The sequence below is a fragment of the Zoogloea oryzae genome, assembly GCF_030161255.1.
Classification (GTDB): Bacteria; Pseudomonadota; Gammaproteobacteria; order Burkholderiales; family Rhodocyclaceae; genus Zoogloea; species Zoogloea oryzae.
Genome location: NZ_BSPX01000014.1, coordinates 1 through 57055, shown reverse-complemented (window position 1 = coordinate 57055; position 57055 = coordinate 1). Strand labels below are relative to the sequence as shown.

At 67.5% G+C, this 57055-nt stretch carries 46 protein-coding genes, 1 pseudogene and 1 riboswitch (1 of these 48 cut by a window edge); of the genes and pseudogenes, 22 read left to right on the top strand and 25 right to left on the bottom strand.

Annotated elements, in window-relative coordinates; genetic code table 11:
* The 4 genes from QQK25_RS06820 to QQK25_RS06805 all read left to right on the top strand — a co-directional run.
* Positions 1-680 carry the 3' portion of a DUF2189 domain-containing protein gene (locus QQK25_RS06820; RefSeq protein WP_284187261.1) on the top strand. 49 nt of this gene lie to the left of the window's left edge, so only the last 680 of its 729 coding nucleotides appear in the window; its start codon lies beyond the left edge, outside the window; its stop codon occupies positions 678-680.
* A 27-nt stretch (positions 681-707) separates the two neighbouring features.
* Positions 708-1256, top strand: a complete 549-nt coding sequence (gene msrA / locus QQK25_RS06815; protein WP_284187260.1) for a peptide-methionine (S)-S-oxide reductase MsrA — start codon at positions 708-710, stop codon at positions 1254-1256.
* 252 nt (positions 1257-1508) lie between these two features.
* Positions 1509-1853, top strand: coding sequence for an FKBP-type peptidyl-prolyl cis-trans isomerase (locus QQK25_RS06810; RefSeq protein ID WP_153160130.1), 345 nt, complete (start codon positions 1509-1511; stop codon positions 1851-1853).
* 207 nt (positions 1854-2060) lie between these two features.
* A complete protein-coding gene (locus QQK25_RS06805) occupies positions 2061-3911 on the top strand; it encodes a metallophosphoesterase (RefSeq protein WP_284187259.1) in 1851 nt (616 codons plus the stop codon).
* Here QQK25_RS06805 and QQK25_RS06800 read toward each other — a convergent pair.
* The 3 genes from QQK25_RS06800 to QQK25_RS06790 form a co-directional block, all read right to left on the bottom strand.
* Positions 3905-5467: a phospholipase D family protein gene (locus QQK25_RS06800; RefSeq protein WP_284187258.1), complete on the bottom strand. Its 1563-nt coding sequence runs from the start codon at positions 5465-5467 to the stop codon at positions 3905-3907. The two genes, QQK25_RS06805 and QQK25_RS06800, sit on opposite strands and share 7 nt — an antisense overlap.
* A gap of 69 nt (positions 5468-5536) precedes the next feature.
* Complete coding sequence (locus tag QQK25_RS06795) at positions 5537-7285, bottom strand: ATP-binding response regulator (protein WP_284187257.1); 1749 nt, start codon at positions 7283-7285, stop codon at positions 5537-5539.
* Positions 7282-7908, bottom strand: coding sequence for a response regulator (locus tag QQK25_RS06790; protein WP_284187256.1), 627 nt, complete (start codon positions 7906-7908; stop codon positions 7282-7284). Before QQK25_RS06790 ends, QQK25_RS06795 begins: the two co-directional genes overlap by 4 nt.
* A 289-nt stretch (positions 7909-8197) precedes the next feature.
* On the opposite strand from QQK25_RS06790, the gene QQK25_RS06785 reads away from it, so the two are divergent.
* The 4 genes from QQK25_RS06785 to QQK25_RS06770 all read left to right on the top strand — a co-directional run bounded on the left by QQK25_RS06785 (position 8198) and on the right by QQK25_RS06770 (position 11588).
* Entirely contained in the window at positions 8198-8554 is a 357-nt protein-coding gene (locus tag QQK25_RS06785; RefSeq protein WP_284187255.1) for a hypothetical protein, read from the top strand.
* 8 nt (positions 8555-8562) lie between these two features.
* Positions 8563-9303, top strand: a complete 741-nt coding sequence (locus QQK25_RS06780; protein WP_284187254.1) for a hypothetical protein — start codon at positions 8563-8565, stop codon at positions 9301-9303.
* Between the two features lie 36 nt (positions 9304-9339).
* Complete coding sequence (locus QQK25_RS06775) at positions 9340-11250, top strand: MAC/perforin domain-containing protein (RefSeq protein WP_284187253.1); 1911 nt, start codon at positions 9340-9342, stop codon at positions 11248-11250.
* Positions 11251-11333: 83 nt separating this feature from the next.
* Positions 11334-11588 (top strand): hypothetical protein, encoded by a 255-nt coding sequence (locus QQK25_RS06770; protein WP_284187252.1) that lies wholly within the window; start codon positions 11334-11336, stop codon positions 11586-11588.
* Positions 11589-11685: 97 nt separating this feature from the next.
* On the opposite strand, the gene recQ is transcribed toward QQK25_RS06770, so the two are convergent.
* From recQ to QQK25_RS06755, 3 genes are all read right to left on the bottom strand, one after another.
* A complete protein-coding gene (recQ, locus tag QQK25_RS06765; RefSeq protein ID WP_284187251.1) occupies positions 11686-13500 on the bottom strand; it encodes a DNA helicase RecQ in 1815 nt (604 codons plus the stop codon).
* A gap of 27 nt (positions 13501-13527) precedes the next feature.
* Positions 13528-14529: a PDDEXK family nuclease gene (locus tag QQK25_RS06760; protein ID WP_284187250.1), complete on the bottom strand. Its 1002-nt coding sequence runs from the start codon at positions 14527-14529 to the stop codon at positions 13528-13530.
* A gap of 72 nt (positions 14530-14601) precedes the next feature.
* Positions 14602-14868: a hypothetical protein gene (locus QQK25_RS06755; RefSeq protein WP_284187249.1), complete on the bottom strand. Its 267-nt coding sequence runs from the start codon at positions 14866-14868 to the stop codon at positions 14602-14604.
* Positions 14869-15009: 141 nt separating this feature from the next.
* Between QQK25_RS06755 and QQK25_RS06750 the strand changes: the two genes are divergently transcribed.
* On the top strand, positions 15010-15951 hold the full coding sequence (locus tag QQK25_RS06750) for an MBL fold metallo-hydrolase (protein WP_284187248.1): 942 nt from the start codon (positions 15010-15012) through the stop codon (positions 15949-15951).
* Between the two features lie 24 nt (positions 15952-15975).
* Here QQK25_RS06750 and QQK25_RS06745 read toward each other — a convergent pair whose 3' ends face one another.
* Both QQK25_RS06745 and QQK25_RS06740 read right to left on the bottom strand, forming a co-directional pair.
* Positions 15976-16392 (bottom strand): YbaN family protein, encoded by a 417-nt coding sequence (locus tag QQK25_RS06745; RefSeq protein WP_284187247.1) that lies wholly within the window; start codon positions 16390-16392, stop codon positions 15976-15978.
* Between the two features lie 377 nt (positions 16393-16769).
* Positions 16770-17198, bottom strand: coding sequence for a TOBE domain-containing protein (locus tag QQK25_RS06740; RefSeq protein WP_284187246.1), 429 nt, complete (start codon positions 17196-17198; stop codon positions 16770-16772).
* A 178-nt stretch (positions 17199-17376) separates the two neighbouring features.
* Here QQK25_RS06740 and QQK25_RS06735 point away from each other — a divergent pair, with 178 nt between their 5' ends.
* From QQK25_RS06735 to QQK25_RS06715, 5 genes are all read left to right on the top strand, one after another.
* On the top strand, positions 17377-18204 hold the full coding sequence (locus QQK25_RS06735; protein ID WP_284187245.1) for a TOBE domain-containing protein: 828 nt from the start codon (positions 17377-17379) through the stop codon (positions 18202-18204).
* 23 nt (positions 18205-18227) lie between these two features.
* Positions 18228-18983, top strand: coding sequence for a molybdate ABC transporter substrate-binding protein (gene modA / locus QQK25_RS06730; RefSeq protein WP_284187244.1), 756 nt, complete (start codon positions 18228-18230; stop codon positions 18981-18983).
* A 7-nt stretch (positions 18984-18990) separates the two neighbouring features.
* The gene (gene modB / locus QQK25_RS06725; RefSeq protein ID WP_284187243.1) at positions 18991-19680 is read left to right on the top strand and encodes a molybdate ABC transporter permease subunit; all 690 of its coding nucleotides are present in this window, start codon (positions 18991-18993) and stop codon (positions 19678-19680) included.
* Entirely contained in the window at positions 19677-20753 is a 1077-nt protein-coding gene (gene modC, locus QQK25_RS06720) for a molybdenum ABC transporter ATP-binding protein (RefSeq protein ID WP_284187242.1), read from the top strand. The genes modB and modC overlap by 4 nt, the downstream gene beginning before the upstream one ends.
* Before the next feature lie 87 nt (positions 20754-20840).
* Entirely contained in the window at positions 20841-22415 is a 1575-nt protein-coding gene (locus tag QQK25_RS06715) for an ATP-binding protein (RefSeq protein ID WP_284187241.1), read from the top strand.
* Here QQK25_RS06715 and QQK25_RS06710 read toward each other — a convergent pair.
* The 3 genes from QQK25_RS06710 to QQK25_RS06700 all read right to left on the bottom strand — a co-directional run bounded on the left by QQK25_RS06710 (position 22412) and on the right by QQK25_RS06700 (position 28014).
* Positions 22412-24427, bottom strand: coding sequence for a TonB-dependent copper receptor (locus tag QQK25_RS06710; protein ID WP_284187240.1), 2016 nt, complete (start codon positions 24425-24427; stop codon positions 22412-22414). The two genes, QQK25_RS06715 and QQK25_RS06710, sit on opposite strands and share 4 nt — an antisense overlap.
* Before the next feature lie 133 nt (positions 24428-24560).
* Complete coding sequence (locus tag QQK25_RS06705) at positions 24561-26171, bottom strand: methyl-accepting chemotaxis protein (RefSeq protein ID WP_284187239.1); 1611 nt, start codon at positions 26169-26171, stop codon at positions 24561-24563.
* A gap of 229 nt (positions 26172-26400) precedes the next feature.
* On the bottom strand, positions 26401-28014 hold the full coding sequence (locus QQK25_RS06700) for a methyl-accepting chemotaxis protein (RefSeq protein WP_284187238.1): 1614 nt from the start codon (positions 28012-28014) through the stop codon (positions 26401-26403).
* A 204-nt stretch (positions 28015-28218) separates the two neighbouring features.
* On the opposite strand from QQK25_RS06700, the gene QQK25_RS06695 reads away from it, so the two are divergent.
* The 3 genes from QQK25_RS06695 (at position 28219) to QQK25_RS06685 (ending at position 31149) form a co-directional block, all read left to right on the top strand.
* Complete coding sequence (locus tag QQK25_RS06695) at positions 28219-29115, top strand: spermine/spermidine synthase domain-containing protein (protein ID WP_284187237.1); 897 nt, start codon at positions 28219-28221, stop codon at positions 29113-29115.
* Between the two features lie 86 nt (positions 29116-29201).
* Positions 29202-30170 carry a restriction endonuclease gene (locus tag QQK25_RS06690; RefSeq protein ID WP_284187236.1) on the top strand — a complete coding sequence of 323 codons (969 nt, stop codon included), beginning with the start codon at positions 29202-29204 and terminating at the stop codon, positions 30168-30170.
* Positions 30171-30288: 118 nt separating this feature from the next.
* Positions 30289-31149: a putative RNA methyltransferase gene (locus tag QQK25_RS06685; protein WP_284187235.1), complete on the top strand. Its 861-nt coding sequence runs from the start codon at positions 30289-30291 to the stop codon at positions 31147-31149.
* Positions 31150-31429: 280 nt separating this feature from the next.
* On the opposite strand, the gene QQK25_RS06680 is transcribed toward QQK25_RS06685, so the two are convergent.
* The 8 genes and pseudogenes from QQK25_RS06680 to QQK25_RS24310 all read right to left on the bottom strand — a co-directional run.
* Positions 31430-32212: a response regulator transcription factor gene (locus QQK25_RS06680; RefSeq protein ID WP_284187234.1), complete on the bottom strand. Its 783-nt coding sequence runs from the start codon at positions 32210-32212 to the stop codon at positions 31430-31432.
* 94 nt (positions 32213-32306) lie between these two features.
* Positions 32307-33005: a response regulator transcription factor gene (locus tag QQK25_RS06675; protein WP_284187233.1), complete on the bottom strand. Its 699-nt coding sequence runs from the start codon at positions 33003-33005 to the stop codon at positions 32307-32309.
* A gap of 2 nt (positions 33006-33007) precedes the next feature.
* Positions 33008-34372 (bottom strand): sensor histidine kinase, encoded by a 1365-nt coding sequence (locus QQK25_RS06670; protein ID WP_284187232.1) that lies wholly within the window; start codon positions 34370-34372, stop codon positions 33008-33010.
* Between the two features lie 100 nt (positions 34373-34472).
* The gene (locus QQK25_RS06665) at positions 34473-36311 is read right to left on the bottom strand and encodes a response regulator (RefSeq protein WP_284187231.1); all 1839 of its coding nucleotides are present in this window, start codon (positions 36309-36311) and stop codon (positions 34473-34475) included.
* Positions 36312-36553: 242 nt separating this feature from the next.
* Positions 36554-37822 carry a nucleoside recognition domain-containing protein gene (locus tag QQK25_RS06660; RefSeq protein ID WP_284187230.1) on the bottom strand — a complete coding sequence of 423 codons (1269 nt, stop codon included), beginning with the start codon at positions 37820-37822 and terminating at the stop codon, positions 36554-36556.
* 67 nt (positions 37823-37889) lie between these two features.
* Entirely contained in the window at positions 37890-38579 is a 690-nt protein-coding gene (locus QQK25_RS06655) for a L,D-transpeptidase family protein (RefSeq protein WP_284187229.1), read from the bottom strand.
* Between the two features lie 149 nt (positions 38580-38728).
* Positions 38729-39721, bottom strand: a complete 993-nt coding sequence (locus QQK25_RS06650) for a hypothetical protein (protein WP_284187228.1) — start codon at positions 39719-39721, stop codon at positions 38729-38731.
* Between the two features lie 220 nt (positions 39722-39941).
* Positions 39942-40112, bottom strand: a pseudogene (locus tag QQK25_RS24310) (L-lactate permease); the annotation flags it as partial.
* A 189-nt stretch (positions 40113-40301) separates the two neighbouring features.
* Between QQK25_RS24310 and QQK25_RS06640 the strand changes: the two are divergent.
* Together QQK25_RS06640 and QQK25_RS06635 are read left to right on the top strand one after the other, a co-directional pair.
* Positions 40302-40631, top strand: coding sequence for a YnfA family protein (locus QQK25_RS06640; RefSeq protein WP_284187226.1), 330 nt, complete (start codon positions 40302-40304; stop codon positions 40629-40631).
* 333 nt (positions 40632-40964) lie between these two features.
* Entirely contained in the window at positions 40965-41981 is a 1017-nt protein-coding gene (locus QQK25_RS06635) for a sensor domain-containing diguanylate cyclase (protein WP_284187225.1), read from the top strand.
* Positions 41982-42019: 38 nt separating this feature from the next.
* Here the strand turns inward: QQK25_RS06635 and QQK25_RS06630 are convergent, their stop codons facing one another.
* The 6 genes from QQK25_RS06630 to QQK25_RS06605 form a co-directional block, all read right to left on the bottom strand.
* Positions 42020-44986: a bacteriohemerythrin gene (locus tag QQK25_RS06630; RefSeq protein ID WP_284187224.1), complete on the bottom strand. Its 2967-nt coding sequence runs from the start codon at positions 44984-44986 to the stop codon at positions 42020-42022.
* Positions 44987-45303: 317 nt separating this feature from the next.
* The gene (lldP, locus tag QQK25_RS06625; protein WP_284187223.1) at positions 45304-46950 is read right to left on the bottom strand and encodes an L-lactate permease; all 1647 of its coding nucleotides are present in this window, start codon (positions 46948-46950) and stop codon (positions 45304-45306) included.
* Positions 46951-47022: 72 nt separating this feature from the next.
* Positions 47023-49800 carry an FAD-binding and (Fe-S)-binding domain-containing protein gene (locus QQK25_RS06620; protein ID WP_284187222.1) on the bottom strand — a complete coding sequence of 926 codons (2778 nt, stop codon included), beginning with the start codon at positions 49798-49800 and terminating at the stop codon, positions 47023-47025.
* A gap of 87 nt (positions 49801-49887) precedes the next feature.
* Complete coding sequence (locus tag QQK25_RS06615; RefSeq protein ID WP_438696428.1) at positions 49888-51342, bottom strand: LutB/LldF family L-lactate oxidation iron-sulfur protein; 1455 nt, start codon at positions 51340-51342, stop codon at positions 49888-49890.
* On the bottom strand, positions 51339-52013 hold the full coding sequence (locus tag QQK25_RS06610) for a LutC/YkgG family protein (RefSeq protein WP_284187221.1): 675 nt from the start codon (positions 52011-52013) through the stop codon (positions 51339-51341). The genes QQK25_RS06615 and QQK25_RS06610 overlap by 4 nt, the downstream gene beginning before the upstream one ends.
* The gene (locus QQK25_RS06605) at positions 52013-52825 is read right to left on the bottom strand and encodes a (Fe-S)-binding protein (RefSeq protein ID WP_284187220.1); all 813 of its coding nucleotides are present in this window, start codon (positions 52823-52825) and stop codon (positions 52013-52015) included. The genes QQK25_RS06610 and QQK25_RS06605 overlap by 1 nt, the downstream gene beginning before the upstream one ends.
* A gap of 284 nt (positions 52826-53109) precedes the next feature.
* Here QQK25_RS06605 and QQK25_RS06600 point away from each other — a divergent pair, with 284 nt between their 5' ends.
* The 3 genes from QQK25_RS06600 to QQK25_RS06590 form a co-directional block, all read left to right on the top strand.
* Entirely contained in the window at positions 53110-53886 is a 777-nt protein-coding gene (locus tag QQK25_RS06600; RefSeq protein WP_284187219.1) for an FCD domain-containing protein, read from the top strand.
* A 74-nt stretch (positions 53887-53960) separates the two neighbouring features.
* A complete protein-coding gene (locus QQK25_RS06595; protein ID WP_284187218.1) occupies positions 53961-55310 on the top strand; it encodes a leucine-rich repeat-containing protein kinase family protein in 1350 nt (449 codons plus the stop codon).
* Positions 55311-55382: 72 nt separating this feature from the next.
* A riboswitch (cyclic di-GMP riboswitch) is annotated at positions 55383-55469 on the top strand.
* A gap of 167 nt (positions 55470-55636) precedes the next feature.
* Positions 55637-57055: DUF945 family protein (locus QQK25_RS06590; protein WP_284187217.1), on the top strand; the 1419-nt coding region annotated here is incomplete at its 3' end.

The window sequence follows — 57055 nt, the reverse complement described above, 5'->3', positions numbered from 1 at the left end:
CCGCCGTCGCTGACGGGTGGGCGGCGTTTCGCGAGCGTCCGGCTTCGGCCGTCGCGTTTGCGGCGGTGTTCGCGGTCATCGGGCTGGGCATCTTCGGGGCGCTGGCCTATTTCGGGTTGTCGGCGATGATGCTGCCCTTTGCCGGCGGCTTTCTACTGGTGGGGCCGGCGGTGCTCGCGGGGTTCTTCGGGTTGCGGCGGGCCGGGGCGGCGGGGCGGCGTCCGGGTTTTGCGGATGTGCTGGCGGGCTTCCGGCAGGCGCCGCGGGGGCTGTGGGTGCTGGCCGGCGTTTGCACGCTGCTCCTGCTGATCTGGCTTACCGATGCTGCCACGGTGTACAGCTTCATGATCGGTGGCACGACACCGGATGCAGGCCAGGTGGCGCGTTTTCATGCGTGGACCAGCCTGATGGGCGCGGTGCTGGCGTTCATCGTCTTCAACATCACCGCTTTTGCGGTGCCCCTGCTGTTTGATGGCCGGGCTCAGCTGGTCGGCGCGGTGACGGCCAGCGTGCGAGGGGTGTTCACCAACCCCAGGCCGATGCTGGTGTGGGCGGTGCTGCTGGCGGGGGCGATCATCGCTACCATCCTGTTTCCGCCGCTCCTGCTGGTGTCGCTGCCGTGCCTCGCGTTTGCGTCGGATCTGCTTTATCTTCAGGTCTTTCCGCCGGCCGGGGGCTGAGCGGAGCCCCAGCCTGGAGAGACAACAATGAGCGAAAAGACGAACGAGGTCGCCATTCTGGCGGGCGGCTGCTTCTGGTGCATCGAGGCGGTGTTCCTCGATGTGGCGGGGGTGAGCGCGGCCCAGTCTGGCTATATCGGCGGCCATCTGGACGCGCCCAGCTACGAGCGGGTGTGCGATGGCGACACCGGCCACGCCGAGGCGGTGCGCATCGAGTTCGATCCGGCGGTGATCGCCTATTCCGATCTGCTCGACATCTTCTTCGCGATCCACGATCCGACCACGCCCAATCGCCAGGGCAACGACGTGGGCACCCAGTATCGGTCGGCGATCTTCACCACCAGCCCGGAGCAGGACGCCATCGCCCGGGCCAAGATCGCGCAGCTGGCCTTCGAGGGGGCGTTTGATGCGCCCATCGTCACCGAGGTCGAGCCCGCCGGCACCTTCTGGCCGGCCGAGCCCTATCACGACAACTACTTTGCCCGTAACGGCCGCCAGCCCTACTGCCAGTTTGTGGTGGCGCCCAAGGTGGCCAAGTTCCGCAAGGTGTTTGCGGAGCGTCGCAAGGGCGCCTGAGCGGGTTGAGGGTGAGGGGCGGGAGGCCGGACTGTAGGTCGGACTTCAGTCCGACATCGGGCGCTGGCCTCGGGACTCTGCTTGGTTTTGCGCGGGCTTGTCGGACTGAAGTCCGACCTACAGGTTCGTGCAGGTTCAGCGTGCAGGTTCGTGCAGGTGCGGCGTGCAGGTTCCTGCAGGTCACGCCTGCGGGGGGCGGCGTTTTGTGCGTCGGGTTGATAGAATCCGCCGTTCATCAAACAGGAGCGTTCCATGACTCAAGTAACCACGGCGAGCGGCCTCGTCATTGAAGATACCCAGGTTGGCACCGGCGCCGAAGCCGTTGCGGGCAAGAACGTCCAGGTGCATTACACCGGCTGGCTGACCGACGGCACCAAGTTCGATTCCAGCAAGGATCGCAACGATCCGTTCGTGTTCCCCCTCGGCGGCCGTCGCGTGATCGCCGGCTGGGACGAAGGCGTGCAGGGCATGAAGGTGGGCGGCACCCGCAAGCTGACCATTCCGCCCCAGCTGGGCTACGGCGCCCGTGGCGCTGGCGGCGTGATCCCGCCGAACGCCACGCTGGTGTTCGAGGTGGAACTGCTGGCCGTGCTTTAATCCTGCTGCACCTCGCCGCATGATCGACGGGCGCCAGTGGCGCCCGTCGTGTTTTGTGCTTTTGGCACGGGGGGCCGGCGCAAAACGGTTTGGTCGCGGCAGCCCGCGCCGGGGCGCGTGCTAGAGTTTCAACCCGAAGCCGGAGCAACCGGCAGCAGCCGGGGCCGGCCTCCATGGGCCGCAGCCCGTGGCTCGGGGGAATCAAAAATGAACGCGTATCTGCTGTGCGGTGCCCTGCTTGCGGCGGGCGCCATTCTGTCGGGCTGCTCCGGTCTGCCCGCGCTCCATCCACCGCCGCCCGAGGCCGCCGGCCGTTACCAGCCGCTCACCACCCCGATCATCGCCGTCGGCGACACCCAGGAGCACGAGGCCACCGGCATGCCCATGCTCGACAACGACAGCGCGGTGGATGCTTACGTCGAAGTCGCCCAGCGCCCGCCGGAGCAACCCCTCTTCGGCCGCAAGATCTTCGAGACGGTGCTCACCCGCCACCCGGACATGCCGCTGCTGCATCTGGGCGATCTGCTCGACGTGTCCTGTCATTCCGAGGCCCAGCGCCTGCAGAAGGTGTTCGAGCTGGCCCGCCAGCCCGGGGCGATCCTGCCCGGCAACCACGACGGCCTGCTCTTCGGCATCTTCAACTACAACGTGGCGGATATCGTCCGCGACCCCGACAGCGCCCGCTGGGACAGGGCCTGCCGGCGCGGCCTGTGGCTGAGCGACGAGCGTCAGGCGCCGCCGGACCAGCGCACCGCGTTCTCGAAGGACGATTTCATCGACAGCTATCTCGACGGCTTGATCCGCGGCCGCGGCCGGCTGCAGGGCTTCGTCTTCAACCAGGAGACGCGGGACGGCCATTTCGGCTGGAAGAACCCCCGGCCCGATGGTTTCGTCGAGGCGGTGGAGGCCCACCTCACCCCGGAGAACCGCTACGCCAGCTCCTTCATCGTGCAGAAGCTGCGCCTGCCACCTGCGCCCGGGGCGAAGCGCCAGGTGAAGCTGATCGGGCTGGACACCAACCAGCTGTCGGTGCTGGTGGGCACGTTCGACGTGCTGCGGGGCGAGAGCCCGGGCGACGTGGGCCGCGTGCAGGCCGACCAGATCGACGCGGCGATGCCGTGGATGGAGGAAGCCCGGGCGCGGGGCGACATCGTGGTGTTTGCCGGCCATCACAACTGGCGGGCACTGGGCGGGCGGACCCGGCAGCGCATCGAAAGCCTGATGGCGCGGGCCGATCACCCGCTGGTGTACCTCTCGGCCCACACCCACAGCGGGTTCTGGACCATGCACCGGGTGGCTGGGCGGCCGATGCTGGAGCTCAACGTCAGCTCGCTGTCGGACTGGCCGGTTGCCTACCGGCAGATCCACTTCGAATACGACGAGGCGGCCCGACGCCTGAAGGTGGTGGCGGCGCTGATGCCCAACCGGGGCACGCCGCCGGCCAGCGACGCCGAACTGCTGGCTGCCTGGGAGGCCGCCACCTGCGCTGGCGACGGGGTGCCCGACGCGCGCCTCAAGGCCCGTGACCTGCAGTTGGTGAGCGCCCAGCGGGAAGCCCGTGGCTCGCTGATGGACTGGCTTTACGCCTCGATGTGGAAGTACTGCGACGGCTGCCAGGCGCTGATGTACGAGCACGGCCACCGCTACCTGGACCTGCTGCTGCGGGAGATCCGCCAGGCCCGGATCGACCTGGGCGCCGACAGCGACGGGCTGGAGCCGCGCCGCCTGCCGCTGTCGTGCCAGCCGGGCGGAGGGCTGGTGGGCTGCGTGGAAACCCTGCTGGCCGCGCCGGTGGGCGGGGCGCTCAAGCCGAGCGTGGCGCTGTTCCGCGAGAAGGCCGAGCTGGTGGATCGGGTCAATACCCGGATGGACCAGCTCCACAACCCCCGGGTGCGGGCCTACATGAGCTGCCGCGCGGTGCTGGCGGCGAAGGAGGATTTCGAGCTGACGCCGGAGCGTTTCAAGCCCAAGCGCAACCTGGCCCGGCGCCTGGCGGGCGATTACTTCCGCAGCGAGGCGAGCGTGGGGATGGACTGGGAGACGCCTCAGTCTCAGTAAAGATCCCGCGGGAAGGCCATGAAGATGACGTCCTGAACCCGTTGCCACAGGCTGCGCGCGGGCTGGGCGTCGAGGGTCTGGTCGCCGGCCTGCCAGCGCGGGCTGCCGTCGTCGGCAAGGCTCACCCGCCAGGCGTTGTCGGGTTGCATGTCGCGCTCCATGGCGGCGGCCAGCTCGCCGGCCAGGCCCGGGCTGTCGATGATGACGCCCATCTCGCTGTTAATGTGGGCCGAGCGGGGGTCGAGGTTCATCGAGCCGATGAAAACCCGCTGGCGATCCACCACCATTGCCTTTACGTGCAGGCCCATGAACTCGGCGCGGGTGGGCGGCGTATCCACCAGCAGCGGCTGGATGGCGGCGTCAGCGCGGGTTTCGTGCAGCTCGACCCCGGCCTCGATGAGCGGCCGACGCCAGGCCTTGTAGTGGCTGTTCACGGCTGGCACGTCGTGGGACGACAGGGAGTTGGTGAGCACCCGCACCTTCGCGCCGCGCCCGCCGAGGGCCTTGAGCTCGGCCACCGCGGCCTCGTCGGGGATGATGTAGGCGTTGGTGATGATGAGCTCGCTGCGGGTGGTGCTCACCAGCTGGCGGATCGCCTTGGGCATGTGGTGGCGCGGCACGTCGAGGTCCGGCTTGTCGGAGTGCACCTGGCTGGTGCCGGGGTGCAGCTGCGGGAGGAGGGCGCGGATGGCCGGGCCCCGGTCGGCCGGGTCGAGCCGGAAGCGGGTGATCGCCTCGGCGCTGGCGAGCCGCCGGCGTAGCGGGGCGTAGTCGCGGCGCAGGTCGGCCGTGGTGGCATCGACGCCCAGGCCGCCGACCGGCGTCACCCACTCGCTGTTCCAGAAACTGTCGAACACCTGGGACGCCTGCCGGGCCACCGGGCCGATGCCCAGCACGTCCAGGTCGCGGAAGTTGAACTCGGGTGACAGGCCGAAGTATTCGTTGCCGATGTTGCGCCCGCCGATGATCGCCGCCCGGTTGTCGGCCACCATCAGCTTGTTGTGCATGCGGTGATTGATGCGCTCCATGCGCTCGATGAATTCGTAGCTGCGCCCGCCCAGGCCACGCCGGTTCCAGGTGTTGAAGAGGCGGATCTCGATGTTGGGATGGGCGTTGAGGCGGGCCATGGCTTCGTCGCGCTCGGCCACCTGGGCGGCATCCTTGAGGATGGTGGACAGGTCGTCGAGGATCAGGCGCACCTTCACGCCGCGGTTGGCGGCGTCGATGACGTGCTTCATCAGCAGCTCGCCGCTCTCGTCGGCCCACCACACGTAGTACTGCAGGTCGAGGCTGCGGGTGGCGGCGTCCATCAGCGCGAGGCGCCAGCGCAGGCCGTCTTCGTTGCGGTCGAGGAGATGAAAGCCGGAGCGGTCGGGCCCGTGATCCCGGCGCACCTGCGCCTCGGCGTCGGCCAGCAGGCCGGTGGCCGCGGGCGGACGGGCCTGGCCGGGCTCCCCGCGGGGGCGGGCGACGGGGTCGGCGGCGCAGCCGGCAAGGGCGATGGCGGTCACGAGGGCGAGGGAGGCGATGGGGCGTGGCGGGCGGATCGGGAGCATCGGCGGTGTCCTGGGGCGATTCCCGACTTTATAGCGCAAGCGCATCGTGCGTGCAGGTAATCCGGACGCTCAGTCGGGGCGTGCCGGCGCCAGCTGCAGCACGGCCTCGAGGAGGGCTTCGGCGCTGATCGGCTTGTGCAGCAGCCGCACGCCGCCGGCCATGGCTTCGCGCAGGCGGTCGGGGGCGGTGTCGCCGGTCATCAGGATCGCCGGCGGCCGGCGCTGCAGGAACGCCCGGATTGCGTCGAGGGCCTGGTGCCCGGTGCGATGCCCGCGCAGGCGGTAGTCGGTGATGACCACCGCCGGTTCGAAGTCGTGCAGGCAGTCGATGGCGGCGGCTTCGGATTCGGCCGTCCGGCAGTCGCAGTTCCAGCTTTCCAGCAGCGCGCGCATGGCGCACAGGACGGTCTGGTCGTCGTCGATGACGAGCACCCGGAGCCGGTGCAGATCATGGGGCTGGTCCGTCGTGGCGGCGGCCGGCCACGGCGGGCTGGGCGCGTCGGTGTGACACGGGATGGCCACCCGGAACACCGATCCGCGTCCGGGGCGGGAGGCGAGGCTGAGCGCCAGATCCATGGTCCTGACCAGCTGGCGGACGATGGCGAGCCCCAGGCCGAGGCCGTGGCGTCGGTCGCGCTCGGGATTTCCGAGCTGGTGGAAGGCCTGGAAGATCGTCTCGTGCTGGGAGGCGGGAATGCCGATCCCGGTGTCCCACACCTCGATCACCGCCAGCCCCGCCCGGGGCCGTCGGCAGGCGATGAGGAGGCCGCCGCGCTCGGTGTAGCGGACCGCGTTGGCGATCAGGTTGCGCAGCACGAGCTCCAGGAGGCTCGGGTCCGTGTGGCAGATCGCCGGAGTGTCCCGCAGGCGGAACACCAGCTGCTTCTGCTCGGCCTGGGGGGCGAACTCGGCTTCGAGCTTGCGGAGCATCGGCTGGAGCGGGAAGGGCTGCGGGTTGGCCTCGATCACGCCCGCTTCCAGGCGGGAGAAGTCGAGCAGGGTGTTGAGCATTTCGCCGGCGGCCCGGGCGGCGCCGTCCATGTGGGTCAGCAGGTCGGTCTGGCCCTCGTCCAGCGGGGTGCGGCGGAGCGAGGCGATGAACAGCCCCAGGGCGTGCAGCGGCTGGCGCAGGTCGTGACTGGCCGCCGCCAGGAAGACCGATTTGGCGCGGTTCGCCTCTTCGGCGCGCAGGGTTTCGGCGCGCAGCTGCTCGACGAGCTCCAGGTTCTCGAAACGCAGCAGGATGGAGCGGCGGGCGACCAGCGCGTAGTTGCGGGCAAACACCGTGAGCACCAGCAGGTACAGCGGGATGCCGATCCACAGCCACAGATACTGCGCACTTCCGGCGATGAGCACGTAGGCCCACACGGGCAGGATGGCGGGGAAGAGGAAGCCGATGGCGACGGGCAGGCATGGCGAGAAGATCGACAGGGCCGCGGCGCTCATGCCGGCGATCAGGGCCAGGGCGGAGACCACCGACGGGGGCGACTCCAGATCCATGTACACGCAGCCGGCCAGGCCCCACAGGCTGCCGAGCACGATCAGCAGCGCGGTCATCCACCGGGCGTAGTCCTGGGCGCCTGCCGGCGTGACCCGTGCCGGGTTGCGCCTCCGCCACAGGTGACCGAAGGCGCAGGCGAGGCCCATCGCGGCGCACCACAGCCCGACATGGGCCGGCCCGCCGGACAGCAGGACGGCGCTGCCGAGGAGCACCGAGGCGAGGAAGCAGCCGAGCATGGCGATGCCGAAGCTCTGGTCTATCAGCGCCATCCCGGCGGCCAGCAGGTGGGGGGCGTCGAGGCGCAGGGGCGAGGTCATGGCGTCTGGCGAAGGAGCCCGCGGCGCTGGGCTTCCAGCACCGCCTCGATCCGGCTCGCCACGTTGAGGTGGGCGAGGATGGCGGCCACATGAACCCGCACGGTGTTCTCGGCCAGCCCCAGGTGACGGGCGATCACCTTGTTCGAGCGCCCCAGGCCGAGGTGGTGCAGGACTTCCAGCTGGCGCGGCGTGAGCGGGCCGGGCGAGCCCGAGCCCGGACGGCCCGCGGTGCGCGGCGCAGAGTAGGGCGGCGGGGCCTGGAGGCTCTGGGCGATGCTGGCTTCGATCTGCTCCGGCGTTGCCGATTTGGACAGGAAGCCGGAGACGCCGTAGCGGGTCGCCATCTCGGGCGTCCAGGCCTCGGTGGTGCCCGACACGACGATGATCCGCGCCGCCGGGAAATGCCGGTGGAGCACCTGCGTCCCTTCCAGCCCGCTCAGGCCGGGCAGCTGGAGGTCGAGCAGGATCAGATCGATGGCGGTGCGGCCGTGCTGCTCGACGGCCTCCATGACTGAGCCGGCTTCGAGGATGTCGGACGTTGGCAGGGTGTCGCCCAGCAACAGGCGCAGGCCGGTGCGGAAAAGGGTGTGGTCGTCGATCAGGAGCAATCGGTAGTGCTGCATCAATGGATTCTCCTCGCGCGGAGCCGGGGGCGCGGCGCTACAGGGACAGTGGGGAGGGAACGAGAAGAACGCGCGACCGGGGATCGGGAAGAGCGGCAATGGCCGCCGCCTCTAGTCGGGAAGGACTAGCCGTAGTCAATCCGGATTATGGCGGTTTTGGCTGATGACGTGAATACTCTTTTGGCATTGGCAGGGCGCTGTGATGCAGCAGCCATGCGCATGAAGCCTCAGGGCCAGGTGAGCGACAGGGTATGTCGCACAACTCAACACGTCACGAAAGGAAATGGACATGGTTTCGGAATCCGGTCAGGTGGAAAAGTACTATCAGTTCGCCGAGTGCCTCAACGACGGCGGTTTTGTGATGGATTTCGAGGTGTATCGGGGCGATGTCGCCGGCCGCCTCGATGGCGCGGGGGAGAACTGGAACAGCGGGCGCTATCCGATCGGGCAGCGGCGGAAGATCGATCTGGGCACCCTGCGTTTCAACGGCCAGCCGCCCGAGGTGGGCGACAGCCTGCAGATCTTCGTCCGCGTCGTGGCTGGCGTGGATAAGCGCGGGCCGGGTTTCCTGTACGCGCCGAACGGCCACACCGCGGTACAACGCGCGGCCGGCACGACCCTCTTCTATGGCATTGACCTGCTGTGAGCGGCGCCATGATCGAGATCAGTAGCGGCACCGATACGGAGTGGTTCCGGGTTCACCCGAACATGGAAGTGCAGTTCGGCCTGAACATGGCCGACGCGCTGGCGAAGCCCCGGAATCAGGATGCCACCCTGCGCATGATGACGAATGTGCGCCTGAGCGCCGGCGGCAACGCGGCTGTGGAGGGGCGGCTGTTTCCCCATGCGGTCATCGCGCCGGCCAATGCGGCCCTGTCGATCCGGATCCGCTGTGCGGCGAAGGTGGGCTTCGGCTTCTCCATCCGCAGCAACGCCGAGACCGTCGTCGAGAAGCTCTACGCGGTCGATCGCGTAGACGAGAACGGGATGATGACGGCCACGATCCGGCGCTATCAGTCCTCGTCCGACCTGCTCACCATCGACTCGGCGCGTGCCCGGATCGACGGTGGCGTGTCGACCGGTGAGGCGATGGCGCACTGGAGCTGCGACATCGAGGCGTGGCCCGTCCTGCAGTATCTCGACCCCATCTCGGGGCGCGTGTACGACGAGCGGCATCCGCGCAATCTCGCCACGCCCCCCGCGCGCCCGGTGCGCCAGGCGCCACCGCCGCTCGCCGACGGGCTGGGCATGGCGACGGCGTCGTCGGGGGTGGGGGCCGGTGGTCTGTGGCGGGACGAGGGCGCGGAGCAGGTCTTCGAGCGCATCCAGGTGCAGAAGGAGAGCCCGCAGGAGCGGTTCGGGGTGTTGCATGTCACTTTCCTGGTGGCGCGCTGATGCCGGCGCAATGCCGGATTTCGGGGAAAAGCGGATATGACCAAGATTAGCGTCAAGATCATCAACGAGACGGATTCGACCAGGAACACCGTCCTGCAGTTCGAACGGACCCAGAGCCTCCAGGACGTGCGCGCCCAGCTGGTGAAGGAGCAGCTGATGAAGGACGGCGACGTCTTTCTCAGCGACGGCTTCGCGGTCGTCAAGGATAACGAGGCGGGCACCCAGATCGAGAGCCTGCTGGCCACGAAGGACGCGACGGAGCTGCGGCTCTCCATCCGGACGAGTGCGGCGGACATGCCGCCGGCGATGTACTCCTTCCAGCGCAAGAACGAGGGCGGCAAGCGTGCGTTCAAGCTGAAGCCCACCCTCACGCTGGCCGAGGTGCGCACCGCGCTGGGGGCCTGGCTGGGCGCGTCGGACCTGTTTCTGGGCCGCGACGGTAGCGAGATCGCCGTGGCCGAAGAGGGCGACTGGGCGCTGAAGGACATCGCCAGCGCCGAAGGCGTGGTGGCCGTGCACGACGCGGTGGCGGCCAAGCCCCAGGATGCGCGGCCCTTCACCTTCACCCGCAGCGTCGACGAGGAGAGCAAGTCCCTCAAGCTCAAGCCCGAGGACACCCTGGCCGCGGCGCGGACCGCGCTGGGAGCGTGGATCCAGAAGGACGACCACTTTGCCGACAAGGCCGGCGGCAAGGTGGCGCCGGATCAGGAGGCGGGCTGGACGCTGGGCGATGTCGAGGCGGAGAAGGGCGGTGTGCGGATCCTGTCGGCCAAGTCCGGCAAGCCGTCGGTCCGCCCCGGGCAGCCAGGCACGCCGTCCTTCGTCGACACCACCCGTCGCCCGCCGGCCTGGGGCCTGCCCGACGAGGGCTCGCCGCCCGATCTGCTGAAGGAGCTGGAGGTGCAGCTCAATGGCGCCGAGGTGGAGGTGCCGGAGCTGTTCACCAGCCTGAGCCTGGAGCAGGTCAAGGCGCTCTACACGATGCTCTACCTCAACCGGGGGCTGTACATCGGGCCGAACCCGCTCGACATGGATTTCACGCGGCGCTCGGACGATGCGCCGGTGGAGTACATCCACGAGAACCGCATCATGCGTTCGGCGCCGCCCAACTACTCGGCCTGCAGCGTGACCACGGCGACCGCGAGCCGCATCCTCAATGAGTTCCGCCAGCGCAGCGTGCATGCCGCCAAGGCCTCGGGGAGCTACGCCGGTTGCGGGATCGCCGCGGAGTTCCGGCACGACCTGGAAAAGCTCCAGCGTCAGGAGACCACGGACATCTTCCTGACCAACCAGACGCTGGTGCCCAAGGTGGTCCTGCTCTTCGACAGGGAGGCCGATCTGCGCTGTGCGCCGCGTTTCCAGGCGGCGGTCGAGAAGGTCTTCGAGACCTGCACCTCGCTGCCCCAGCAGTACGAGGCGCTGCATCGGGACGTGTTCAGGAAGTTCGGCTACTTCTACCCCTGCCGCGTGACGGTGGGCGGCAAGCTGCAGCGGAGCATGGTTGCAAAGTCGAACGCGAAGAGCGACCAGGAAAGCCTGCTGAACGAGTTCAACTTTGCGGCGAACGGCGAGTTCGAGACCGATTCCGGCACGGCCAAGTTCGACGTGGGCTATTCGTACAGCGACCTCAGCCAGAGCAAGCACAACACGCTCATGCAGCTCAAGGAGCAGCAGATGATCTCCATGGGCGGCAGCTCGAGTCTGGCACTGGACCCGAAGGATCTGGCGAAGTGGACGGGCAGCGTTGCCTCGGTCAAGTTCTGGGCGGTCATCAACAACGCCGACCTCGTCCCGGTGCTGTGCTTCCTGCCCGACGCCCTGGCCCAGCGCTGCGCCACGGTCATCGAGGAGCAGGCCCGCTCGGCCGTCACCGCCCGCTACACGGTGATGGACATGACGGCCTTTGCCCAGGTGATCTCATCGAAGGCTTTCGAGGCGCTGATCTGATCGCCTGCCCGTTTTATATCCCGCCGCAGCGATGCGGCCATTCGCTGGAACCGGATTCCAGTCCATTATCGAGGAGTGAAATGATGACGACCATAACCTTGATCCAGGCCGCCAAATGCGGTGCCGAAGGCATTGCGCAGATGACCGCCCGAGTGCCCGACAAGAAGACGGGGGAGGTGCGCAACCTGCAGCTGTCGGATCTGAAGAACGGACCGCTGGCGTTCCTGTGTACAAACTCCGTGACGGCCCTTGCCGGCGCCCGTGAGGTGGAGATTACCTACAACGCCAATTACGGGTCGGGTCACCAGACCATTCAGGTGAGTTCGGTCATCAGCTGATCCGCCTGATCTGCCCCGCGCCACGTGCGGGGCATGAAAAGCCGCCAGGCCGTGAAGGCCGGGCGGCTTTTGTCTTGCTGGCCTGACTTCAGGCGCCTTACCCCGCCTCGGCCAGCAGCGCGATGATGTCCTGCCCGTAGGCGTCGAGCTTGCGGTCGCCCACACCCGAGATGGTGGCCAGCGCGAGGATGCTGTCGGGGCGGCGGCGGGCGATGTCGCGCAGGGTAGCGTCGTGGAAGATCACGTAGGCCGGCACGTTGCGCTCCTTGGCGGTGCTGGCCCGCCAGGCGCGCAGTCGGCCCAGGAGCTCCGCTTCCTCGCCGGTGGCCTCGGGCCAGTCGGCGCTGCGGCGGGTGCCGTCCTTCTTCTTTTTGGTCGGGCTGGGATCGACGCGCAGGGTGAAGCCCGCCTCGCCGCGCAGGATCGGCCGCGCGGCCTCGGTGAGGGTGAGGGCGCCGTAGCGCTCGTGATCCACCGCCAGGGCGCCGTGGGCGACGAGCTGGCGGATCAGGGTGCGCCAGCCCTTGTCGTCGAGTTCGGTGCCGATGCCGAAGGTGCTCACCTGGTCGTGCTGCCACTTCTTCACGTTATCGGTGGCCTTGCCGATCAGCACGTCCACCACGTGGGCGGCGCCGAAGCGGCTGCCGGTGCGGAACACGCACGACAGCGCCTTGCGGGCCGATTCGCTGGCGTCGCGCACTTCGGGCGGGTTCAGGCAGGTGTCGCAGTTGCCGCAGGGGGCGGAGTCTTCGTCGAAGTAGCCGAGCAGGCGCTGGCGCCGGCAGCCGGTGGTTTCGCACAGGCCCAGCAGGGCGTCGAGCTTGGCGGTGGCGACGCGCTTCACCTCGTCGCTGGCCTCGCCCTGGTCGATGAAGCGGCGCTGCTGCACCAGATCGGCCACGCTGTAGGCCATCCAGGCTTCGGCGGGCTGGCCGTCGCGGCCGGCGCGGCCGGTTTCCTGGTAGTAGCCCTCGATGGAGCGGGGGAGATCGAGGTGAGCCACGAAGCGCACGTCGGGCTTGTCGATGCCCATCCCGAAGGCGATGGTGGCGACCATCACGATGCCGTCCTCGCGCAGGAAGCGGTCCTGGTTGATCGCCCGCTCGTCGGCCCCCATGCCCGCGTGGTAGGGCAGGGCGGCGATGCCTTTCTCCTGCAGCCACGCGGCGGTCTCGTCCACCTTCTTGCGGGACGAGCAATAGACGATGCCGGCTTCGCCCAGGTGGCCATCCTTGATGAAGGCGAGCAGCTGGGCGCGGGGGTTGTCCTTGGGGACGATGGTGTAGCGGATGTTGGGCCGGTCGAAGCTGGAGACGAACTCACGGGCGTCGGTGAGACGCAGGCGCTCGGCGATCTCGCGGCGGGTCTGGGCGTCGGCGGTGGCGGTGAGGGCGATCCGCGGGATCTGCGGGTAGCGCTCCTGGAGGATCGACAGCTGCAGGTATTCGGGCCGGAAATCATGGCCCCATTGCGATACGCAGTGGGCTTCGTCGATGGCGAACAGCGCCAACTGGCCGGCTTCGTGGAGGTGATCCAGAAGATCGAGGAAGCGCGGCGTGACGAGGCGCTCCGGCGCCACGTAGAGCAGATCCAGCGCGCCGGCGAGCATCGCCCGCTCGATCTCCATCGCCCGGTCGAAGCTGAGGCTGGAGTTGAGGAAATCCGCCGCCGCGCCCACTTCCTTCAGCGCGGAGACCTGATCCTGCATCAGCGCGATGAGCGGCGACACGACGATCGCCACGCCCGGGCGCAGCAGCGCGGGGATCTGGTAGCACAGGGACTTGCCGCCGCCGGTGGGCATCAGCACCAGGGCGTCGCCACCGGCGCTGACGTGTTCGACGATGTCTTCCTGCGGCCCGCGGAACTGGGTGTAGCCGAAGACGTGGAATAGGGTTTCGCGGGCGCGGCTCATAGGGGCGGGATTTTACCCCGGCCCGCCTCAGAACAGCCGGGAGAGATGGGTGGTCAGGCCGTTCAGGGTGACGAAAGTCAGTTCGTAGGTGCTGGAGAGGCCGGCCGCCTGCTCGTCGGTGAGGCCGGTGGCGCAGAGGATGAACTGGCTGCGGTCGATGCCGAGGCGTTTGCGCAGGCGCAGGTATTTGTCGATGTCCTGGCGGAACTCGCCGGTCTTGCACTCGATGCACACCGGCGTGTTGCCGTCGATGAGGAAGAAGACGTCAAGCTCGTGGAGGTCTTCGTTGGGGAAGATCACCGACAGCTGGCGGGCGCACGAGAAGCGCTGCCGGCGCTCGCGGAGCAGGCCCAGCACCTTCATGAAGGCGTACCACTCGAGCCATTCGCCGCCGAAGAAGCTGCGGATGGTCGGGGCCGACTGGATGGTGCCGCGGCCGATCTTCTCCTGCTTCTGGTAGAAATACTTGGCCAGGAAGGCGCAGTCGTAGAGGCGCTTGCAGAAGGCGTTGAGGGTTTGCCCGTCCTTCTGGCTGAGCTTGCCGAGGTTGAGGCTGAAATTGGGCACATCCTTCTGCTGACCCCAGCGGATCTTGTCCACGACTTCGCGCAGTTGGTCGTAGTTGTCGCCCAGCTCGACGGCGATCTCGTCGAAGAAGCCGGTGGTGTCCACCGCATCGTGGTTGGCGCGGATCTGGATCTGGCGGCGCTCGAACCACTGGAGCACGGCGGCGTGCTGGGCTTCGCTCGCCAGGTGGTCGGAGTTATGGATGTCGATGCTCAGATCGGTGCCGCCAGCCGCCGCGGCAGGGCTTTCATTGAGCGTGGGGAAGGCGCTCGCCTGCTGGGCCTTGAGGGTGTTGAGCTCGTCGCGCTGGCTGAAATACTGCTGGAGCACCTTCCGCACGAACAGGACGGTGTCGTAGACCGCCACCGGCTGGGTGCATTGGGGGCAGGCGATCTGCTGGCCGGTGAGCTCGCCGGGGACTTCGGCGACGTGGCCACATTTGTTGCAACGGAGGATTGCCATGGAAGCGGGGAAACGAAGACGGGTCGCCGGATTATGCCAACCCGCGCTTCGCGTGACGATATGCCGAAAGATCTAGGCTTTGGTGCCGTGGTGCTCGGCGACGTAGTGCCTGAGCACCGTCTTGAGCATGGCGGCGTGGGCGGTGTCGCCCTTTTCGCGGGCGTGGTGGATGTCGTCGATGATCATGCGGCGGATGCGTTTTTCACCGCTGGGCGTGTGGCAGAGGTAGCAACCCATTTCGACGGCGGCCATTTCGGGGATGTGTTCGTGCTCGGCAATGGCGAGGATTTCGTCCTCGGACAGATCGGACAGCTCGATGCAGTCTTGCAGCGTCAACATGGGTTTTCTCCTCTCGTCTTGTAAGTCTTTTTCTTACTTGACATTGGGCGCTTTTTTTGAAACTGAAACATTGATGTAACGCAATTGGGTGCCATACGCTGCCGAATGGATAGAATCGAATCTTTTCGTCAGGGGATCGTGATGCAGGGTTTGAGCGCTTTCGGTAACGGGATTTACGCCGTGGATTCGGGTTACACCGGCACGGACGTGGCGGCGATTCACCTGATCGAGGAGGGCGGCCGGGCGGCGCTGGTGGATACCGGCAACAACGACGCGCTGGTGCATGTGGAGCAGGCGCTGGCCGAGACCGGGCTGTCGCCCGAGGCGGTGGATTACGTGCTGCTGACCCACATCCACCTGGATCACGCCGGTGGCGCCGGGGCTTTCATCCGGGCGTTTCCCAACGCCAAGCTGGTGGTGCATCCGCGTGGCGCACGCCACATGGCCGAGCCGTCGAAGCTGTTTGCGGGCGTGTCGGCGGTGTATGGGCCGGAGCGGGCGAAGGCGCTCTACGGCGAGCTGATCCCGGTGCCGGCCGATCGCATTATCGAGGCCACCGACGGGCTGGAGCTGTCCCTCGCCGGGCGCACCATCCGCGTGTTCGACACGCCGGGCCACGCGCGCCATCACGTGTGCTATCTCGATACCAAAAGCCGCAGCTTCTTCACCGGCGACACCTTCGGGCTGTCCTACCGCCAGTTTGACGTGGATGGCCGGCCGAGCATCTTCCCGACCACCACGCCGGTGCAGTTCGAGCCCGACGCGATGCACGACTCCATCCGCCGCATGGAGGCCGAGCAGCCGGTGGCGATGTACCTCACCCACTACGCGCAGGTCACCGACGTGCCGCGCCTGGCGGCCGACCTGCACCGCCTGATCGACGCCCACGTGGCCATCGCCGAGCGTCACGCAGGGGCGGGCGAGGCGCGCAAGCAGCTGATCGAGGACGACATCTGGGCGCTGGTGGCCGAGGAGGCGAAGCGCGGCGGCTGGAAGACGTCGGAAGCCGAAACCCGACGCATCCTGGCCCTGGACGTTGAGCTCAACGCCCAGGGGCTGGATGTGTGGCTGGGCAGCCGCTGATCCGGATTACCTGAGTCGGCCGGGTCACTCCGGCCGGCTGGCGATGTAGAAGCCGGCAATGACCTGCGGCAGGCCGGCCGCCGCCAGGATCAGCGGCGTGGCGTAAAGCGCCCAAGTACAGGTGGCCAGCCCGAAGGCCAGCCCGGCCAGGGCGAAGTGCTTGCCACGACGGCTGATGCGGCCTTCCTCGATCCACGCCCGCACGTGGGCGCCGGCGCCGGGGACGGCGTACAGGCGCTGCTGCAGGCGCGGGCAGCTCTTGCTCCAGGCCCAGGCGGCGATGATCCAGAAGATGGTGGTCGGCAGCAGGGGCAGCACGAGGCCGACCGCGCCGACGGCAAAGCTGATGCCGCCCAGGATGAACAGGCCGTGGCGGCCGGCGCTTGCGAGCAGATCCCCGGAGGGGGCAGCGATGGAGGTGGCATCCTGGCAGCGGGGCATGGCGGCGATCCTGTCTTGTTGTTCTCGTTCCACGGTTCTCTCCCGGGGGCGATGGGCCCGGCAAGCGTTTGAGCGCCGGTCGGTGCCGGTGGTTCGCGCTGGCGAGGACCTCCCGAGAGCGTCTTCACACCGCCGTCGACGGTTGTCGATGCCCGGCTGTGATACTGGCGCCGGCTCTGCGGTGGTGTCGAAGCAAGTATCGATCTTCGCCGTGAATGGCTCCAGTTGAATTGATCTCTGATAGAAATAGCAGAGCGCTATTGCCGACGCCGGCTGCCGGATGCGCTATATGGCGGCAGATATAGAAAGGCGGGGCAGCGCGCCGTTCGGCGTTCCGCCCTGCACCATCCGCGCCGTGGTGACGAGGCTGCTGTCGTTCAGGCGCTGACGCCGACGATCACCGACGGAGCCTTGAAGATGGCTGCGGCCGGCAAGCCGACCTTCAGGCCCAGGGCGATCGAGCCTTCGTGGGTGATGGTGGCAAATACGCTGTCGCCACTCGGCAGGGCGATGGTCACGCTGCTGCTCACCGGGCCTTCGACGATGGCGCTGACGGTGCCTTCGAGGCGGTTGCGGGCGGACAGCTTCACGTCGGCACCATCGGCCAGCACCAGCACCGACGAGGCTTTGACGATGGCCTTGACGGCCTTGCCGGCAGCAAGGCCGAGCTCGGCCACGCTGTCGTTGGTGACGGTGGCGACAATCTTCTGGCCGCCGGGCAGGGCGATATCCACTTCGCTGTTGACGGCGCCCAGCTTGACCGCCCCGACGGTGCCATCAAAGACATTGCGCGCGCTGATTTTCATTTCATTGCTCCTGGTATGGGTGATTTTGCAGGCTGGCCTGACGAGCAGGCTGGCTCTGGTGCCCACTCTAGGAGCCCCGGCTGCATCGTTACAACCATAGCGCACTGCAGCATTTGTGGCCCGTTATTTGCTGGAGTACAGTACGCCACGCTGTATAGCCTGATATATAGGTAGATTCATGACAACCCGCCGCCCCATTCAGCACAAGCTTGTCGGAAAGCTGACAGTCGATACCGAGTTCGGCACCTTTCTCGGCGACACCCGCATCCGTCTGCTGGAATCCATCGACCGCTACGGCTCGATCTCCCAGGCCGCCAAGGCGGTGCCGCTTTCTTACAAGGCGGCGTGGGATGCGGTGGATGCGATGAACAACCTCGCCGAGGCACCGCTGGTGGAGCGCTCGGTGGGCGGCAGGCACGGCGGTGGCACGGCCCTCACCGACTACGGCCGGCGGGTGATCGCCATGTACCGGGCGGTGGAGCAGGAATACCAGCAGGCCATCGACCGTCTCTCCCAGCGCCTCGGTGGCGCCGAGGGCAGCACGGTGCGCGAGTTCCAGACCCTGCTGCGGCGCATGTCGATGCGCACCAGCGCGCGCAACCAGTTCGTCGGGGCGATCACCGGGCTGCGCGAGGGCGAGGTGAGCTTCGAGGTGCGTCTACGCCTCGACGACGCCAACGAGCTGGTCGCGGTCATCACCCGGGCCAGCGCCGAGAACCTGGAGCTCACCATCGGCAAGGAGGTGCATGCCTTCGTGAAGGCGCCGTCGGTGCTCATCATCACCGACCCGGCCGCGCGCACCACCGCCCGTAACCACCTGTGGGGCACGGTGTCGGCGATTCACGAGGGGCCGGTGAGCTCGGAGGTGACGATCACCCTGCCCGGCGGGCGCAACGTGACCTCGGTGGTGACCCACGACAGCATCGACAACCTGGAGCTGCAGGTGGGCTCCGAGGCCTGCGCGGTGTTCCAGGCCACGTCGGTGATCCTCGCCGTTTTCGACTGACTTCCAACCTGCCGGAGAGAATCATGAAACCCGTCCTTCACACCCTCGCCCTCAGTCTTGCCCTGGCGGGCGCGTCCTTCGCAGCCCAGGCCGACGAGGTGTCGGTGGCGGTGGCCGCCAACTTCACCGCGCCGATGCAGCGGATCGCCGCCGATTTCGAGAAGGCCACCGGCCACAAGGCCCAGCTGGTGTTCGGCTCCACCGGCAAGTTCTACGCCCAGATCAAATCCGGCGCGCCCTTCCAGGTGCTGCTGGCGGCCGACGACGAGACGCCGGCACGGCTGGTGAAGGAGGGCGACGGCGTGGCCGGCAGCCAGTTCACCTACGCCATCGGCAAGCTGGTGCTGTGGTCGCCCAAGCCGGGTTTTGTGGACGACAAGGGCGAGGTGCTGAAATCAGGCAAGTTCGAGCACCTGTCGATCGCCAACCCCAAGCTGGCGCCCTATGGACTGGCGGCGGTGGAGACGCTGAAGGCGCTGGGGCTGGCCGATGCGCTGCAGCCGAAGCTGGTGACCGGCGAGAGCATCGGCCAGGCCCAGCAGTTCGTGGTGTCGGGCAGCGCCGAACTGGGCTTCATCGCGTTTGCGCAGATCCACAAGGACGGCAAGCTCATCGATGGCTCGTACTGGCTGGTGCCGGGCAAGTATCACACCCCGATCCGCCAGGGCGCGGTGGTGCTCGACAAGGGCAAGGCCAGCCCGGCGGCCGCGGCGCTGATGGGCTATCTCAAGTCCGACGCCGCGAAGGCGGTCATCAAGGCCTACGGCTACGACCTGTGAGCACGCCATGGAACTGACCGCCGCGGACTGGTCGGCGATCCGCCTGACCGTTGAACTCGCCACCCTCGTCACGGTGCTGCTGCTCATCGTCGGCACGCCGCTGGCGTGGTGGCTGGCGCGAACCCGGTCGCGGCTGCGCGGGGTGGTGGGGGCGGTGGTCTCGCTGCCCATCGTGCTGCCGCCCACGGTGCTCGGTTTTTACCTGCTGGTGGCCATGGCGCCGGACGGGCCGGTGGGGCGGCTCACCCACGCCCTTGGCATCGGCGGGCTGCCGTTCACCTTTGCCGGGCTGGTGGTGGCGTCGGTGATCTATTCGCTGCCCTTCGTCGTGCAGCCCATCCAGAACGCCTTTGCGGCGATGGGCGAGCGGCCGCTGGAGGTGGCCGCCACCCTGCGGGCCTCGCCCCTGGCGGCCTTCTTCACGGTGGCGCTGCCGCTGGCAAAGCCCGGCTTCATCACCGCTGCGATCCTCGGTTTTGCCCACACGGTGGGCGAGTTTGGCGTGGTGCTGATGATCGGCGGCAACATTCCGGGCAAGACCCAGGTGCTGTCGATGCAGATCTACAACCACGTGGAGGCGCTGGAATACGCCCAGGCCCACGGCCTTGCCGCCGGCCTGCTGGTGTTCTCGTTCGCGGTGCTGCTGGGGCTTTATGTGCTCGGCGGGGCGCGCAGTACGTCGGGGTTCGGATCATGAGCGGGCTGTCGATCCGGGCCCGGCTGCCCCTGGCCGATTTTGCGCTGGACGTGGATCTCGCCCTGCCCGGGCGGGGCGTGACGGCGCTGTTCGGCGCTTCGGGTTCGGGCAAGACGACCCTGCTGCGCTGCGTGGCCGGCCTCGCCCGGGCGGCGGGGCGGGTCGAGGTGAATGGCGAGCTGTGGCAGGACGACGCCCGGCGCATCTGCCTGCCCACCCACAAGCGGGCGCTGGGCTATGTGTTTCAGGAGGCGAGCCTGTTTGCCCACCTGTCGGTGCGCGACAACCTGGCTTTCGGCCAGAAGCGCATTGCGCCAGCCGAGCGGCGGGTGAGCCACGATGCAGCGGTGGAGCTGCTGGGCCTCGGCCATCTGCTCGACCGCAGCCCGGAGCGCCTCTCCGGCGGCGAACGGCAACGGGTGGCGATCGCCCGGGCGCTCCTCACCAGCCCGCGGCTGTTGCTGATGGACGAGCCGCTTGCGGCGCTGGATGCGGCCCGCAAGCAGGAGATCCTGCCGTATCTGGAGCGCCTCCACGACGAGCTGGCGATTCCGGTGATCTACGTGAGTCATTCGATGGACGAGGTGCTGCGGCTTGCCGATCACTTGGTGCTGCTGGAGCAGGGCCGGGTGCGGGCCAGCGGGCCTTGTCGCGAGCTGCTGGCCCGGCTCGATCTGCCCATCGCCCTCGACGAAGAGGCCGCGGTGCTGGTCGATACCACCGTGGCCGCCCACGACGAGGCCTATCAGCTCACCCGGCTTGCGTTCGCCGGCGGCAGCATTCAGGTCACCCGCAAGGCGCTGGCGGTGGGCGCCCCGGCGCGGCTGAAGATCCAGGCCCGGGACGTGAGCATCGCGCTGGCGGCCGACAATCCGTCGAGCATCGTCAATCGCCTGCCGGCGCGGATCTGCGGTTTTGCCCCGGCGGCCCACCCGGCCCAGTGCCTGGTTCGCCTGGATGCGGCGGGTACGCCGTTGCTGGCACGCATCACCCGGCTGTCGAAGGACCAGCTCGGTCTTGTCGAGGGCATGGACGTGGTGGCGCAGATCAAGTCGGTGGCGCTGGTGGGCTGACGCGCCAGCGGTTCAGAACGGCCCCGCGATGTCGTTAAACGGCCGTCGGCGACGCTCGTCGCCAAACCGGAATTGCCCCTGTTTGAGATGAAAGAGCCGTCCGTTCAGGCGGTAGCCGCCCCTCGCCGGGTTTCCCGCTTCGTGCGCGAGCGGGTGTGGTGGCTGGCCCTGCTGGTGGTCTGGGGGGCCGTGGTCGGCTTCTCGCTGGAGGTTCAGGTTGCGCGCATCCGCGAGCAGTCCATCCAGGTGGGCATCGAGGGTGCCCGCAACATGTTCCGGATGGTCATGCTGACCCGCAACTGGAACGCCTCCCACGGCGGCATCTACGTGCCGGTGACACCCGAAACTCCGCCCAATCCCTATCTCGAACACCCCCGCCGCGACGTGACGACCACCGACGGCCAGCAGCTCACGATGGTGAATCCGGCCTACATGACGCGCCTGATCGCCAGCATGGCGGCCAGCGACGGCGGCGTGGAGTTCCGCCTCACCAGCCTGCGCCCGATCCGCCCGGAGAACATCGCCGACCCCTGGGAGCGCCAGGCGTTGGAGCGCTTCGAGCGCGGCGAGGTGGAGACCACCGGCGTCGAGCACGGCCCGAAGGGCGAGATGCTGCGCTACATGGCGCCCCTGAAGGTGCAGGAGAGCTGCCTCGCCTGCCACGCCAGGCAGGGCTACAAGCTGGGCGACGTCCGCGGTGGCATCAGCGTCACCCAGCGCTTCGCGCCCATCGAGGCGACCACCCGCGCCGGCATCCGCCAGACCAGCCTGGCCCACGCGGCGGCGTTTGCGGTGGTCTTCCTGGGCGGCTGGGCCTTGCTGGAGGCGCTGCGCCGGCGCTGGCTGGAGCTGGACGGCAAGATCGCCGAACTGGAAGCGGCCCACAGCCAGCTGCTGCAGTCCGAGAAGATGGCGTCCATCGGCGTGCTGGCGGCGGGCGTGGCCCACGAGATCAACAACCCGGTGGGCTTCGTGAGCTCGAACCTCTCCACCCTCAAGGGCTACAACGCCTCGATGATCGCCCTGCTGGAGCGCTGCCGCACCGGTGAGGCGACCGAGGCGGATTTTGCCGCCGCCGAGTTCGATTACCTGAAGGACGACATCCCGGCCCTGCTTGGCGAATCCCGCGACGGGCTCGACCGGGTGCGCAAGATCGTGGCCGACCTGAAGGATTTCTCGCGGGTCGATCAGGCCGAATGGCAGGAGGCCGACCTCAACGCCGGCATCGAATGCACCCTCAACGTGGTGTGGAACGAGCTGAAGTACAAGGCCGAGGTGGTGCGCGAGTACGACCCGGCGTTGCCCCGCGTGCCCTGCCTGGCGGCGCAGATCAATCAGGTGGTGATGAACCTGCTGATCAACGCCGCGCAGGCCATCACCGAGCGCGGCACCATCACCGTGCGCACGGGCCACGACGATGCGTTGGTGTGGATCGAAGTGGCCGACACCGGCGTCGGGATGCCGCCCGAGGTGCAGCGGCGCATCTTCGACCCCTTCTACACCACCAAGCCGGTGGGCAAGGGCACGGGCCTGGGCCTGTCGATCTCCTACGACATCGTGGCCCGCCACGGCGGCCGCATCGAGGTGACGAGCGTGCCGGGCGCGGGGACGACCTTCCGGGTGAGCCTGCCGCTGGCGGGCAGGCCGGCCGAGTCCGCCTAACGCAGCTCGAAGTTCGCCTTCAGCCAGAGGGTGCGGCCGGGCTCGTTAACCCGCGTGGTCTGGGTGAAGCCACCGATGCTGGCGCCACCGCGGCTGATGAACTCGGCGTAGGTCTTGTCGAACAGATTGTCGATGCCGGCGCTGATGAGCGTGCCCTTGGCCGGGCGATAGCCGCCATTGACCGAGAAGATCGCAAAGCCGGCCGAGCTGCCGATGTCCTGCCCGACGATGTTGCCGTAGCCGGTGTCGTAGCGCTTCTGGCCCTGCACCAGACGCAGCAGGGCGCCGCCGCTCCAGGTGCGGTCGTCGTAGCCGGCGCCCAGGCGGGCCTCCAGCGGGGCGATCTGCGACAGCGGCTGGCCGGTGCTGTCGTTTTCGCCGTGGGTCCAGGCGAGGGTGGCATAGGTCTGCCAGAAGGTGGCGAGGCGGTAGCTCAGGTCGCCTTCGAGGCCGTAGGTGGTGGCGTCGATGTTGAGCGCGTCGCTGGCGTAGGCGTCGATGCGGCGGATCTGGATGAAATCCTTGTGCTTCGCGTAGAAGGCTGAAATGGAGGCCCGGAGCCCGCCGGCGGCGTAGATGGCACCGGTGTCGAGCTGGGTGGTCTTTTCGGGTTTGAGCAGGAAGGTGCTCGCGCTGCCGCTGCTCATTGCGGTGGCCGCGGGTGACTTGCTGCGCTCCCAGTAGTCGGCAGCACGCTCGCTGTGGCCCAGGCCGGCGAAGAGGGTGGTGGTGGGGGCGTAGGCGTTCTCCCAGCGCAGGAAGCCGGCCTTGAGGGTGTCCTTGTCGGTCTGGCCCGAGGTGCTGCGGCCGCTGCGCTTGTCTTCGGCCTCGCTGAAATCCACCCGCGCGCCGCCCAGCAGGCGGTGGGTGGCGTCGAGTTCGTGGGCGACTTCGGCGAAGGCGCCCCAGCTGGAGAACTGCATGTCGGCCACCCGGGGCTTGCCGGCGTAGCTGGCGACGGCGGCGCCGCTGGCGGTGCGCAGGGTGTGCTCGTTGCGCTGGAAGTCCAGCCCGGTCTCGAGGCTGGTGCGGGGCGACAGATCCAGCGTGGCGGCGATGCGCCCGCCCTGGGTCTGGCGATCCGGGTTGCTCACCATCTTCATCATCGGCGGCGTGCGCAGGGTGTAGTTGTCCATCACGTGATCCACGTAGTTGTGATAGACCTGCGCCTCCAGTCTGGCCAGCAGCGGGCTGATGCGCTGCTTCTCGAACTTCAGCCCGACGTTGCTGCGGTCGAACTTGACGCCGTCCATCGAGCGGTCGGCGTAGGCGGCGCGGCCGTCGCTGCGGGCGAAGGTGAGTTCGAGCCGGGTGTCGGCGTCGGGCGTCCAGCCCAGGGCGCCGTTGGTGCTCCAGCGGTCGTAGGCCGAATGCACGCTGCGGCCCTTGCCGTCGCGGTAGTCCTGGGCGTGGGAGTGGGTGCCGGTGAGCTCGCCGTAGAAGCGCTCGTTGCCGACGCCGGCCTCGAACATCTGATCGTTGCGCCCGAAGTTGCCCACCAGCAGGCTGGCGTCGGCGTAGGCCGAGTAGCCGCTGCGCACCTTGGGGCTGCGCTCGAAGCGCACCACGCCAGCGCTGTTGCCGGGGCCGTACTTCACCGTCTGCGGGCCCTTCAGCACGGTGATGCGGTCGAAGGCTTCGGGGAAGACGTAGGCGGTGGGCGGGTCCATGCGCATGCCGCAGCCGCCGAGGATCATCTCGCCGTCGAGCAGGATGCCCAGCCGCGAGGCGGCCATGCCGCGGAACACCGGATCGCCGTCGGTGCCGCCCTTGCGGATCACCGAGAAGCCGGGGATGGTCTTGAGGTAGTCGGCGCCGTCATGGGCGGGCACCGGCTGGCGCGGGGCGCGGGGATCGGTGGTGACGGTGAGCGGCGCTTCCATCGCCGGCGCGGTGACGACCACCTGGCCGAGGGTTTCGGGCTGGGCGGCGAGGGCAGGCAGGCTGCAGGCGAAGGCGCTGGCGAGGGCCAGCGGAAGGACGGCGGGCCGGTGCGGAACACGGCGGATCATGGTGACGCTCCCTGTTATTTGGCAAGAGCGCGCACCTTAAATCCCGGCCTACCGAAAATGGTTGATGGATCGCAAAATTACGCACCAAAACGGTGCGTCATAGTGTCGCAGCCTGATCTGGCAGGCCTGTCGCTCAGACGCGGAAACGGGCCACGCTGGACTTGAGGCTGTCCGAAACAGTCACCAGCCGGTGGGCCGTGCCGGCCACCGAGGCCACCGCGGCGGAGTTCTCCTCCGACATCTGGGCGATGGCTTCGACGTTGCGGGCCAGCTCGGTGGAGGCACCGCGCTGCTCGCGCAGGGCGTCGCTGATGCTCTCGATCGCGCCCTGCATGGTGCTGGCCGAGTCGCGGATGCTGCCCATCGAATCGCTGGCCGCGCCGGCCGAGGCGACCACCTCGGTGACCAGCGCGCGGTTGGACTGCATGCTCGTCACCGCGCCCACCGCGCCCTGCTGGATGGTGCTGATGACGGTGCTGATCTCCCGCACCGAGCTGGTGGTGCGTTCGGCGAGCTTGCGCACCTCGTCGGCCACCACCGCAAAGCCGCGGCCCTGTTCGCCGGCGCGGGCGGCTTCGATGGCGGCGTTGAGGGCCAGCAGGTTGGTCTGGTCGGCCACTTCGCGGATCACCACGGTGATCGAGTCGATCTGGCGGACCTGCTCCGACAGGGTCTGGATCTGCTCGGCGGTGCTCTCCACCTGGGAGGCGATCTGGTTGATCTTGATGGCGGCCGCGTCGACGCCACGGCCGCTTTCGGCGGCCCGGCTGCCGGCTTCCGCTGCGCGGTGGCTGGCGTCCTCGGCGCTGTTGCCCACGTGGTCGATGCTCACGGTCAGTTCTTCAACCGCGGCGGCGGCCGAGGCGGTGGCGGCCGACTGCTGCTCGCTGCTCACCGAGACCTGCTGGGCTGCGGTGGACAGCTGTGTCGCCGAGCCGGCCACTTCGTTGGAGTTGTTGACGACGGCCGTGATGGTGTTGGCCAGCTCGGTGCGCATCTTTTCGAGGGCGCCCAGCAGCTGGCCGATCTCGTCGTGGTTACGGGCGAGCTGGCCGGCGGAGGTCAGATCGCCGTTGGCGATCCGCTCGGCCATCCGGTTGGCGTCATCCAGGCGGGTGGTGATGCTGCGGGCGATGCCCCGGCCGATCAGCATGAAGATCAGGCTGGCGGCGATCGGCAGCGCAGCGGCGATCCAGTTGGCACTGGCCTTGGTGGCCGCGCCGCCCTCAGTGGCTTCCCGGCTCAGTTTCTCGTTGAGGCGCATGTGGGCGCTGAGCTGATCGTCGAAGCGCAGGGCGGAGGCCACGTTCTTGACCAGCAGGGCCTGGGCCTCGGCGTTCTGGCCGGCCTTGGCCAGGGCGAGGGCTTCGTCGATGTGCTTGTTGTATTCGGCAAGGGCGGTGCGTTCGCTCTCCAGCAGCTGGCGGTCTTCGTCGTTGGCGACGAGCGGCTCATAAGCCTTCAGGGCCTTGTCCATGTGAGCACGTGCCTCGGCAATCAGCTTCTCGAGGGAGGCCCGGTCGGCCGGATCGGTCTGGATGGTGAAGCGGTACGCGCGCACGCGGAGTCGTCCGAACTCGGATGTCATGGTGTTGAGCAGCTGAATGCTGGGCACCACGTTCTCGTTACCGAAGTTGGCGGCGTTGTAGACGCGGTGCATCTGATAGGCGTTGATGCCGGCGAGGGTCAATAGGCTGGCGATGGCGATGCCCACGAGGAGCAACAGGCGGTTTGATATGGTCATGGTCGGCGTCTCAGCATCGGGCGGCGAAGGGGGTCGCCGGGTCGGCGTGGCAATAACGCCAGCTACGGCACCGCCGGGCCGAACTTGATGAAATGACCATTAAATTTCCCGAAAGAGGTGGGTTTTGTATCTCTTTCTGGGTAACCGCAAATCCGGTTGCTCAAGTTGGGCGCCACAAAACCCTGCGGCCGCCCGAAGGCGGCCGCAGGGTACCGGGCAAAACGGGCTGCTACACCCTGAAGCGGGCCACGCTCGATTTGAGGTGGTCCGAGACGCTGACGAGGCGGTGGGCCGTATCGGCTACCGAGGACACCGCGGCGGAGTTCTCCTCCGACATCTGGGCGATGGCTTCCACGTTGCGGGCCAGCTCGGTGGAGGCGCCGCGCTGCTCGCGCAGGGCGTCGCTGATGCTCTCGATCGCGCCCTGCATCGTGTGGGCGCCGTCACGGATGCTGCCCATCGAATCGCTGGCGGCGCCCGCCGAGGACACCACCTCGCCCACCAGGGTACGGCTCGATTGCATACTGGTCGCGGCACCGATGGCGCCCTGCTGGATGGCGCTGATGACATTGCTGATCTCGCGCACCGAGCTGGTGGTGCGTTCGGCGAGCTTCCGCACCTCGTCGGCCACCACCGCAAAGCCGCGGCCCTGCTCGCCGGCGCGGGCGGCTTCGATGGCGGCGTTGAGGGCCAGCAGGTTGGTCTGGTCGGCCACTTCGCGGATCACCACGGTGATCTTGTCGATCTGCTGGACCTGCTCGGAGAGCTGCTGGATCTGGCTGGAGGTGTTCTCCACCTGATCGGCCACCTTGCCGATCTTGTCGGCGGCGGCGGCCACTTCGGCGCCGCTGTTGGCCGCCTGACGACCCGCCTCGATGGCGCGTTCGTTGGCTTCGTCGGCGCTGGAGCCCACGTGGTCGATGCTCACCGTCAGCTCTTCCACCGCGGCGGCGGCAGAGGCCGTGGATGCCGACTGCTGTTCGCTGCTCACCGACACCTGATGGGCGGTGGCCGAAAGCTCGGTGGCTGAGCTGGCCACCTGATTGGAATTGGCGATGACGCCGCTGATCGTCTGGGCCAGCTCGGCGCGCATCTTCTCGAGGGCGGACAGGATCTCGCCGATCTCGTCATCGGCACCGCCGGAGGTCCGCGCGGCCTGGCGCAGATCGCCTTCAGCGATGCGTGCGGTCATGGCGTTGGCTTCTGCAATTCGGCTGGTGATGCTGCGGATGGTCAGCAGGCTGATGGCGATCATCGCCGCCGCGCCGACACCCAGGATGCCGAAGGCGATCCAGGTGGCGGAATCCTTGGTGGCAATGGCTTCTGCCGCCGAGCGCTTGCCGAGTTCCTCGTTGTACTTCATGTGTGCTTCGAGGGTTTCGATGAACTTGACCGCCTCGGGCTGGATCTTCTTCATTTGGGCCCGCGCCTCGTCAGTGCGGTTTTCCCGGGAAACCACCAGCACGCTGTCCACGGCCTTGTTGTACTCGACGATCGCCACCTTTTCGGCTTCGAGCAGGCGCTTGTCTTCCGCGTCGCTGATGAGATCCTGGTACTTACTGAGGGTTTGATCAATCCAGCCACGGGCCTCGTTGATCGACTTGTCGATCTCGGCCTTTTCTGCAGCTTCGGTGGCCAGCACATGCCGATACACGCGCAGGCGCAGGCGACCGAATTCGGTGGAAACCTTGTTCAGCGTTTCGAGGCTTGGCACGACATTGACTGTTGCGTAGTTCGTCGCGTCGAACACCTTGTTCATCTGGTAATAGTTGATGAAGGTGAGCGTCAGCAGGCTGGCTAAAGCAGCGCCGACGAGCAGCAGAAGTCGTTTGGCGATGGTCATGGCTATCCCCGGGGTGGCAGTTTGTCAGATGAGTTGCCGCGGCCAAGGGGTCCTCCAACAGGCCGCGCTAATATTTGGTAACGACGATCGCCCGTATAACTTTAGTTGTAGTGCGAGAGTGTCTCTCCCGGTTGGGGCGGATTCGCCGGGGTTATGGCCCTGACATCGGGCCCCGTTTCCGCATCGCCGCGACGGCGACTTACAATGGGCGCCCGTCACGCCCACGCAAGCTCCGCCGTGCCCGCTTCGTCGCCTTCCATCCTCGTCCTGCCCAGCCCTTTCCTGTCGGACACCGACACCATCCGCCTCATCGAGCCCGCCGACTGCGACAGCCAGTGGCTGCTACGCCAGGTGCGCTCGGGCGAGTACGACAAGCCCTTCGTGATCGACGACGGCACCACCCGCAGCCTGCATTTCTCCCTGTCGCTGATCCAGAGCACCATGAACCTGAAGGACCCGTACGCCCTGGCGCTGGATTACACCCAGGCGATGATGGGTTTCCTGCTGTTCTGCCAGCGCCCGCGGCAGATCCTGATGCTGGGCCTGGGCGGCGGGTCGCTGGCCAAGTTCTGCTACCGCCATGTGGGGTCGGCGAAGATCACCGTGGTCGAGATCGACCCCAACGTGATCGCCTTCCGGGATGAGTTCGAGCTGCCGCCGGACGATGCGCGCCTTGCCGTGATCGAAGGCGACGGCGCCGACTGGGTGGTGAAGAGCCGCGGGTGGGAAGACCGCCCGGACATCATCATGATGGACGCCTTCGACCGCCACGGGCTGTCCGGCTCGGTGAGCTCCATCGGCTTCTACCAGGACGTGCACGAGGCCCTCTCCGGGCGCGGCATCATGGTGGCCAACCTCGCTGGCGACAAGGACAGCCGCGAAGACCACCTGGCGATGATCGCCCAGGTGTTCGACGACCGCCTGCTGTCGATCCGCCTGCCCGACGGCAACGACATCATCTTCGCCTTCCGCCAGCCCGGCTTCACCCCGCGCTGGCGCGAGATCGGCAACCTCGCCAAGGCCTTGCGCGCCCGCACCGGGCTGGATTACCCCAGGTTTGCCCAGCGCCTGGAGCGCAGCCGGCGGACGCGCTACGGCTGAAGGCGCGACGGGGGTAATATTTTTGCAATGACTCGTGAATTAATTCCGCTTAAAATCTAAACTTCGCTTGTCATGCTCAAAATAAGATGCCTGATTACAGCCGTCACGGCGTCGCGGCCGGCGCGATCGTCTCCGACAGCCCCGTCCCTCCCAGCTGGAAACCCGCCGCTCTTTTTGCCCTGGCCTGCCTGCTGATCGTCGTCGGCATCGCCCCGCTGGTGCTTGCCGGCCACGGTCACCTCAAAGGCATGCTGCCGGTTGTCCAGGGCGTGTTCCTGTTTGGCACCCTCGTCTTCGGGCTGCTGGCCTTCGTCCGCTACACCACCCAGGCCCATCATGGTGCGGCGCCGCTGCCGCAGTTCATGGCGCCCCTGTCCGAGTTCGTGATGCCCTTGTCGGAATTCGTCAGCGAGCGCCGGGAGCCCCCTGGCCGGGTGGTGCCTTTCCCCGTCGCCCATCGGGACATCGCGGATCGACCCTCCCAGTGGTCCCTCGACGTGATCGACCGCATGGAATGGAAGCGCTTCGAGGACGTGTGCTGCGCCTTCTACAACGAGAAGGGCATCAAGGCTGCCACCACGCGGATGGGTGCCGACGGCGGCGTGGATATCCGCCTGTACCAGGACCCGGACGACGCCGACTGCTGCACCGCCATCGTCCAGTGCAAGGCCTGGGGCCAGCCGGTGGGCGTCAAGACCATGCGCGAGCTGCGCGGCGTGATGGCCCACGAGGCCATTGAGCGGGCCTTCTTCATGGCCCCCAACGGCTTCACCGACAACGCCCGGGAGTTCGCTGCGATCAACCGCATCACCCTGCTCGACGGCCGGCTGATCCTCGCCATGATCCAGCGCCTGCCCGACGACGCCAGCCGCCGTCTGCTCGAGCTCGCCACCGAGGGCGACTGGACCACGCCGACCTGCCCGAGCTGCGGCGCCAGCATGACGCCCCGCCAGGGCAAGCATGGCCCGTTCTGGGGCTGCTCCACTTACCCCCGCTGCCGGGCCAAGCTCGGCATGCGCGGGGTCGGGCCTGCCCGGCACGCCGCCAGCGCCTGAGCGGCCCCGCCGGTGGCGGCGGGATGACGCCGGCCACCACTCCGGGCACAATCCGGCTGCCCCGTTTTCCATCCCGCCCGACGTGCAGCCACCCCGGCGCGCGGCGGGCCCCCCGTTCATGATCCTGCCCTTCCAGGCCCTTGCCTGCCCCCTCGACGGCGCCGCGCTCACGCGCCAGGGCGCCAGCTGGCGCTGCGCCGCCGGCCACAGCTTCGACATCGCCAGCCAGGGCTACGCCAACCTGCTGCCGGTGCAGCACAAGCGCTCGAAAGATCCGGGCGATAGCAAGGAGATGGTCGCGGCCCGGCGGCGCTACCTGGAGAGCGGCGTCTACCAGCCCATCGCGGCGGCCACCGCCCGGGCGGCGCTGGCGGAGCTGGCGCCGGAAGGCTCGGCGAGCTGCCTCGACGCGGGCTGTGGCGAAGGCTATTACCTGCGCGAGCTGGCCGCGGCGGCCGGGCCCGATCTACCGCTGGCGGTGCTGGGCCTCGACATTTCGAAATGGGCGGTGCTGGCGGCGGCCAAGCAGGACAAGCGGCCCGCGTGGGTGGTGGGCACCAACGCCCGGCTGCCGGTGCTCCCGGCCAGCGTGGACCGGCTGCTGTGCATGTTCGGTTTTCCGGTCTATCCGGAATTCGCCCGGGTGCTCAGGCCCGGCGGGCGCATCGTGCAGGTGGACGCGGGGCCGGATCACCTGCGGGAGCTGCGCGAGATCATCTATCCGCGCCTCAAGGAAGACACCAAGCCGGCCTTCGTGGCGCCGGCGGGGTTCGAGCTGCTGGACGTGGAAACCCTGCGCTATCCGGCCGCGTTAGAGGGCGCCGGCCTGATCGGCGATCTGCTGGTGATGACGCCCCATCTCTACCGGGCGACGGCGGACGGGCGGGCGCGGGCGGCGGCGCTCACCCGGCTGGACATCACCGTTGATGTACGGATCACCGGGCTGGTGCGGACGTCCGCCAGTGCGGCGGGCGCCTGAGGGGCACCCGCGCGTCGCGGTTTCGCAAGGTTTTGTGCTTTGCACAAAAATGGGACGCGCTGGCTCAGTCCCGTTCCGTTCTGGTGCATTTCAAGGCCTGCCAGGCAGCAGCCAGGGCGAGTGGCGAATAGGCGCCAAGCGTGGCCATCGCAATGATTTCAGCCAATCCGGTTTCCATGATCCGTGTCCTGACGTGGGTTACATCAGGAAAGGAGCAGGCTGCGTGCCAGGAAACGGCCTGTGCGTCCCGGCGTAGCGCCCGTGACGGGGCGGGCGTGGCTTAGTTCACGCTTGCGTGGGGGCGGGCGTGGCTGGTGGGGATCATCTCGACGCCGCTGCCCATGCTGACCGTCAGCAGGGGCGAGACCCAGGTGTCGTTGAGCCTTTCGAGGCGGTAGCCGGTGCCGTAGGCCGACACCAGCCGGAATCCGTTTTCCTCGTTGATCATCATGCGCTTGCGGATGCGGCTGATGTGGGTGTCCACGGTGCGGGTCAGCACCGAACCCTGGCTGCGCCAGATGGCCTCCAGCAGATGGCCGCGGGAGAACACCCGGCCCTGGTTCTTGAACAGGAACACCGCCAGGTCGAATTCCTTGTCGGTGAGCGTGATCTCGGTGTCGAGGAGATGGACGGTCCGCGCCTCGATGTCGAAGGTGTATGGCCGGTAGCTCAGGCGCGCCTCACGCCGGTAGAGGGCCGGATGGCGGCGGCGCAGGACCGCATCGACGCGCACCGCGATCTCCCGGGGACGCACGCCGCTGCGGATGAAGTCGTCGGCGCCCTGGGCGAAGGCATCGGCCAGCAGGGTCTCGTTGTCGCGGCAGTTGATGAGGATCAGCGCCACGTCGTGGTCGGCGACGCTCAGGATGCGGCGCAGATAGCGGGGAACGCCGCCGGCGAAGGCCGAGCCGTCGATCAGCAGGAGGTCGAAGCTCTCGCGGCCGAGGTCGCACAGCAGGTGCTGGGCGTCATCGTAGGTATGGACGGCGTGCCCGGCATCCTCGAGGGCCGAGTGGATGTCGTGGGTGCACGCGGTGTCTGACGAGAGCATTGCGAGGCGCATGATTGCCATTCCTGAGTGAGATCGATGTTCAGGCTGGAATGTAATCAGTGCGGTGCGCGTGTCGAAATCCTAACCAATCCTCACTTTGGGTAGCTCAGACGAGGCGCCCGTGTTCGATGAAGGCGTAGCCCTTGCCGTAGTTGGAGACCAGCGGCAGCTTCAGCCCGCAGCGGGTCGCCGCCTTGGCCCGCAGGCGGCTGACGAGGGCCTCCAGGCGGTGCAGCGAATAGCCTTCGTCTTCCGAGGCCAGCAGCGCCATCAGGTCTTCCTTGCGGGCGGTGCGGTCGGCGCTGCGGAACAGGGCGCCGAGCAGCATCGATTCGGGCCCGTTGAGGATCATGCTGATTCCGTTCGGCGCCACCAGCAGCCGGCGCTCCAGATCCAGGTGCCAGGGGTGGGGCATCGCCTGCAGCGGCATCGACGACACGCTGCTGTTCAGGCGGCGGTGCACGCTCAGCAGCGTGGCTTCGAGCTCCTCGGGGTCTACCGGCTTCACCAGGTACGCGTCTGCGCCATCCCGCAGGCTGGCGATGCGCAGCTCCCGCTCGCCGCGTCCGGTGCACATCACGATGCCCGCGCGGATGTAGCGCCGTGCCTCGCGGCAGAAGGCGAGGCCGTCACCGTCCGGCAGGTTGATGTCGAGGATCAGCAGGTCGTAGGAACCGGCAAGCAGCGTCTCAGCCTCGCGGATGGTGGCCGCGCTGGAGACCGTGAAGCCCGCCGAGGTGAGGAAGGAGGCGATCTCTTCGCTCAGGTCGGAATCGTCTTCCACCATCAATACCGAAATGCTCATCGTCACTCCTGTGCCCGGGGGGCGTGCTGCGGCCGCAAGGGGAGGGTCAGCGTGAAGGTTGTCTGTGCTGCCTCGGACCTGCCGGCAAGGTGCCCGCCATGGACCCGGGCCACCCGGGAGGCCAGCGCCAGCCCGATGCCGAAGCCACTCCGGGTGCCCTGGGCATCCTTCGTGGGCAGCTGGATCTCGCAGGACGGGTCCGCCAGCTCCGGCGGCAAGGGCGGCCCGTCGTTGGTCACGCGATATCGGACCGAATCTGCGCCGACGTCGACCTCCAGCCGGATCGGCGAGTCTTCGACGGCGTGCTTCACCGCGTTTTCGAGCAGCGTCGACAGGGCCAGCATCACCAGCTCGGCGTCGATCCATACCGGCGGGAAGGTGTGCTCGGGACAGGTATGCTCGAACACCCGCTCGGGGTTGGCCTGCTGCTGGGCATGCAGCGCTTCCAGGGCCGGCTGTTCGGGGGAATGCGCCGACAGCGCCGGCTCGAAGTCACTGCGCACCAGATTGAGCAGGCGGGCGTGGCGGTCGATCAGGGCGCGCATGCGCTGGGCGGCATGGTTGACGCGGCCGATGCGCGCGGCGCTCTCGGTGTCGGGCATCGAGCGCCGGAGGTTGCTGAGGCCCACCAGCACTACGCCCAGCGGGCTGCGCAGCTCGTGGGCGATGAATGAGAAGAAGCGGGCATGTTCATCACGCAGGCGTGCGGACTGACGGTTGAGCAGGTCGCGGGTTTCATCGGATCGCCTTTGCGTGCCTTGGGCATCCAGTCTGGCGCACATGCCCAGGTGCAGGCTGAGTACCACCACCGCCATTGCCGCGGCGGTGATGTCGAAACTGCGTGGCCCGAAGAATGGCGCGATCGCCGTCGTCCCCAACCCGGCAGCGGCGACCAGCAGCCACCACGCGCCGGCTTCCGCGCGGCCCGTCTCGCGCAGCGCAGCAACGAGCACCGGCGGCACCGCCAGCAGGAGCAGCGCCTGGCCCCAGTCGGCTGCTACCGGAAGGCGGTCGAGCATCAGCACGCTCAGCGCCGCCAGCAGCCACGTGATGCCGACCAGGGCAGGCAGCAGGTGATGGACGCGCGGAAACTGTGCTTCGAGCCGTAGCACCAAAGGCAGCAGCAGGAGCGCGCCACCCGGCAGCAGGCTCATCAGGAACATTGGCACCGGCCCGCCGGGCTCGTGCGTGAGGCCGAGCGTGAGGCCCAACGCCGCGGCGAGGCCCGCCACCCCGAGCAGGCGTCTGCGCCCGGGCTTCAGGCCGTCGGCAAGGCTGATCAGCCCCGTCGCCGCGGTGAGGCCGACCATCAGCCCGGTGGCCAGCAGCGCGCCGGATGCCGGCAGGGAAGGCGCTGCGGCGGTCATGGATGCGCCTTGGTTTGGAGATCAGAACGCACGGGACACGGCATGGGTATTCGTTCAGGATCGTCGGATGGTAAGCGAGTAGCCATGGCTGGCCACAAAATCACCAATGCTGACCACATCGCCGCCCGCGGCCCTCACCGGCGCTGGGCAGCCATTCGAGCAGCTTCGAATACAGCGCCTCCAGCCGCACCGGCTTGGCGATGAAGTCATTCATGCCGGCTTCCAGGCATCGCTCCCGGTCTTCCTGAAAGGCGTTGCCGGTCATCGCCAGGATCGCCGTCTTCCGGTAGCCGGGCAGGCTGCGCATGCGCCGCGTGGCCTCCAGCCCGTCCATCCGCGGCATGCGCATGTCCATCAGCACGAGATCGTACTGGGTGCGCTCGGCCATGGCCACGGCCTCGTCGCCAGCGCAGGCCATGTCGAGCTGCAGGCCGGCAAGCTGGAAGATCTCGGCCGCCAGCTCGCGGTTGCCCGCGTCGTCGTCGGCCAGCAGCACGCGCCGGCCGGCGTAGTCGCGGCGCAGGGTGTGCTCGGCCTCGTCGAGGGAGATGTTCATCCGGTGGGCGTCGGGCGTTGTGTGAGGCTTGTCCAGCCAGGCGGTGAACCAGAAGGTGCTGCCGACCCCCGGTTCGCTGTGGCCGCCGACCTCCCCGTCCATCAGCCTCGCCAGATGCTGCGTGATCACCAGCCCCAGGCCGCTGCCGCCGAAGGCGCGGGTGGTGGACGCATCGCCCTGCTCGAAGGCGGTGAACAAGCGGCCGAAGTGCTCGGGCGGAATGCCGATGCCGGTGTCCTCCACCTCGAAGCGCAGCAGGATGCGCTGCGCGGTTTCGGCGCCGCGGCGCACACGGATCGTCACGCTGCCCCTGGGGGTGAACTTCACCGCGTTGGTGGTGTAGTTGAGCAGCGCCTGGGTCAGCCGCACGCTGTCGCCCACCAGCTTGCGGGGCAGGGGCTCGCAATCGACGGTGAGGCGCAAGCCCTTGGCCGCCACGTCCTTCAGCACCAGCGTCGTCACCCGCTCGGTGACCTCGGCGATGTCGAGCTCGCTCTTCTCGATGCGCATCTTGCCGGCCTCGATCTTCGACAGGTCGAGGATGTCGTTGATGACGCCGGCCAGATGCTCGGCCGCCACGTCGATGCGTCGCAGCTGGCGGGCCTGGGCGGGGCTCACCTCGCCGCGCAGCATCACCTGGGCGATGCCGAGGATGGCGTTGATCGGGGTACGGATCTCGTGGCTCATGTTGGCCAGGAACTGGCTCTTCACCTTGCTCGCCTGCTCGGCCTGGGCCAGCGCCTCGCGGGATGCGGCGAGCAGCGACAGGCGCTCGAAACCCAGTTTCAGCGCGGTGCGCAGGGCCTCGTTGTGGTTGCGCGCGTTTTCCAGCATCGCGTACACGTACAGCACCGCGGCGATGCTGATGAGGTAATCCAGGTGGGTGCCCTTGATGAGGTTGATGGTGATCAGGGGCACGACGAGCAGGCCCAGGAACCACTGGTAATACGGCTTCTCGCCGTTGAGCCTTGAAATGGCGCCGGCGCACATGCCGGATAGCAGCGCCGCCAGGAAGAGCCGGAACTCGATGCCGCCCGACGGCCCGTAGAGCACGATCCCCGCGCTCCATCCGGCCCCCATCAGGATCGTCCCCCAATACTGGATGCCCCTGATGGCCTGGTAGGCCGCGCCATCGTCCACAAAGGCCATGGTCTTCACGTAAGGAATGGCCATCACATGGGGGGGCGTGTTGATCAGCGTCACGCCGATCAGCCAGGCCAGGGGGTGGATCAGCCCGCCCTGCCACTGGCCCAGGGCGCCGAGGGCAAGCCCGGCCGAGGCGAGCAGATTGAGGAAGAAGGACGACTTGCCATGCCGCAAGATCAGCACCAGCATCTGGCGCTCCGTCTTGGTTTCGACCGAAATCACATCATTGGGTGGCATGGGGCAGGCTGGCGTGCGAGCGATCGCGGTAAGGCGTCGCGGATTATTTCCACTGCCCACTCCGGGTGCCTGGTTTCGACGCAATTGGCGGGACGCGGCGGAACCGGAAAAGGCAGGTGCCCCTGGTGCGGACATGGGCGGATGCGCAGCTTATCGAGCCAGCCCTGGCCCGGACGAAATCCGCCGGCCGCATTTTGCAAAACATCGTCAATTGGTGCCCTGCGCGTTCGCCAGGGACGGCGTCAGCCCCCGTGATAGAACAGGTAGCCCACCAGAATCGCCCCGATCAGCCCCACGAAATCGGCGATCAGCCCGCAGGCCACGGCGTAGCGGGTCTTCGTGATGTTCACGCTGCCAAAATAAACCGCCAGCACGTAGAAGGTGGTCTCGGTGGAGCCCTGGATGATTGCCGCGAGCTTTCCCTGGAAGGAATCCACGCCATAGGTGGTCATCACGTCCACCATCAATCCGCGGGCGCCGCTTCCCGATAGGGTCTTCATCAGCCCCACCGGCAGCGCCGGAACAAAATCGGCGTTGAGCCCGAGGGCGATCACCACGCTGCGGATGCCGTCCACCAGATAGCCCATGCAGCCGCTGGTGCGGAAGATCGAGATCGCCACCAGCATCGCGATCAGGTAGGGGATGATCTGCACCGCCACCCCGAAGCCTTCCTTCGCGCCCTCCACGAAGCTCTCGTACACATCCACGCCCCGCAGCGCCGCCACGCCCACGAAGAGCACGATGATCGACACGATGATGCCGCTGCCGAGCAGCCCGATCATCTGCGCCATCGTCTCCGGCGGCATCGGGGCGAGCCACGCGTAGAGCCCGCCCATGAGCGCCGCGAAGCCGGCAAAGAACGCCAGCACCGGGCCCGACAGCAGGTTGATGCGCTGCCACGCGGCCACCGCGACGAGCCCCGCGCAGAACGAGATGAAGGTGGACAGCAGCGTGGGCAGGAAGATGTCCGCCGCGTTGAAGCCCACCAGCCCCTGTTGCACCGCCATGCTCTGGCGGATCGCGATCACCGAGGTGGGGATCAGGGTGATGCCCGCGGTGTTGAGCACCAGGAACATGATCATCGGGTTGCTGGCGGTGTCTTTGTGCGGGTTGATCTCCTGCAGCTCGCGCATTGCCTTCAAACCCAGCGGCGTGGCGGCGTTATCCAGCCCCAGCATGTTGGCGGAGACGTTCATCACGATGCTGCCGCTGGCCGGGTGGCCCGGGGGGATGTCTGGAAACACGCGCCGGAAGAAGGGCGCCACCAGTCGCCCGAAGCGCTGGATCAGCCCGCCCTTCTCGCCGATCTTCATCACCCCCAGCCACAGGCTCATCACCCCCACCAGCCCGATGGCGATGTCGAAGCCCGTTTTTGCGGTGTCGAACAGCCCGGTGAGCACGCGGGAGAACAGCTGCAGATCGCCCTGCATGGTCTGCGCCAGCGTTGCGGCAAATCCCACCAGCACGAAGGCAACCCAGATGCGGTTGAGCACGATGACGATGACGGCCACGCCAGTCGGATGACGGGGCCGATGAAGGATGGAAAGGCTGGGAGTCTATCGGCGGCGCTGGCCGGTGTCACCGCCGGGGCAGCCCCCACGCCTGCTGGTGGCGGGCGTATTCGGATTCGGGCAGCTGCACCAGCACCGGCGCCCGGGCCGCATCCAGCCACCGGGCGATCTCCTCCATGTGGTCCAGCACCATCGCGGTGCAGCCCGAGGTGGGCGTCTCCGGCGTCTCCCACACGTGCAGGAAGATGCACGAACCCGCCCCGGGCAGCGGTGGGTTCATGTTGTGGGCCACCACCGCGCCCAGTTCGTAGCGCCGGTCGTCCCGCAGCATGTCTTCGCAGCTCGCCCAGTCGCTGGGCACGCCTGCGGCATCCACGATGCAGTTGTAGTGGCCGGACTTCGGATCATCCACACACTTGAGCCCCGGCCGGGCCGGGTGATAGGGCAGGCGGGCGGCCCGGGGCAGGGGAGCGTCGGCGGGCGCGTAGCCGAACAGCGCGGTGATCGCAAACACCCCCGCCGGCGCCCGTCCGTCGCCTTCCTGCTTGGCGGTGCCGGCCATCAGCGGATGCAGCCCGCGCCCCCACGCCAGGCCGCTCCGTCCCAGCATCACCGGCAGCGGCGCAAAGGCCGGCTGCCAGTTGCCGTCGGCGTTGCGGGTGAAGCACTGCAGCTCGCCAGCGGGCGAATCCCAATCGGCAGCGATGCACAGCAGGAACTGGGTGGATGCGGGAGGAATCACGAAGGGCGTGGTCATGGGGCGGAGTAGGGGATTGCAGGCGAAGGGGCCGGGAGCGATTGTTTCACAGCCTCGCCGGCGCTGCCGGCTGCGGGGCTGAAGGCTGCGACCGTGTGGTGGCGGTCGCTGGGGCGCACCTGTCGAGGGTGATTCGACAGGTGGCGGATTCAGATGCGTTGCGCTTGGATGAGGCCCCGGATGATCTCGGTGACGTTGAGCGAGAGGGCAAGCTCGGTGTTCGTGTGGTGCCAGCCAAAGGGGGTGACGTCGAAGGGTTCAAGGCTGGGAACCGAATTGAGCAGCCCGAAGTTGTCGATTGCGCCCATCACATTGATGACGTTTCCGCAGCCATCGGGCAGTTCGCTGCGGGCGCTGATGTTGACGATGTGAAGCTTGGGGGCGATGGCCTTGAAGCGGGCGGGGGCCGAGATGCGCATCCCCTCGAGGGCTTCGGCGATGACGTAATTCCCTTTGGAGTGCCCGACCAGCAGCCGGAACCGGAAGCGGGTGTCACCGAGCAAAGCCTTGACCGCGTGGGTGTCGGGGCTGAGCTGTACGGTCGCGATGATGTTCTTGCCGCTGGCTTCGCTGCTGGCTGCTGTGCTGTCGAGGCTTGCCGCAGCGGAAGGTGCGGAAGGGCCGCTGGCCTGCGCGAGATGTTGAAGCTGGTGGAACTTGTGGCGCAGGCGGCTGAGCCCCCCGAACATGAAATACCCGCCCATCGCCTCGAAGGGCAGATCGGCAAGCCCGTAGCCGGAGACAACGCCGACCACCGTCTTGCCGAGGGCGTCGGCTACGTTGCGGGCAAGGGCGGCGGTGCCCAGTGCCGAACTGCCAACCCCGGCGACGACCAGGGTGTCCAGCTGGCCGGGCGCATCGTCCTTGAACTCTGCAGCGCTGTGGTGGATGGTGATCTCACCCATGCCGCTGGGCGGGACGACGACGATGGCGCCTTCTTCGGCCTTGTAGGGGAGCAGCAGCGCCTGTTCGGCGTCGTTGATCTTCGTGACGTCATAGAAGAAGGTGTCCAGCGAGGCATTGCGCTTGCGCAACCCTTCAAGCACCGGCGGAGGGAACGCGGGGGACAGGCCGCGGGCACTGGCAGCGGTCGAGTCGGTCAGCCAGATCTTGGGCAGGAGTTCGAAGGTGGTGTTGAGCATGAGGAGGCTCCTAAAGCAGGGGGTGACGGTGGAATGCTGCCTTGCACAATGCAATCTCAATCATTTATAGGTCATGTTTCAGAAAATGCATCGGGAAAATTGGCAATGCCTGGTCGGTGGAATGAGCCCACGAACAAAAAAACGGCGACCGGATTTCTCCGGCCGCCGTCGAGGCTCCCAGGGGAACGCAATCCCCATCCTGGAACTTGTCGTGCTTTGCTTACGGGATCATCCAGGTGAACACGTAGGCCTGCAGGGTGGTGATGATGCCCACCATGGCGGCAAACATCAGGCTGTGCTTGAGGGTGAAGCGGAACAGATCCGATTCCTTGCCCACCAGGCCGACGGCCGCGCAGGCGACGGCGATGGACTGCGGAGAGATCATCTTGCCGACGAAGTCGTCGCCGTGGGCCTGAAGAAGAAATCCGACCGCAAGCCGGTGCGCCGCAGCAAGCCCGACGCAACCAAATAAGCGCCCGCGCGCTGCCCGGGGCGTCATCCGGGCCGGCGCGCATCCAGCGCAAGGGGGTGTCCAACGTCGTCGTGCCAGAATGCCTCCGGCAAGCAACCGGAGATCACCATGGACCTGCTACGTGCAAGCGCCCTCTTCGCCGTCACCGCCCTCGCCGAGATCATCGGCTGCTACCTGCCGTGGCTCGTGCTGCGGCAGGGCAAGAGTGCATTCCTGCTGCTGCCGGCGGCGCTTTCCCTCGGCCTGTTCGCATGGCTGCTCACCCTCCACCCCACCGCCGCGGGCCGCACCTACGCCGCCTACGGCGGGATGTACATCGGCGTTGCGCTGCTGTGGCTGCGCTTTGTGGATGGCGTCGCGCTGACGCGCTGGGATGTAGCCGGCGCGGTGATCGCGCTGGTGGGGATGGGGGTGATCGTGGTGCAGCCGGGGCGCTGAAGGTCGCGCGGGCACGCGCAATGTCGGAGTCGACATTCAGATCCGACGGCGAGGTCGACCATGGTTGGTGTCGACCTCGCGATGCGCGGGTAGGTCTGGCGTGTCTGGAAGCGGCGCTTTCCCGACTTCATCTGCATCACGCCGATTAATGGCAGGGCCCCTGCGTCTGCCAAAACTGATCCATCGGGCGAGCCGGTCGTGTCGATGGATCGTACGCGGCGGCGACCGCAAGAGTGTCGTGAATCCCTGACACATTAGAGACTTATCAAGTTCCCTCTATGACTAAAGGTGTATAGTTTTCATACAAAAAGCCTTGCCGTCGAGAGATTGCGCATGCCTTCAAAAGAGCAGTTGCTGGACATCATTGCCATCCAGGCCGAGATCGCCCGGCTTGGGCTGGATCTGACCGCAACGATGGCCTTGGTGGTCGAGCGTACGCTGGGGCTGATTGAGGCGGATGGTGCCGCCATCGAGCTCGCCGATGGCGAAGAGATGGTCTATCGGGCTGGCGCGGGCATCGCTGCCAGCCAGTTGGGTTTGCGCTTGAAGGTAGGGGAGAGCTTGTCCTGCCTGTGCGTGAGATCCGGCGAGATCCTGCATTGCCGGGATTCGGAGAGCGATCCGCGGGTCGACCGGGACGCGTGCCGCGCGGTGGGGCTGCGGTCGATGATCGTGGTGCCGCTCCGGCATGAGGGTGAAGCGGTGGGCGTGCTGAAGGCGATGTCGCGGCAGCCGGACAAGTTCCGCGATGTGGACGTGCGGGCGCTGCGTCTGCTGTCGGAGGTGGTGGGCGCAGTGATGTATTTCGCGGCGAAGTACAACGTCGATGAGCTGTTCTACAAGGCCACCCACGACGCCATGACGGGGCTGGCCAACCGGGCGTTCTACATCGAGCGGCTGCGCAATACGCTGGCGCTGCACCGGCGGGACAAGCGCCCGGCCAGCGTGCTGATGATCGACATGGACGGGCTGAAACACCTCAACGATTCCTACGGGCATCGGGTGGGGGACGCCGCGATCATGGAGGTCGCCCGTCGCCTCACCGCCTGTGCGCGGGAATCCGACACCGTTGCCCGTCTCGGGGGCGACGAGTTCGGGATGATCTTCTCGCCGGTTGATCTGCCCGAAGGGGGAGAGATGCTGATGCACCGGATCGAGGATGAGATCGCGCGGCCACTGCAGTTCGAAGGCCGTTCGTATGCCCTGAGCGCAAGCGTCGGCAAGGCTGAGCTGCCGGCAGACGGGTTGGACGTGGATAGTCTGCTCGAGACCGCCGACCGGCGGATGTACCGGGTCAAGCGGCAGCATCACGGCGAGACGCGGCCTGGCGGCCTTTCCAGCTGCGCCTAGCAGGGGCGGGATGCGCCCGTCGTCGTCTCTGCCATACGTCAGGTCTTCATGAGCCACTCTGCCAGCGCGGCGTAGAGCCGTTCCGGGACGACCGGCTTGGTGATGAAGTCGTCCATGCCGGCTTCCAGGCAGCGGGCCTTGTCTTCGGCAAAGGCGTTGGCGGTCATGGCCAGAATGGGGGTGCGCTGGTTTCCGGGCATCTGACGAATGCGCCGCGTTGCGTCGAGGCCATCCATCTTTGGCATCTGCATGTCCATGAGGATCAATGCGTAAGCCTGGGTTTCGACACGCTGAATCGCTTCGAGGCCGTCGTCGGCGAAGTCGACCGACAGGCCCACGTCTTCGAGCAGCGCCTGGGTGATCTCCTGATTGATCGGCTCGTCCTCGGCAAGGAGGATGCGGCTGCCGGCAAACCGCTGCTTCAGGATCGTCTCGGCGTCCTGCGGGGAGGCGGTGGCGGCGTGACGGATTTCGGGCGTCCCCTGCTTGAGCCTGGCGGTGAACCAGAAGGTGCTGCCTGCGCCGGGTGTGCTCGATGCGCCCACCTCGCCGCCCATCAGCGCGGCGAGTCGCTTCGTGATGGCGAGGCCGAGGCCTGTCCCGCCGTACTGGCGGGTGGTGGTGGAGTCGGCCTGCTCGAACGCGGCGAAGAGGCGGGCGAGGGTGTCCGGCGCGACGCCGATCCCGGTGTCCTCGACCTCGAAGCGGACGAGCGTGCCGAGGGCGTCGTCGCCGATCCGCTTCGCGCGCAGGGTGACATGGCCGTGGTCGGTGAATTTGATGGCGTTGATCGCGTAGTTGAGCAGGGCCTGCTGGATGCGGGTCGGATCGCCGAGCAGGCCATCGGGAAAACGGTCTACCTCGGTGGTGAAGGTCAGGCCCTTGCCGTTGGCGCGCTCCCGGACGATCGAGCTCACGTTGCCGACGAGGCCTTCGATCCATACGTCGCGCTCTTCGAGCGAGAACTTGCCAGCCTCGATCTTGGAGAGATCGAGAATGGCGTTGAGCACGCTCAGGAGGTGTTCGCCCGCGCCCTCCAGCTTGTTCATGTGTTCGATCTGATCCGGCGCCAGGCCGCCCTTGCGGATGAGGTGGGCGAGGCCGGTGATCGCGTTGAGCGGGGTGCGGATCTCGTGGGACATGTTGGCCAGGAACGCGCTCTTGGCGACGTTGGCCGCTTCGGCCGCGGACTTGGCCTCCATGAGCTGCTGGGTGCGTTCCTCGACGAGGTTTTCGAGGTTCTGGCGATGGCGGGCCAGTTCTTCCTCGGCGCGCTTGCGTTCGGTCACGTCCATGTTGATGCCGGCGATCCGGTTGGGGTAGCCGCGGGCGTCGCGCTCGATCACCTTGCCCACCGCGTGGAACCAGATCCAGTCGCCGGATTTCGTCATGCGCCGATATTCCACTTCGATGGTCTGGTCGGTGGGGTGTCCATCGGCGAACAGCGCCAGCAGGCCGGGCCGGTCGTCCGGGTGGACGTGGGCCAGCCAGTTGTCCAGATTGGTCTCGAACTCGTCTGGCTCGTAACCCAGCAGCTGGGCGTAGGTCGGGCCGACATTGACCTCGCCGGTCTCCACGGTGACATCGAACCATTCCTGGCGGGCCGCGCTGAGGGCGAGGCGCAGACGCTCCTGACTCTGCCGGAGGGAATCCTGTGCGAGCTTGCGTTCGGTGATGTCGTCGTAGACGCCGACGATCCCGATGATCTCGTTGGCCACGTTGCGCAGCGGCACCTTGGCGGTCTGCAGCCAGATCGTGGCGCCGTCCGGGGTGGTCTGGGGTTCTTCGTAGGACAGCTTGGCGTGGCCCGAATCCATGACCGAGCGGTCGTCGGCCTGGTACAGGCCGGCCTGGGCTGACCAACCCATCTGGTAGTCGTCCTTGCCGAGGAGCTCTTCGGGCGATGACTTGCCGGCGTCGCGGGCAAACGGCGGATTGCAGCCCAGGTAGCGCAGGTCCCGGTCCTTCCAGAACACCCGCATCGGCACGTTGTTGATGACGGTCTGCAGGAGGAGATGGGATTCGCGTAGTTGCTGTTCGGCCTGCTCCCGTTCGGTGATGTCGTACAGCGTGACGAGGTGGAGGCTGTCCGCCACGACATTGAGCGACGACGCCGAGACCATCACGGTGCGCTGGCGGCCATCCTTGGTCAGCAGCCGGACCTCCAGGGGCACAAACGCCGTGCCGTCGCGTCTCGACGTTTCCAGCCGCTCCGTCCAGGCTGTGATGACGTGCCGGCAATAGTCCGGATCGGGGTAGGCGTGGTTCCACCACGCCCGGAGCGTCGGGATGTCGTCGTGCGTGTAGCCGAAGGCGTGGGTGAAGGCCGCATTGAGGTAGGTGATGTTTCCGCTGTCGTCGTTCAGCGCCATCGGCACGGGCGCCGCGTCGATGGTGGCGTGATAGCGCACTTCGCTGGCGCTCAGGGCGTCGTTGGCCACCTTGTGTCGGGCGATCTCGCGCATCAGATTGACGGTGTTGGTCGCCAGGGTGCGGTAGATGGTCAGGATCAGGTTGATCCACGTCTGCGTTTCACCGCTCATCCGCTCGGCGGCCTGACGTCGGGCCTGATCGGGCGGCAGGCCGGCGTGGATCGCCTGCACGGTGAAGGCCATGCGCTTGTCGGATTCGAGGATGTGCGATGCGAGCCAGCTGGCGAGAAACGCGAGGGTTTCCTGCACCAGCTCGTCGAGGGGCCTGACCGACTGTTGATCGATGAGGCCGCGGATGGTGTCGATGAAGCCGGCGTGCACCTGCCGGTGGCGGATCTCCTCCTCGGTTCCGGCCACATGGCTGTGCCAGATGTGCTCTTCGGTCTGGAAGTGATACACGGTGTAGCGCATCAGCTCGTCGAGGATGTGCCTGAGCTGGGCGCCGTCGCTTTTGTAGGCGACCTGACTGGCCAGCAGATTGAGGAGCGCGACGAGTTGACGGTGCTGCTGATCGATGTCGGTCAGCCCCGTCTCGAAACTATCGTTCCACGGAAAGATATCGATGGCTTGCATGTCGGGTTCAGGCAGATGCCCGCCGCGAGCAACCAGCCGCGTTGCAGGGCGGGCGGAACGGAATCATGAAATCTCCCAGGGCTGAACCGGATCGCGGTTTGGCGGACCGCCGCGCCGGGGGGGCGAGTCTTAACATCTTGCTGTATCGGCGGGCGATCCAGCAAGGTTTAGCCCGGCAAAGTGGCCGGGTGGTGCGACGACCGGTGGGGCGCCGCCTTGCCGGAGCGGGATGAAAAAAACGGCGACCGGATTTCTCCGGCCGCCGTCGAGGCTCCCAGGGGAACGCAATCCCCATCCTGAAACTTGTCGTGCTTGGCTTACGGGATCATCCAGGTGAACACGTAGGCCTGCAGCGTGGTGATGATGCCCACCATGGCGGCAAACATCAGGCTGTGCTTGAGGGTGAAGCGGAACAGATCCGATTCCTTGCCGACCAGCCCGACGGCCGCGCAGGCGACGGCGATGGACTGCGGGGAGATCATCTTGCCGGTCACGCCGCCGGTGGTGTTGGCCGCCACCAGCAGGGTGTCGGAGACGCCGACCTGATGCGCGGTGGTGGCCTGCAGCGAGCAGAACAGCGCGTTGGACGACGTGTCGGAGCCGGTGAGGAACACGCCCAGCCAGCCCAGGAAGGGCGAGAAGAACGGGAACAGCACGCCGGTACCGGCCAGCAGCAGGGCCAGGGTGGCGGACAGGCCGGAGTAGTTGGCCACGAAGGCGAAGGCCAGCACCATCCCGATGGAGTAGATCGGGCGCTTCAGCTCGATCACGGTTTCCTTCAGGGTCTTGGCGGCTTCGCTGGTGCGCATGCCCAGCACGACCATGGTGATCAGCGCGGCCAGGAAGATCGCGGTGCCGGTGGCGGAGAGGATGTCGAGCTTGTACACCGCGGCGTAAGGCGTGGCCTTGGCGACGATGGGTTCCATCTTGATGACCAGCTTGTCGAGCATCGGCACCGGGAACTGGAACACCAGCGAGTACAGCGGGCCGTCCTTGGCGAACAGGGCCTTGAAGGGCTTGAGGCTCCAGATGGTGACCATGACGGTCAGGATCAGGAAGGGCGACCAGGCCTTGGCGATCTGACCGAACTCATAGTGCTTCTCGGCGGGGCGCTCGGCGTTGGCCTTGTTGTCGAAACGGAAGATGCGCTTCGGCTTCCAGTTCTTCAGGAACACGGTGAGGCAGATCAGGCTGACCAGCGCGGAGGTGATGTCCGGCAGCTCAGGTCCGATGTAGTTGGCGGTGAAGAACTGGGTGACGGCGAAGCTCAGGCCAGCCACGATGATCGCCGGCCAGGTTTCCTTGATGCCGCGCCAGCCGTCCATCATGGCGACGAGCCAGAACGGGACGATGACGGACAGCAGCGGCAGCTGACGGCCGGCCATCTGGCCGATCTTGAACGGGTCGATGCCGGTCACCTGACCGCCCACGATGATGGGGATGCCCATGGCGCCGAAGGCCACCGGGGCGGTGTTGGCGATGAGGCACAGGCCCGCGGCGTACAGGGGGTTGAAGCCCAGGCCCACCAGCAGCGCGGCGGTGATCGCCACCGGGGCGCCAAAGCCGGCCGCACCTTCGAGGAAGGCGCCGAAGGAGAAGCCGACGAGCAGCATCTGCAGGCGCTGGTCATCGGTGATCGACACCACCGAGGCCCGGATGATGTCGAACTGCCCGGTCTTGACGGTGATCTTGTAGAGGAACACCGCCGCGATGATGATCCACGCGATGGGCCACAGGCCGTACAGGAAGCCGTAGCCGGCCGACGCCAATGCCATTTCCACCGGCATCTTGTAGAAGAAGATGGCCACCGCCAGGGCGATGGCGACGGTGATGGTGCCGGCGATGTGCCCCTTCATCCGCAGCACCGCGAGGGCCACGAAGAAGAAGATGATCGGCAGCGCGGCGACCAGCGACGACAACCATAGGTTGCCCGCGGGGTCGTAAATCTGCATCCAGGTTTGCATTCGGTGTTTCCTCCTTTGGTGAATGCGGGTGTTTCGGATTGGGGTGAGACGGGTTCTTTCGGTGTCCGGGGATCAGCAGGTGGCGAGGCGCGCGGCCTCCTCGCTGCATTCGTCGAGCAGATGGACGATGGAGCGGTAGGGCAGTCCGGTGGCGTTGGTGAGGCCGATCTCGCAGGTCTGGTTGCTCGAATAGCCGCCGCAGCAGCCGGCGGGCACCTCGAGCTTGCGAAGGGCGTGGGCGTTGAGCTCCGGCACCACGAAGCCCCGGTCGCCGCCGAACCCGCAGCACTTCACTTCGGGCGGCATCACGGGTTGCACGGCGCAGGCGGCGGCGAGCTGCTTCAACTTGCCCTCGAAGCCCATGCGGCGGGCCGAGCAGTTGAGGTGGATCAGCACCGGGTCGGACTTCTTCTGGAGCATCAGGCGCGGCAGCAGCGCGTCGTGGGCAAACTCCACCAGATCGAACACCGGCAGGCGTTCGGCGAGGAAGGTCTTCATGCGCAGGCTGCAGGCGCTGGCGTCGAGCACGATGGGGTACTTGCCGTTGTCGCTGGCCTTGCGTAGCGCGGCTTCGAGCTGGGCCGACTTGCGGTCGGCGTCGTCGGCCATGCCCTTGCTGGCGAAGGACTGGCCGCAGCACAGCTCGTTGACGCCTTCGGGGATGATCGGGGCGTAGCCGGCGCGTTCCAGCACGCGGATGACAGTGGCCGAGAGAGCGTGCTCGGGCGTGTCGGCGCCGAACATCCGGCCGGCGCAGGTGGGGAAGTACACCACCTTGTCGCCGTCGCTGCGGGTGGCGCGGTAGGTGAGGGGCTGCGGCGTGGGCATGCCTTCCTTCCACTTGCCGCCGGTGAGGCGCCCGAGGGCCTTGGGCCCGACGATGGCTTCGGCCAGATGCCCGGCCTTGAGCGCGGTGCGGGCCAGGGCCTGGGTGGCGCCGAAGTGATCCGCAGCGAGCTTGCCCAGCTGGCGGGCCACGCCGGAGAGGTTCTCGCCGCGCACGGCGCGGGTCAGGGCGCCGGTCTCGATGCCCACCGGGCAGGCGGTGGAGCACAGCCCGCAGGTGGCGCAGGTGTCGAGGCCCATGTAGAGGTAATCCTCGCCCAGCTGGCCCGGCGCCTCGCCGGCGGCCTGGCGGCGCGAGAGCTCGCGCCAGCCGACGATGCGCTGGCGCGGCGACAGGGTGAGGCCGTGGGACGGGCACTGGGGCTCGCAGAAGCCGCATTCGATGCAGCGATCCACCGGCGCGTAGAGCTGGCCGGCGGCGGGCATGGGCTTGAGGTGCTTGAGGTGGGCCTGGGGATCGTCGTTGATGATCACGCCGGGGTTGAGCAGGCCTTCCGGGTCGAACAGGGCCTTGATCTCCTTCATCAGGCCGTAGGCCTGGGTGCCCCATTCGAGCTCGACGAAGGGCGCCATGTTGCGGCCGGTGCCGTGCTCGGCCTTCAGCGAGCCGTCGTACTTCTCGACCAGCATCGCGCACACGTCGTCCATGAAGGCGGCGTAGCGGGCGACTTCGGACTCGATGCCGAAATCCTGGGTGAACACGAAGTGGACGTTCCCCTCCAGCGCGTGGCCGAAGATGATGGCTTCGGTATAGCCGTGCTTGGCGAAGAGCTGCTGCAGATCCAGGCAGGCGGCGGCGAGATCCGGCACCGCTACGGCCACGTCCTCGATGATGACGGTGGTGCCGGGCTTGCGCACCGCGCCCACGGCCGGGAAGGTGCCCTTGCGCACGTTCCACAGGCGGTCGATCTCGGCCGGGTTGGTGGTGAAGGAGGGGGCTTCGATCAGCGGGTAGGGGGCGAGCTCGGCCAGCACGGCGTCGATGCGGCGCTGGAGATCGGGGGCGTCCGGCGCGCGGGTCTCGATCAGCAGCGCGGTGGCGCCGTCGGCCAGGGTCTTGAGGAGCGGCGGCATGCCCGGCTTGTCGGCCACGGCGCGCAGGGAGGCGCGGTCGAGCAGCTCGACCGCATCCACCGGCTGTTGCTTGAGGCCGACCACCGCGCGGCAGGCGGTCTCCATGTCGGCGAAGAACACCAGCGCGCTGGCCTTGTGGGCGTATTCGGGCACGGTCTGGTAGGTGACTTCGGAGATGAAGCCGAGGGTGCCTTCCGAGCCGATCATCAGGTGCGACAGGATGTCGATCGGGTCGGAGTAATCCACCAGCGCGTTGAGGCTGTAGCCGGTGGTGTTCTTGATCTTGTATTTGGTGCGGATGCGCTCGGCCAGCGCGTGGTTGGCGCGCACCTCGTCGGAGAGCCGGGCGAGGCTGTCGAGGAGCATCCCGTGGCTGGCGTGGAAGGCGTTGCGGCTGGCGGCGTCGCCGGTGTCGAGCACGGTGCCGTCGGCCAGCAGCACGCGGATCGAGGCGAGGGTGCGGTAGCTGTTCTGGGCGGTGCCGCAGCACATGCCGGAGCTGTTGTTGGCGGCGATCCCACCGATCTTGGCGGCGTTGATCGACGCGGGATCGGGGCCGATCTTGCGGCCCAGGGGGGCGAGGCGGCGATTCACCTCGGCGCCGACGATGGCCGGGCCGACCTTGACGGTGGCGCCGTCCGGGGCGATGCGGCAGGTGGCGAGGCCTTCGCCCAGCAGCACCAGCACCCCATCGGTGACGGCCTGCCCGCAAAGGCTGGTGCCGGCGGCGCGGAAGGTGACCGGCCGGCTGTGGGTGCGGGCCAGCTCCACCACGTCGCGCACTTCGTTTTCGTCTTCCACCTCCGCCACGACCTCGGGGATCAGGCGATAGAAGCTGCCGTCGGTGCCGTAGGCAAGGCGGCGCAGTTCGTCGGTAATCACGCGGTGGGCGGGCAGCCGTTGGCGCAGGGCGTCGATGAGAGCGGACATGGCGGGTCCTCCCGTCAGGGATGAGGTTTCGGTTTGGGCGGTAGTGGGGGTGGGGCGACGGATGTCGCCCCGGGGCGGATCAGGCCGCTATCGTCGGTCGCGGACCATGTCCCTCAGCCTTCGCGGAGCGGGTGTCAGGGGCGTACGGGCGGCGGTCCAGCCGGCCTGATTCTTCGGCGCAAGGGCACGGAAGCGGCTCGCCAGCCAGCTGAAGGCCCGGTAGCTGCCAGGGCGGCTGTACACGCGGGCCCACATCCGCCAGACGAAAGTCGTGAGTGCGCTGTAGCCGGCGCCCTGGCCGACCATCGCCGGGTTGGCGTGGGGTTCGGACTGGGCCTCCTCGCGAAGGCGGATGAGCAGCTCGGGGATGGGGATCTTCACCGGGCAGACTTCGCCGCAGGCGCCGCACAGGGTGGAGGCGGTGGGCAGCAGGTGGGTCTGCTCCAGCCCCATCATGTGGGGCGAGATGATCTTGCCGATGGGGCCGGGGTAGGTGGTGCCGTAGGCGTGGCCGCCGATGCGGGTGTAGACCGGGCAGTGGTTCATGCAGGCGCCGCAGCGGATGCACTGCAGCGTCTTTCTCAGCTGTTCGTCGGCGTAGGCCTGGGAGCGGCCGTTGTCGAGGAGGACGAGGTGCACCTCTTCGGGGCCGTCCTTCTCGGTGGCCTTGCGCGGGCCGGAGATCATGTTGAAGTAGGTGGACACCGCCTGGCCGGTGGCCGAGCGGGTGAGGATGGAGAACAGCGGCGCCACGTGCTCCAGCTTCTCGACCACCTTCTCGATGCCGGTGATGGCGATGTGGACCTTGGGCACCGTGGTGCACATCCGGCCGTTGCCTTCGTTCTCCACGAGGCACAGGGTGCCGGTTTCGGCCACGGCAAAGTTGACGCCGGAGAGGCCGATGTCGGCGATCTCGAACTTCTCGCGCAGCACGCGGCGGCCGATCTGGATCAGCGCGTCCACGTTGTCGGTGTATTGCACGCCGGGGATGTGCTCGGCGAACAGCTTGGCGATCTGCTGCTTGGTCTGGTGGATCGCCGGCATGATGATGTGCGAGGGCTTCTCGCCGGCCAGCTGGACGATGTATTCGCCCATGTCGGATTCGAGTGCGCCCACGCCGGCGGCTTCCATCGCGTGGTTGAACTCGATTTCCTCGCTCACCATCGACTTGCCTTTGACGATCAGCTTGGCCTGATGGCGCTGGGCGATGCCGAGCATGATCGCGTTGGCTTCTTCGGGCGTCTCGGCCCAGTGCACCTTCACGCCGTTGGCGGTGAGATTGGCTTCGAGCTGCTCCAGCAGATCCGGCAGGCGGGTAAGGCTGTACTGGCGGATGGCTTCGGACAGGCTGCGCAGGGAATCGAGCTCGTCGCCGTCGGGAAACTGGGCGGCGCGCTTGGCCATGAGGAAATCCATCGCGCCGCGGAAGCTGCTGCGCAGGTGGGCGTCGTTCACAGCATCGTGCATCCGCTCCCGAAGCTGCTTGGCGGAGACGAAGGCGATCGGCTTGCCGGTGTCGGCACTGGCGTTGGGCGCGCTCATTGGGGCTCTCCTTCGGCGTGGGTGACGATCACGATCAGCTCCTTCGGGCCGTGGGCGCCGTAGGCCAGGGTCTGCTGGATGTCGGCGGTCTTGGACGGGCCGGAGATCAGCAGCGCGTTGGTCGGCATGCCGGCCGACCAGCCTTCGGCGCGGATCGCGTCGAAGAAGGTGGGCTGGATGGTGCGGGCGTCGAGCAGCGCAAAGTGCACCGGCGGCACCAGCGACAGGGTGCGCGGCTCGGCGTCGGACGGCCACAGGATCAGGCTGCCGGTCTCGGCGATGGCGCCGCGGGCCTGGGTGAAGCCGGCGCCGACGCGGTGGAACAGGTCGGCCTTGAGGTCTTCAACCTTGCCGGCCCACGGGCGGAGCTGGGTGCCGGCGAAGGTGGTGGAATCCAGACGGCGGCCGGCGGGGGTGTCATCGCCGTAGAGCAGGGTGCCGACGGCCTTCTCGACGCACAGCCGGGCCAGCAGCGCGGGCCAGTCGGCTTCGGTGGAGAAATGCACTTCGGCGTGGAAGGCCTCGATGCCGGCCTTGAAGCGCGCGGCGCGCTCGGCGACGGATTCGCCGCGGGCGCGGGGCGCGAAGTGTTCGTCGAGGCTGGGCAGCGGGTTGGGCGTGGCCGGCTGGGCGCCGCGCAGCTTGGCGAGGATGCGGTCGCGGGCGCTCATTATTGCTTTCCTCCGGTGCGGCGCAGCAGGAAGGTGGCCAGGTGCTCGCCGGGCAGCGACGGCGTGGCGCGGCCGGCGTTCTGGTCTTCGAGGGCGGCGCGCTTGGTGATGTTGAGCATGCAGCCGCAGTCGGCGGTCACCATCTGCTTGGCGCCGGTGGCCTTCAGGGAGGCGACCTTGTCGGTGACCATCGCGGTGGAGATGTCCGGGTGCTTCAAGGAGAAGCTGCCGCCGAAGCCGCAGCACTCGGATTCGTGATCGTGGATCGCCAGGCTGACGTTGCCGAGGCGTGACAGCAGCTCGCGGCCGACCAGCAGCGTGCCCATCTCGCGGCGGGCCGAGCAGGAGGTGTGCAGCGCGACGGTGGTTGGCTCGCCCTGGTCGGGGCGCTTGAAGTCGAGCACATGCACCAGAAACTCGGCGAGCTCGAAGGTGCGGGCCGAGATGGCGGCGGCGCGGGCGGCCAGGCCGGCGTCGTCGCCGATCACCTTCTCCCAGTGCCAGCGGATCATCCCGGCGCAGGAGCCGGAGGGCACCACGATGGGGTAGTCCTCGGGGAAGAGATCGAGCTGGGCGGCGACGACTTCGCGCGCCTCGGCCGGAAAGCCGCTGGTGAAGGCCGGCTGGCCGCAGCAGGTCTGGTTGTCGGGGAAGATCACCCGGACGCCTTCCCGCTCGAGCAGGGTGATGGCGTCCATGCCCGCCTCGGGCACGAAGAGATCTACCAGACAGGTGGCGTAGAAATACACCGCCTGCGGGCGCGGGGGGTAAGTGCGCGCGGAGTGTCCGGCGCCGTGGGTCGGTCTGCTCATGGGTCTCCTCCAGTCCTTGCCGCTTGGAAACGGAATTCTGTTCCGTCGCTGCGGCTATTGGCCAGATGATTCTGGATGGTGTCGGTAAATTGGTAAGACCAATTAAACCGCTGAGGAAAAATCTACCCGCGCGCCCCGTCGAAGTCAATCCTCTACATAAGTCAAACCACTGATTTTTGGGTGATCTAGGGGTAAACGACTAGGTTTTACGCCCTGCTGGCTTGAGGTTCATCAAGACTTGGAGTTAGTATTTTGGTAAGACCAATTTTTAGGGTGAAATGACCATGGCGAAAATCGCCGTCCAGCGGCTCTCCGACACCATCGCCCACGAACTCGAACGGCGCATCCTCGAAGGCGCCCTCAAGCCCGGCGATCGCCTGCAGCCCGAGCGCGAGCTGGCCGCCGAGCTGGGCGTGTCGCGCCCGTCGCTGCGCGAGGCGATCCAGAAGCTGGTGTCCAAGGGCCTGCTCCACAGCCGCCAGGGCGGCGGCACCTATGTGACCGACCGGCTCGACGCCGGCTTCACCGACCCGTGGGGCGAGATGCTCCGCCAGCACCCCAACATCCAGGTGGACCTGCTGGAGTTTCGCGGCATGCTCGAATCCGAGGCCGCCGCCCTGGCCGCCCGCCGCGCCACCGACGCCGACATCCAGCGCATCGGCGAGGCCTACGCGCGGGTCGAGCGGCTGTTCGCCCAGGGGCCGTCGGCCGAGGTTTTCGAAGAGCAGGTGCGGGCCGATCTGGCCTTCCACCAGGCCATCGCTGAAGCCGCCCACAACGTGATGATCGGCCACCTCACCGCCAGCCTGTTCCGTGTGACTCACGACCACATCGACCGCAACCTGCGCCACCTGCGCCGGCTGGAGGACGACTGGCAGGAGCTGCGCGAGCAGCACGCGGCGATCTGGGACGCGGTGAAGCGCCGCGACCCGGTGGCTGCCCAGGCGGCGGTGCGCCGGCACATGACCTTCGTCGAGGAGAGCATGCTGGCCCGCGCCCAGCACGAAGAGCGCGAGAGCCGCGCGCGGGTGACGCGCAAGCTGGCCCCCCAGGGCGCCTGAATGGCGCGCCCGCCGGCACCGGATGTGGGTAATTCTCGAGCGTCTGGCGACCGGCCGACCGCTAGAATCGCCGCTTGCCCACCACGTCGTCATCCTCTGCCCCGATGCACACCCTCGAACAGCTGCGTGCAGGCGCGCTCGCCGGCGCCCGTCACCTCAAGCTCGCCTGCGGCCTGCGCGATTTCCCGCGGGAAATCTTCGAGCTCGCCGATACGCTGGAGATCCTCGATCTGGCGGGCAATGAACTCACCACCCTGCCGGACGACCTGTCGCGGCTCACCCGGCTGCGGGTGCTGTTCTGCTCGGGCAACCCCTTCGAGGTGCTGCCCGAGGTGCTGGGCCGCTGCCCCGCGCTGCAGATGATCGGCTTCAAGTCGTGCCGGCTGCACACCGTGCCGGACGCCGCCCTGCCGCCCACCCTGCGCTGGCTGATCCTCACCGACAACCGCATCGAAACCCTGCCCGCCGGCATCGGCCGCTGCACCGGGCTGCGCAAGCTGGCGCTGGCGGGCAACCGGCTCACCGCGTTGCCGCCGGAAATGGCGGCGTGCACGTCCCTCGAGCTGCTGCGCATCGCCGCCAACCGCATCGCCGCCTTCCCCGACTGGCTGCTCGATCTGCCCCGGCTGGCGTGGCTGGCCTATGCCGGCAATCCCTTCTGCGCCACCCTCGACGCCGCCTGGCAGGCCGAGGCTCACACCCGGCCGGTGCCGTGGGTCGCGCTGGCGACTGACGGGGTGCTGGGCGAAGGCGCGTCCGGGGTGATCCACCGGGCGGCGTGGTCGGCGCCGGAAGGCGCGCGGGCCGTGGCGGTGAAGCTCTTCAAGGGCGAAGTGACCAGCGACGGCCTGCCGGCCAGCGAGCGGGCCGCCTGCGTGGGGGCGGGCAGCCACCCGCAGCTGATCCCGGTGCTGGGCGAGGTGACCGGCCATCCGGCCGACACCGCCGGGCTGGTGATGGCGCTCATCGACCCCGCCTTCCGCAGCCTCGCCGGGCCGCCCAGCCTCGACACCTGCACCCGTGACGTGTATCCCGCGGATGCCCGCTTCACGCCCGCCACGGCGCTCGCCATCGCCCGGGGCATCGCCGCCGCCGCTGCGCATTTGCATCAGCGGGGCATCGTGCATGGCGATCTGTACGCCCACAACATCCTGCACGACGGGGAGGGGCGGGTTTTTCTGGGCGATTTCGGCGCGGCGTCCTTCGTCTCGCCGGCCGACCCGGCCCGCGCCCGCCGGCTTGAGCAGATGGAGGTACGCGCCTTCGGCTGCCTGCTCGAAGAACTGGCCGAGCGCACGGCACCCGGTGTGCTGTGCGACGGGCTGGCGGCCCTCGCTGCGCGTTGCCTCGGGGCGGTGCCGGCGCTACGGCCGGGCTTCGACGAGATCGTCCGCCATCTGGATGGGCTGGCCGTCGCAGCCTGATTGCATGGCGCTGGTGGGGGCGCCGTGACAAAAGTCGGCCCGCGCTCGCGCCACAAGTTGTAAGATCAAGTTACGAGAAAAAGGCAAACGGGGTGAGAACCCCGGACGCAAAGCTTCGGATCCTAACCTGCACCCAGGAAGGATGGCCGGGTTCCCTCAGCGCTGGTGCGTTCGCACCCGCGTCGGTTTTCCGTGCTGTCCGCACTTTCTCCTCGTGTCTTGCCGATCCAGGCCGTTCGCTGATCCCGTCAGCCGTCCTGACGCCTTCTCTCGTGCGTTTCGTACGCGATCTTTCCATTTGCGCCGCCCGTCGGCGGGAGAACGACATGAGCAAGGACAACAAGAAAATTCTCATCGCAGCCGGCGGTATCGGCATCGTTGTGGCAGGCTGGCTCGGTGCCAGCGTTTATGTGGGCAGCGTGGCCGAACGGGAGATACGGGCCTTCGCCGCCAAACCCTCGTCCGAGACCGGGGTGCGCGTGCGCAATCTTCAGCACAGCAGCGGGCTGTTCTCTGCCACCGGCTCCTTCGGGCTGGAGGTGGTGGATCAGTGTTCCAGTGGCGAGGGCGGCCAGCGCCCGGCGCTGGAGGTCGAATATTCCCTCGCCAACCTGGTGCTGCCCTCCGCGCCCCTGCGCGTGACCTGGAGCGCCAAGCCCACCGGCGAACTCGCCGCCGCGCTGGCCGAGCTCTTCGGCCCCAGCCTCAAGCTGCAGGGCAACGGCGACGTGAGCTACGGCGGCGATTTCCGCTCGGCCATGTCGCTGCCCGAGCTCGCCCTCGACCAGGGCGGCCAGAAGCTCACCATCGCGCCCTCCAGCGGCAACCTCGCCGTCGGCAAGACCGCGCTGGCGGTCAATTGGGGCATCGACAAGCTGCTCACCCGTGGCAACGGCGAAGCCGTCGAACTGGGCAAGATCGCCCTCGACGTGGATCTGAAGAACCGCTACCTGGGCACCGGCTCGTCGTCGCTGTCCATCGAGCGCATCGCCACCAGCCACGGCTCGGCCGAAGGCTTCCGCCACGCCACCCTGGTGACCGAAGATGGCGAGCGCCTCAACGCCCAGGTCACCGAGAGCCTGCGTGCCGCGTCCTTCGGCGGCGAGACGGTGAAGGATCTGACCCTCGAGATGGCGATCCGCGATCTCGACAAGCGCAGCATCGAAACCATCAGTCGCCTGTTTGGCGACACCTGCGGCCTGCAGAACATGACCTCGGACGAGGACGAAACCTTCCGCAAGGCCCTGCGCACCCTGATGACCCAGGGCTTCTCCTTCGGCATTCCCAAGCTCGCCGGCACGGTGGGCCAGGGCAGCCTGGAGGGCAAGCTGATGGTCGAGGCCCGCAAGTCCATGTCGGCGTCGGCGCCGATCTCCCTGGCGAACATGCTCAAGGCCTCCGGCGAGATGGTGCTGAAGGGCAAGGTGCTGGATGCCGGCAAGCTGCAGACGGTGCAGGCCATGGGTTTCACCCAGGGCCCGGACGGCAGCCTGAAGGGCAGCTTCGAGTACGCAGAGGGCGTGCTGCGCACCAATGGCCGGATCTTCGATGGCAGCGCCGTGCAGGCCAGCCTGGGCGGCGCGGATCAGGTGCTCAACGCCTTCCTCGACAAGCCGAAGCTGGCCGCCAACGCCGCGCAAGTCGAATCCCTGCAGGCGCCCGCGCCGATCATCGCCGACGAAGAGCCCGAAGTCGCCGAAGCGCCGGCCGCCGCGCCCGCCGCAGCCCCCGCGCCCGTGGCCGCG

What these genes read in the sequence shown, in the direction of transcription:
- msrA (WP_284187260.1), top strand. Translation starts at nt 708, where the DNA reads ATGAGCGAAAAGACGAACGAGGTCGCCATTCTGGCGGGCGGCTGCTTC.
- QQK25_RS06810 (WP_153160130.1), top strand. Translation starts at nt 1,509, where the DNA reads ATGACTCAAGTAACCACGGCGAGCGGCCTCGTCATTGAAGATACCCAG.
- QQK25_RS06805 (WP_284187259.1), top strand. Translation starts at nt 2,061, where the DNA reads ATGAACGCGTATCTGCTGTGCGGTGCCCTGCTTGCGGCGGGCGCCATT.
- QQK25_RS06800 (WP_284187258.1), bottom strand. Translation starts at nt 5,467, where the DNA reads ATGCTCCCGATCCGCCCGCCACGCCCCATCGCCTCCCTCGCCCTCGTG.
- QQK25_RS06795 (WP_284187257.1), bottom strand. Translation starts at nt 7,285, where the DNA reads ATGACCTCGCCCCTGCGCCTCGACGCCCCCCACCTGCTGGCCGCCGGG.
- QQK25_RS06790 (WP_284187256.1), bottom strand. Translation starts at nt 7,908, where the DNA reads ATGCAGCACTACCGATTGCTCCTGATCGACGACCACACCCTTTTCCGC.
- QQK25_RS06785 (WP_284187255.1), top strand. Translation starts at nt 8,198, where the DNA reads ATGGTTTCGGAATCCGGTCAGGTGGAAAAGTACTATCAGTTCGCCGAG.
- QQK25_RS06780 (WP_284187254.1), top strand. Translation starts at nt 8,563, where the DNA reads ATGATCGAGATCAGTAGCGGCACCGATACGGAGTGGTTCCGGGTTCAC.
- QQK25_RS06775 (WP_284187253.1), top strand. Translation starts at nt 9,340, where the DNA reads ATGACCAAGATTAGCGTCAAGATCATCAACGAGACGGATTCGACCAGG.
- QQK25_RS06770 (WP_284187252.1), top strand. Translation starts at nt 11,334, where the DNA reads ATGACGACCATAACCTTGATCCAGGCCGCCAAATGCGGTGCCGAAGGC.
- recQ (WP_284187251.1), bottom strand. Translation starts at nt 13,500, where the DNA reads ATGAGCCGCGCCCGCGAAACCCTATTCCACGTCTTCGGCTACACCCAG.
- QQK25_RS06760 (WP_284187250.1), bottom strand. Translation starts at nt 14,529, where the DNA reads ATGGCAATCCTCCGTTGCAACAAATGTGGCCACGTCGCCGAAGTCCCC.
- QQK25_RS06755 (WP_284187249.1), bottom strand. Translation starts at nt 14,868, where the DNA reads ATGTTGACGCTGCAAGACTGCATCGAGCTGTCCGATCTGTCCGAGGAC.
- QQK25_RS06750 (WP_284187248.1), top strand. Translation starts at nt 15,010, where the DNA reads ATGCAGGGTTTGAGCGCTTTCGGTAACGGGATTTACGCCGTGGATTCG.
- QQK25_RS06745 (WP_284187247.1), bottom strand. Translation starts at nt 16,392, where the DNA reads ATGCCCCGCTGCCAGGATGCCACCTCCATCGCTGCCCCCTCCGGGGAT.
- QQK25_RS06740 (WP_284187246.1), bottom strand. Translation starts at nt 17,198, where the DNA reads ATGAAAATCAGCGCGCGCAATGTCTTTGATGGCACCGTCGGGGCGGTC.
- QQK25_RS06735 (WP_284187245.1), top strand. Translation starts at nt 17,377, where the DNA reads ATGACAACCCGCCGCCCCATTCAGCACAAGCTTGTCGGAAAGCTGACA.
- modA (WP_284187244.1), top strand. Translation starts at nt 18,228, where the DNA reads ATGAAACCCGTCCTTCACACCCTCGCCCTCAGTCTTGCCCTGGCGGGC.
- modB (WP_284187243.1), top strand. Translation starts at nt 18,991, where the DNA reads ATGGAACTGACCGCCGCGGACTGGTCGGCGATCCGCCTGACCGTTGAA.
- modC (WP_284187242.1), top strand. Translation starts at nt 19,677, where the DNA reads ATGAGCGGGCTGTCGATCCGGGCCCGGCTGCCCCTGGCCGATTTTGCG.
- QQK25_RS06715 (WP_284187241.1), top strand. Translation starts at nt 20,841, where the DNA reads ATGAAAGAGCCGTCCGTTCAGGCGGTAGCCGCCCCTCGCCGGGTTTCC.
- QQK25_RS06710 (WP_284187240.1), bottom strand. Translation starts at nt 24,427, where the DNA reads ATGATCCGCCGTGTTCCGCACCGGCCCGCCGTCCTTCCGCTGGCCCTC.
- QQK25_RS06705 (WP_284187239.1), bottom strand. Translation starts at nt 26,171, where the DNA reads ATGACCATATCAAACCGCCTGTTGCTCCTCGTGGGCATCGCCATCGCC.
- QQK25_RS06700 (WP_284187238.1), bottom strand. Translation starts at nt 28,014, where the DNA reads ATGACCATCGCCAAACGACTTCTGCTGCTCGTCGGCGCTGCTTTAGCC.
- QQK25_RS06695 (WP_284187237.1), top strand. Translation starts at nt 28,219, where the DNA reads ATGGGCGCCCGTCACGCCCACGCAAGCTCCGCCGTGCCCGCTTCGTCG.
- QQK25_RS06690 (WP_284187236.1), top strand. Translation starts at nt 29,202, where the DNA reads ATGCCTGATTACAGCCGTCACGGCGTCGCGGCCGGCGCGATCGTCTCC.
- QQK25_RS06685 (WP_284187235.1), top strand. Translation starts at nt 30,289, where the DNA reads ATGATCCTGCCCTTCCAGGCCCTTGCCTGCCCCCTCGACGGCGCCGCG.
- QQK25_RS06680 (WP_284187234.1), bottom strand. Translation starts at nt 32,212, where the DNA reads ATGCGCCTCGCAATGCTCTCGTCAGACACCGCGTGCACCCACGACATC.
- QQK25_RS06675 (WP_284187233.1), bottom strand. Translation starts at nt 33,005, where the DNA reads ATGAGCATTTCGGTATTGATGGTGGAAGACGATTCCGACCTGAGCGAA.
- QQK25_RS06670 (WP_284187232.1), bottom strand. Translation starts at nt 34,372, where the DNA reads ATGACCGCCGCAGCGCCTTCCCTGCCGGCATCCGGCGCGCTGCTGGCC.
- QQK25_RS06665 (WP_284187231.1), bottom strand. Translation starts at nt 36,311, where the DNA reads ATGCCACCCAATGATGTGATTTCGGTCGAAACCAAGACGGAGCGCCAG.
- QQK25_RS06655 (WP_284187229.1), bottom strand. Translation starts at nt 38,579, where the DNA reads ATGACCACGCCCTTCGTGATTCCTCCCGCATCCACCCAGTTCCTGCTG.
- QQK25_RS06650 (WP_284187228.1), bottom strand. Translation starts at nt 39,721, where the DNA reads ATGCTCAACACCACCTTCGAACTCCTGCCCAAGATCTGGCTGACCGAC.
- QQK25_RS06640 (WP_284187226.1), top strand. Translation starts at nt 40,302, where the DNA reads ATGGACCTGCTACGTGCAAGCGCCCTCTTCGCCGTCACCGCCCTCGCC.
- QQK25_RS06635 (WP_284187225.1), top strand. Translation starts at nt 40,965, where the DNA reads ATGCCTTCAAAAGAGCAGTTGCTGGACATCATTGCCATCCAGGCCGAG.
- QQK25_RS06630 (WP_284187224.1), bottom strand. Translation starts at nt 44,986, where the DNA reads ATGCAAGCCATCGATATCTTTCCGTGGAACGATAGTTTCGAGACGGGG.
- lldP (WP_284187223.1), bottom strand. Translation starts at nt 46,950, where the DNA reads ATGCAAACCTGGATGCAGATTTACGACCCCGCGGGCAACCTATGGTTG.
- QQK25_RS06620 (WP_284187222.1), bottom strand. Translation starts at nt 49,800, where the DNA reads ATGTCCGCTCTCATCGACGCCCTGCGCCAACGGCTGCCCGCCCACCGC.
- QQK25_RS06615 (WP_438696428.1), bottom strand. Translation starts at nt 51,342, where the DNA reads ATGAGCGCGCCCAACGCCAGTGCCGACACCGGCAAGCCGATCGCCTTC.
- QQK25_RS06610 (WP_284187221.1), bottom strand. Translation starts at nt 52,013, where the DNA reads ATGAGCGCCCGCGACCGCATCCTCGCCAAGCTGCGCGGCGCCCAGCCG.
- QQK25_RS06605 (WP_284187220.1), bottom strand. Translation starts at nt 52,825, where the DNA reads ATGAGCAGACCGACCCACGGCGCCGGACACTCCGCGCGCACTTACCCC.
- QQK25_RS06600 (WP_284187219.1), top strand. Translation starts at nt 53,110, where the DNA reads ATGGCGAAAATCGCCGTCCAGCGGCTCTCCGACACCATCGCCCACGAA.